Below are 57,671 nucleotides of genomic sequence, written 5' to 3' on the forward strand. Positions count from 1 at the left end.
TCATAGAAGAACCTTCCAAACATTATTTTACAGAAAAAGTTTCATACTCTCGCCTACGCAAAGCGGTACATAAAGCAATACACCAATATACTTTATATAGAATATACCGGCAATCTTCATCAGGATATTACTGACATGGATTTTATTGACGATCTGCCGGAAAGCACTGAACAGGAACGGTTTCAAAGACATAACCGTTTTCTGCGTTCCCTGAAATCTGATACTCTGTTGATCATAGATAATTTTAATGTCACTGCTACACAAGACAGCTTTCTGTCAGTAGTATTAAAATATCGCTGCCAGATTTTGTTTACAACCCGAAGCAAACTGGATGAATACTGTACTCTGCCATTAAAAGAAATAGAGGATATGAACGCTCTCTTCCAGCTGGCATCAGTATTTTATTCAGAGGCAGACACGTACCGGGCAACAGTTGAAAAGATCATCGAAACTGTTCACTCTCATACTTTTGCCGTGGAACTGGCAGCAAAACTTCTGGAAAATGGAATCTCGACTCCAGACCAGTTATTAACAAGACTTCAGGCGGAAAAAGCATCTTTCCATAACGAAGATAAAATTAAAATAATCAAAGATGGACAAAGCAGCAAAGCCACCTATTACAGTCATATCCATACGCTGTTTTCTTTATACACTTTATCTCTTGAACAGCAGGATATCATGTGTAATATGTGCTTTCTTCCTTCCACCGGTATTTCTGCCCGTATATTTGCCAAATGGCTGGAACTGCCCACACTAAATGAAATCAACGATTTAATTGAGACTGGTTTCGTTCAGACAACAACACGTCGCACACTCTCTCTGCATCCGATGATTCAGGAAATCACTCTTTCAGAGACAAAACCATCTGTAACTCGCTGCCACATATTACTGGATTCTTTACAGAAAATATGTTTAATGCATGGAATGGAAGTAGATTATTACAAAAAGCTATTTCAAACAATCGGAAATATCATAGTATTGATTGAAAAGGATGATATACCAAAGTATCTGCTTTTTCTGGAAAATACATTTCCATACATGGATAACTATAACTACCACAAAGGTATGAATGGAATCATTCAGGAACTGACGGGGCTGTTAAAGACAAAAAACATTGGAACCGACTCTGACCGGGCATTATTACTAGATTTTCAGGCAACTCTTGAAACCAAACCTGAAAAAGCAATAAAACTGGAAAAGGATGCACTTGCCCAGATAGAAAATATCACTGCCGACAATGCTCGCCTTGTTTCCAACCTTCATGCCAATCTCGGTGGACTTTACCGCATGAACGGTCATCCCGATCTTGCAAGAGAACACATGGAAAAAAGTATCTCACTGCTTGACCAATTTAACCTGCTTCATATAAATGACAGCATACCTCAGATTGCCAATTATGCAATGTTCCTGACAGAACAGCAGGAACCCGAAAGAGGCATCTCCGAATTGCAAAAATTATCCGGCATCATCAAGGAATACCATTCCGATGACTGTCTGGATTATGCCAAAGTACAGGAAACCCTTGGAACCATTTATCTGATGACTGCCAATCTTCCGCAAGCCAAAACACATTTTAAAAGAGCTTTCAAAATATATGAAAAGATCTGGGCTGATGAGCCTGAAATGATTGAAGCAAAATATCGGGAGATTCAGGAGTTATATCCACAGATTGGATTTTCCATTGGAAAAACTCTATCCGGTCTTTTAACAAAATAAGTACAATTTACGGCGAGCAACTTGCCCGCCGTTATATTCAACTATTCGTCAAATAAATATACGCATCTTCCAAAGTGATATCATTATCCGGGACACACTTCTCATTTGGCTTTCCTTTGCTTAATATTTTCATATGAATTCCATTTTCTACATACTGCTTAGATGAAATAGAATAATTGGCTTCTAACAAACGGGCTTCTTCTGCATTTTGTACCGTACAATTCCAAACACAGCCCTTTGCATTTTCCAGCAATCCACTCACGCTTCCGGAATATAAAAAATTCCCTTTTTTCATAATGGCAAGCTGTGTACAGGTTGCTGCTAAATCTTCTACTACATGAGTGGAAAACAGCACAGTTCTATCCTTTGAAAAATCAACCAGAAGATTGCGGATCCTAATCCTTTCTTCCGGATCTAACCCAGTTGTTGGTTCATCAATAATCAAAAAATCCGGATTATTAAGAAGTGCCTGTATGAGTCCGACACGTCTCTTCATACCACCAGATAATTGCCGCATTTTTTTATTCTGATGCTCTGTAAGAGAAGTCTTTTCCAGATAATAGGTAATTCTTTGTTCGAGGTCATTTCTGGATACTCCTGACAGTCCCCCCATATATACAAGACATTCTTTCACCGTAAGATTCGGATATAAGTCGATTTCCTGTGGAAGATAACCAATCTTTTTCTGTATTTTCTCATAATTTCCCTCGTTATACAGAATTCCATCAAGGGAAACCATTCCTTCCGTTTGTTTTAAAACGGTTGTAAGAACCCTCATCAAAGTGGTTTTTCCAGCACCATTCTCACCCAAAAGTCCGTAAATTCCCTTGGGTATTTCAAGAGATGCCTTATTTACTGCAACTACACCATTTTTAAATCTAACTGTTAAATCATTTATTCTAATACTCATAATCTATCCTCTTTTCTTTAAAGCCATTGGTAATACTGCAAATAAAAACAGCCCCGTTATAAAAGACACAAGCGTTCCATAAATCCAACTCTTTGACATTAATTGAGTAGGTTCACAAAAGCTGAAAGAAAACAATCCCAGATTTCCGAAAAATGAACTTCCCGCTTTCGATATAAGTCCAATGGCAATTCCAAATAAACATCCAATACCTGCCCACATATTTCGAAGCAATGTACACAAAATCACAGAGCATATACTCCAAAACCAGATAGTTCCAAACATTGCAATGAAATATAAAAGAAATATCTGAATACCCGAAATGCCTTCGTTTACACTGCCCGGTTTTTGCCAGAAAAACAAAACATATCCAACACAAGAAAGTATTAATAAATATAATATTTGAACGCCCACTCTCTGCGATATTACTTTTAACTGCTTTTTTTGATCATACAAATGAAATACATCGGCACGCTTACTTTTTACTTCCATCAAATATGTGTCACTACAAAAAATAATTGTTAAAAATGCTATTGGAGACTGAATTGCTGAACCGATTTCTTCATAGTATATAATCGGATGAATAACACACAATATCAGTATAAATGCACATGAATAAAAAATCTTATATAACGATAGGCAGTTTTTTAGTTCCGTTTTCAATGAACCCTCCTCCTTTTCCAGATTGTAACAGAAATACATACTAATATAACAGATGCGATCACAAGCATAATCTGATTTATATTTGACATTTTGGCTGCATGTGTTTCAAAAAACCTGCCAGGAAATCGCACCATAATAGAGAACGGTCTCATATAATAAATATCATTCTTCTCGGTCAGCATATTTGAATATATAATGTGTAAAAACAAAACTGGTGCTGCCGGAAGCGGATTTTTAAATATTAATGCTGTAATTGTATAGACACAACATATCATCAAAAGATTCGGCACAATATAGATCAGAGAATTCACGCAAAAATCAATTGGTGTTACCGGAAATCCCGATTCTAAAGACGTTTTCAAACACAGCATAAAGAATATAACATTCAAAATCACTAATACGCCCAACATACTAATGAATCCGCTTATTATTTTCCCACATATATATTGGATTGCCGTAACAGGCTTTGTATGTAATAATTCATAGGTATTTTTTCGTGTATCCTGAATAAATAAAAATGATAGCAAGACTGTTGCAAAAAAGGCCATATGCAATCCTGCAAAATCCGTGAACTTTTTGGCAAAGTACCAGGAAAAAGAATGTTCGGATAATTTCCGCTCGATATAATGATTGATTTCTTCTGCTGTCCCCTTATGAATTTCAAGGTCCTCATAAGCATATATTGCATTATAATAGTCATATTGGGATTCCAAAAACTCAGAAGCAGTCTTTACATCCATATTCTGAATTTCTTTCATTACATGATCTGCTTCCTGCCTGCTAAATCCAAAACCATTTTGGGAGGTGTCCATTAACGTCTCTTTGATCGTATCTTCCCACTCCCTTCTTCTTTCTTTATCATCAGATGTGGGAATGTACCCATCCATGACATCAGCATCTTCCAATGCTACGTCATTTTGTGTGATCTGTTCATTCTGTTTGATATAATGAATTTGCAAATACGATGACAGACATTGATACATACTGGCAACTATAATAATCAAGCCAATCCACAAAACAGGGTTCTTTAAATAATCAAGTATACTTCTTTTTATGATTGTTTTCATTGTATCTCTTCCTTTCTTTATTTCTTTAACAACATCATACAAATCAATTCTCAATAAATTCACAATAAAAAAGACTAAAACCACTTTATTTGTGATTTCAGCCTTATAAAGTATTTTTATTCAGCTTTGAAAAGAGCTTCTACATGAGCACCGCCTTGTCTGGCATTATATATTTTCAAATTTCCTCCATGCTTTTCACAGAAAATACGAGAAATATACATACCAAGGCCAAAATGCTTTAAATCATCTTGTGGATTCTTATGATAAAATGGTTCTGTTACTTTTTCCTCAGTATCCACAAATCCTATTCCATCATCTTCAACAGAAATTATAAGAAAACCATCCTTTTTCTTTATCTGCAAAGCAATACTTTTTTGTGCATATCGAACCGCATTTTCCAGTAAGTTGTCTGTCACTTCCATGACAAGTTCCTCATCCACTTTCACAATGTTTTGTTCCTGCACTCTTTCTACCTTACATAATTTACTTTCCTTCTTGGACAGCATGGCAGCTTCTGCCTCAATCTTTTTTGCCAGTTCCGATAATTCTATCTCTGAGCATTGCAGTTCCCTCTGTTCTAAATGGGACATTTTTCTCATGTTTTCCGTGAAATGCTCTATACGGTCAATCTGATACATGCCTGTTTGTAAGATATCAATAACATCCTCTGTTTTTATACTCTCAGCAGAAACAAACTCTAAGAGCATTTCCTGATACCCACGCAATATGGAAAGTGGAGAACGTATATCATGTGCAATTGCATTCCGCAAAGCCTTCTCGTCATCAATCATTCGCCACATCTTTCTGTTGTTATTTGCTAAATCACTTCGCATCATTTCAAATTCTTTACACAAAGTTCCCATCTCATCTTTATTTTCATAGGACATATGAAAATCCAGTTCATTATCTGCAATCATTTGTGAGGCATCTTTTAGTTCCTGTAGAGGTGTCTTTAACTTATTTTTATAAAAAAAGAATACCGCAACAACACTCCCAGCAATCGAAAAAATCAGTACCGAATATGTTTCCATAAAGTCACACATTTCCGAAAGATGATAGTCCAAACGATTCATCTGCGATTGATTAGGTCTTGATATCTCAATCTCGTATTTCTTTCCATATTGCTGAAACACGTCCGTATAATCTGCATAATCAATATATTTTTCCCATATTTTATTCTGCATATTTCTTGCAAAATGAACTGTAAATCCAGATAACAGAAATGCTGCCGTTAAGCTGATCACAAAATAAAGCAGAATTGTTTTTTTCAGTGACAAGTTTCTTATTTTTTCCATCGGTATCCAATCCCCCATACAGTTTCTATGTATTCTTTTTCTGAATAATCCGCTATTTTTTTCCTTATACGCCGTACTAATTCCGTTATCGTTCTACTGTCCCCTTCCGCATCATATCCACAGACTTGTGCATATATACGTTCTTTATCAAACACCTGCCCTGGATGCATGGATAAGAATTCAATAATCTGATATTCAATTTTTGTGAACTCCATCCTGTGTCCAGCTATAGCTACTATTTTTTCAGAATAATCAATCAGCATTTCATCCATGAAACGGTATTCCGTTTTTTGTTGATGCCTTTCTTCTCTCTTTATGTTTGTGACAATCCTTGCTTCCAACTCCCGAAGACTAAATGGTTTCGTAATATAATCATCCCCACCTGAAAGCAACCCATTAATTTTATCATCTTCGTCAACTCTTGCTGTCAGAAATAAAATTGGACATAACACTTTACTGCGTATCAGACGACATACTTCAATCCCATCCATGCGTGGCATATTGATATCCAACAAAATAATATCCGGTTTCATTTTTATTTTATTTAATGCTTCCATTCCATCTGTAGCCGTAATGGTTTCATATTGTTTCATATTAAAATAACTACAAAGCATTTTCACCAATTCTTTATCATCATCGACAACTAAAATCTTGTATTTCATCCAAACCACCTCCAGTATCCATATTATACGATAAAAAACAATGAAATCACAACAAGAGTACATGAAGAACGTAAGCACAATATATCTTTTTTCTCAATTCCTGCTCAATTTCCCCTCAATGCCTTTTTCCTCCGATCTTCGTATGCTTATCTCGCAGCAGAGCAGTACCACACCGGTACGACCTGTTGAATCAATCAATACGAAAACGGAGGTATTTTTTATGCGAGAACTCAGAAACACAAAAATCATTGCTGTAGATCATGGCTACGGCAATATGAAAACAGCAAACATCGTCACACCAACCGGCATCAAAGCCTATGAAACCGAACCAATCTTCACCGGGAATATTCTGGAATATAACGGCATTTACTACCGGATTGGCGAAGGACACAAAGAATTTATCCCGGATAAAGCTATGGACGAAGAATATTATCTTCTGACGCTAATGGCTATTGCAAGGGAACTGAATGTCTTTTCCATCCGTGAAGCAGATGTTCATCTGGCTGCCGGACTCCCTCTGACATGGATCTGAACTCAAAGAGAAGCTTTTCGTTCCTATCTGCTCCAGAATCCAGAAGTCCGTTACCTTTTTAACAGCAAAGAGTATCATCTCCACTTTGTGGGATGCAGCCTTTACCCACAGGGGTATCCGGCTATCGTAAACCAACTTGGAGATTTCAAGGGAACCAATCTCCTTGCAGATATCGGAAACGGAACCATGAACATTCTGTATATCAACAATAAGAAAGCGCAGGAGAGCCGATGCTGGACAGAAAAACTTGGTGTAAACCAATGCATGATTGCTGCAAAGAACGCTGTTCTGGACAAATTCGGAGTGAAAATTGAAGAATCCACAGTAGAACAGATTCTGCGGTTTGGAACAGCTGACATTTCAGCACCATATCTGGATTGTATCAGTTCTATTGCCAGACAGTATGTGGCAGAACTTTTTTCCACGCTCCGCAAATATGAATACAATCCTGACCTGATGCGCCTGTATGTGGTTGGCGGCGGTGGATGCCTGTTCCGTAACTTCGGAACGTATGACAAATCACGAGTCACCATCATTGATGACATCTGCGCCACCGCTAAAGGTTACGAATCTCTTGCTTATATGAGCCTGAAAAGGAGGGGATAAACCATGCAGAACAATATCCGCAACACAAACCTGCGTTTTAATCTGGACAAAGAACAGCAGCGGAGAGCCTGGGAATATTTACAGACAATGGACAGGCAGGATTTTAAATCTTACAGTCAGGTAATCTCTCTTGCACTGGTAGATTATTTTGACCGCTACTACCGCACACGGGCTGATCCTTATCTGGAAACAAGAGAACGGGAAGAACTTTTTGTGAAACAGATTGTAGATGCAGTGGAAAACAGTCTGAAACAGGCATTGCCACTTTTTCTTTCCGGACTGACTGCAGGCATGGCGCAAAGGGAGCCCCAAATCAGGTAATGTCATGATGCCAAGGTCAAAAGGTCTAAATCCACATGAGCTTGCTCATAAGTGGGTGAAAGGCCTTGGGACCCGCCCCAATATGAGCCTAAAAGTGGGATGACAATCCCACGATATGCGAGAGGCTCGTCCGATAACATAACGGAGAGGATCCCCAACCGCTCAATTCCCACCGTATTCCAGAAATCCGCCCCGCTGTCCGCCTTTTTCCGCTCAAAGGACACAACGCCCACCGGCCGGAGCATCCTGTGCTTCAGCACAGGCTTTAATTTTTCAGCCTTGCCCAAAAAAGAATCATTGTTTTTTACCTGTCCCATACTGTCATTTCTCCTGTTCTCCCACGCTTTCGGACATGCCGCACCGCGGCACAAACAACAGTTGAAATCCGTGAAGAGCAAATCAACATTTCCGATGCTCCTCCCAGAATGCGACTGCATCCCGCAGCCAGCCCTCTGCCGCAGTATCTATCCCCAGGCCAAAGCCATGACCCAGCTTATCATACATGACGATATCGACATTTTCCTGCCCCAGCGCTTTCCTGATGTCCGGGATGATCTTCTCCACGGCCGCAAAACCGGTAGGGTCATCCCGCCCGACCCTGGAAAATATAGCAAGCCCCTTGTCCTCCTCGTGAACCTTAAGCTCCCAGTGCAGGCCATAGATGGGGAAGATGGCGGCGGGCCTTGGCAGATTATGTTTATGGCAGCAGTCCTTATAATCAGAAAATGCGTAGGCTGTCGTCATCAGGCCTCCAGCGGAGAACCCGAACATACCAAAGCCGTCCATCGTATAGCCGTACTCTGCCTGATGCCCTATCAGATACCTTACCGCCGGCAGCACATCCTTGGATGCCTCCCCGCCCTTGGCCTGCGGTTCGGTTTCATGCAGCTCCACATTCACACGGTAGACCAGCACAAACGCACTGTATCCCCTCCTGTGCAGCTCCATGGCTGCCGGGATGCTCTCCAAATAAGAGGCTACGCCGTCAAACCCGCCGCCCGCAATCAGCACAGCCACGGGCTTCCCTGGCTCCCCCTGGAACAGGATCCCCTGTACCTTTCCCTTGTCGGGATCACGCCTTACCTCATCCTCCGCATAAAGCCCGCTGATGAAATGCACCTTTTTCAGCCCTTTCTGCTCCACGACATAGTTGAAACCATCCACGATGCTCTGCGCCTGTGCGGGCTGCCCGATAAGATTGCACAAACCATGGACGCTCATGCCTGACATGGCATATATTTCCTTTGGCGACCCGGTCTTCATAAAAAGCTCCGGCCTGCCCTCCCATACGGGATGCTGCAGGAAGAACGCAATCTTGTCATTGATCGTAGCCCTGCGGAACCCTCCCGCGACATTGTAAAACTCCGATTCCTTTACCTTCGGCATATGCTTGACGCCTAAGATTGCCGGCCAGAACAGCCCTTTGTACTTACCCATGTTTTTTTCCTCCTTATCTATTTCAGAACGGTCTCGGAAACTCCATAAAACCCGAATCTCCGCTCTTTTTGTACTTGTTACTTTTTTCGTTTCCTCCCATTTTCAGAGAGGGATTTTAAATTTTTTCAGCAAATTTCCAAAAAACTATTGTCATTTCTCGTGAATTGTGCGCCATTCACTACACGTTGATATTCCACTCCTTTTGCGGTTTACCAGTGCCAAAAGACATGATTCTGTCAGTTTTCTGGTAGCTTTCCATGAATTTGAAAAACACATGCCCGACCTGCACATATCAAATATGTGCCTTGATTCTGCCATGGATAACTATCCAACATATAAGCGGACTCTTTCCCCAATAGCGTTTGTTTCAGCTCTCATTCAAGAGGGCTGCTTACCATGTCTTTTTTTTACTGCAGCTCTTCTAAACATCATCTCCTCCGCTCGCAAACCACTGTATTACTGATTTGCTGGAATACTCTCTGAATTATATCAATTATTTATTGAGTTTCCGAGACTACTCTGCGAATAATTGGGAGGATTGTGGGAGTGCAAAGCACGGAACAATCCGTAGGCATCATAGTTGGGGGCTTTTGACCCCAACATCTTTAAAAAAGGTCAGATGTTTTATAATTTTATAAAACACTTGACCTCTCAAAATTCACTCTTCCTGTTCTTGAAAAAATTATTTCCGATGTGCCTCCCAGAATTCCACTGCCTCTTCAAACCAATGAGGTACTATGGTATTGGAACCAATACCAAATCCATGTCCGAGATTATCGTAAATCCGTACAGACACATTGTCCTCACCCAACACGGATTTCAATTGCGGAAGTCTCTTCTCTACATTTCCGAATCCGTATTCATCCTCGCGCCCTGCGATGGAAAATACCGCCAGTCCCTTATCCTGCTCAAGCGCTTTCACATTCCAGTCCAGACCATACATCGGGAAAATCACTTTCGGTCTCGGCAGTTTTACTTTGTGACAGCAGTCCTCGTAATTTGCGAAGGAATATGCCGTAGTCATCATGCCGCCTGCCGAGAAACCGAATATCGCATAGTCATCCATATCCACAGACAGTTCCTGCTCATGCTCCTTCAGATAACGGATTACCTGCACCAGCTCCCTGACCGCTGCCTGCCCCTGTTTTTCATGTTCCGTTTCTCCCAGCTGTTTGCCAATCGGGTAACTGATTACCAATACGGAGTACCCCAACTTGTGTAATTTCATTGCCACGGGATATCCCTCGCAGTCCGTCACATTACTGATAAATCCACCTCCGGGAACGACCACCGCCAACGGTTTTCCTTGCTTTCCTTTGTAAAACATTCCGGTCAAATGAGACTGATATGGATTCTGTTCTATCATTTCTTTCGAGTTAATATCGGAAATCAACTGCGCCTCTCCACTTTCCACAAGCCGGGTCAGGTAATTAAAAGCCTCCAGTGCATTTTCCATCTGATCACTTCTGCCCTGCGCTTTTAGAAAATCTGCATATTTTGCCGGGGCAATCGCTTTTAACACGTTATCCTCAACATTAAAAAACATATGCTTATAGCCGCCAAACACCGGATGCTGCATAAAAAATGCCATTTTATCATCTTTTTCCGCTTTCCGGAATGTTCCGTCTGCCTGATAATAATCTTTCTTTTTTATATTCGGAAAACCGCCGATGCCAAACAGTGCCGGCAGAAACATCGCATTTTTCTTATAAACATACCCCACAAAGCCGACTGCTAAAATGAGCAGCACGAGCATTATCATTGCCAGAATTTTCATATGTTCTTTTCCTCCTTATCTCTTGCCCAAAATTGTCCTGCGTGCGCCACTGCCGTAAAATCTTCCGGCTTTACCGGAGCATCACATATCACTCTCACATAGCGGAAACCATGATATGTAAAATGCGGTCTGTACTCTGCGGGTTTCCCGTTAGATATATATACATCCGTCTGTGTATGACCTGTCATGTCAGCACCAGCTATATTATTAAAATAATTCCCCTGAGAATCCTTGGTCTCAAAGTGATCTAGTATCAACTTTGTTCCTGCGGGCAAATCCACCTTTACCCGCAGTACACCTGCCAGATTCTGACCGAAATCGATAATGGTCTCTCCCTTTGGGCTTACCTCCATACCGACCGCCTCCACTTCTTTCACCGGCCGCACAGGTTCACCATACTGTACCATCGGCAACTTTCAACTTATCGTCAGAGAGAACTGTCTCAAATGTGCCGTCTTCATACTCAATTCTCGTTTCAAACAACACTGCGCACTCCACTCCCTTTTCATAAAACCTGTTTCAAAGGAGGATGTGGCGGTGGCGGTATCACCGGTGTTATCCGTCGCTGTGGTTGTTTACTTTTAATCTTGACAGTTCCATCGCATTCTCCTTCAATATGTTACTTATTGCTGCGCGCTGCGATTGCCGTGTGCATTTCCTCTACTGCTTTTTTATCCAACGTATACTGTGTACCAAAAAGAATCGCCCCTGCGGCAGTCAGGATAGTCGGAAGTATCAGTACGCAGAGGATAATTCCTGTATTGATACTCTCCGGCTGGGCAACCGAGCCGGTAACAAAACCTGTAGCTGCCAATACATACCCCGGAATCGCTCCTCCGAGTCCCTGCGCCACTTTTGTAATAAAAGATGTAAGCGATGCGATCGCCGCTTCTGCACGTTTTCCGGTTTTATACTGCACGTAAGTAGTATTATCTGCCTGTATACTGGTTGTCAGCGGTGCTATACATCCGCCTGCCACACCTCCTGCCACTGTACTAATATAGATCAAAAGCATAGATCTCACATCAATCAAACGCAGTGCGGAAAACAGGATGGATACGACGATTGCCATTACAAAAATCTGTTTCTTTCCAAACCGGTTTGCCAGAATTGGTCCAAGGAAAATTCCCACCAGAGCAGTTATCATTGAAACAAGTGACACCCCTGACATAAGCGTCATATCACCCAATATATATGTGTAAAAATAAGCGCCGGCTCCTCCTGCTATATTACTGCCCACCCCGACTACCAGTGCCACTAAAAACAGTGCCCAGACAGGTTTATACCGCAAAAACTGTAACAATTCCCTGAATGTATAACTTTCTTCTTTTTTTCCTTCAAAAGCTACTCTTTCCTTTACACAAAGAGCCCCTGCAATAGATAAAACCAACACCATGGCCATGGAACCGAAAATTAACACGTAATAGTTCTGTAACGTTCCTTCCGCCACAAGAATCGGTGCTGCCACAGCCAGTACCGCGCTACCTATCATTGTTCCCAACGCGTTGAAAAGTGACAAACTGTTTCTCTCCTTGTCATCCGCGCTCATGACCGGGAGCAAACTGTTCTTGGAGATATCCATAATATCAAACGTCCAGCCCAGCAGCAGATACGTCACATACACAATCACATATTTTCCGACCGGAATCCAGACTGCGCCAAACCACAGTAAAATATAATTTATAACACAGATGATTGTTCCCAGAATAATCATAGGGCGAAATTTTCCCATTTTTGTTACCGGAAATTTGTCCAGAAAATATCCCATAATCGGGTCGCTGATTCCATCCACCACCTTGGATATTAAAAACAGGGTCGCCAGTGCTGCCGGTTCCAGACCAACCACATTCGTATAGTAAATCATAAAGAATCCTGACAATAATCCCATCAGTGGAATATTTCCCGCACATACCATAAATAAGCCCATTTTTTCCACGATACTAACCTTTTGTTTTTTACTCTTCTCACTCATTTGTTCTCTCCTCGTTAATATTGTGATAATGCTGTATTCAACATCTCTGTCTGCCCTTCATCCATCGGTCCGGAAAACATCTCCGCCACCTGTCGAAACGACAGTCCATAGACCGCATCCGGTATCATATCCACCTCGGTCATCGTCGACAAAAATGCCCGTATCTGCGGATGGTTCAGCAAATCTTCCAGCTTTGACTCCACGCTGTATATTTTCTTTAACTTCTCAGTTGCCTCATATACGACTTCATAGTTTCCTGCAGTGATATAACAAATACCGTTCACCACTGTTGCGAATAGTGGATTTGTCTTATCTTCAAACAGAATCTCCGGAGCATGCGGCAATCGCACCTCGCCTTCTCCGCCAAACGGAATCGTAATTTTGATTCTAATCCTGTTATCCTCCATAATTTCCCAGCTGCATGCATACTGTCCGACGGCCGAATCATACACTGCCTCTGCCCTTCTCAAATCATAATGGACATTCGGACAAATTGCAATCCTTCTTCCTCCCGGAGATTCTTCCAAAAGATGGATTCCTCCCACATGGCGGAACATCCATTCCAGAATCGCCCCGTAAGAATAATGGTTGAGACTGTTCATTCCGGTACTGGATATCTTACCGTCTTCATCCAGTGAATTCCATCGTTCCCAGACTGTGGTGGCTCCCAGTTTCACTTCGTGCAGCCACCCCGGATACTCCTCGTTCAAAAGCAGGCGGTAGGCGGTATCCGTCATTCCGTTATCGGTCAACACATTGCACAAAAGAGAGGTTCCCACAAATCCGGTATTCAATTTGTTTCTGCTCTCGCGGAAAAGTTTCTTTAACATCTCTCTGGTCAGCTCTTCGTCCTCTGACAAATGATATTTCAGAGCCAGCAGAAGACCCGTCTGTGTCTTTTCCGCGCATCTTCCGGTCGGGGTAAAATATTCTTCTTTTACCACACGCCATTGTTTTTCGGCGATTTCCCGATATTGTTTTTCCTCTTCCTTTCGCCCGAGAACCGCCGCTGCCTTCGCTGTAAGCTCCGCGCTTGCCGCATAATAAATATCCGCAATATAGCCTTCATCGGTCGCTCCGTATACATTTCCCGCCGCGGCTCCCACCCGGTCAAGCGCCAGCCAGTCTCCGTAATGGAAGGAATGTCTCCATCCGTGGTGCTCTCCGTCCACCTTACGGATATAGTCCACCCAAGCCTTCATACTGTCAAACTGCTGTTCCAATATGGCAGCATCCCCGCTGAACAGATAGACATTCCACGGAACGATACAGGCCGCATCGCCCCATGCACAGGAACATTTCGACGGACCGAAGGTCGGCACCACCTCCGGAACCATCCCTCCGGCAATCAGCTGTTCCTTATACAAATCGTACAGATATTTTCTGTAAAATGCATAGGTATCCGCCAGATAACATGCCGTACCCGAAAACACCTGTGTGTCGCCTGTCCATCCCATGCGCTCATCTCTCTGCGGACAGTCTGTCGGCACATCTAAGAAATTATCCTTCATGCCCCATTCCACATTGGAAATCAACTGATTTACCAGTTCATTTCCTGTCTGTATACTACCGGTACCTTCGTAATCACTGTAGAGTGCCATTCCCGTAAAATCTTCACAGGAGACATTGGTTACCCCGCTGATTTTTACATACCGGTATCCGTAAAATGTAAAATGCGGAACAATGTCTTTTTCTTCCCCGTCAGAGATATACACATATTCCGACAAAGCGGTTCTTAAGTTTTCGTTATAAAAACATCCGTCCTGCAGGATTTCGCCTGTCTGGATTCTGATTTCTTTTCCTTTCGGCTCATGGACATGAAGTTTGAAAATCCCGGTAATCTCCTGCCCTAAGTCAAACACCCATTCATCCTTCGGGGTGTGAATCAGTTCCTTCGGTGTAAACTGTTCATGCACAGTCACCGGAAGGGACAGCCGCTCCGTCAGTCGCCCCTGCGGCGCCTCCGCAAGCTGCGCGCTGACAGGTTCGACAGGTTCCAAGGTATCATCCCGTTTCTCCCCGTCATATATATTGGAAAAAAACAGATTGCTCCTTGTCACTTCCCATGTGTCATCCGTGCCGATTATCTCTTGTGTGCCATCCTCATATTCCAGATGCACCTCTACCAGCAGTTTCCACTCGTCGCCGTAAAATCCTTTCTGTTCTGTCTGATTGAGCCCGAACCTCCCTTTGTACCACCCATTCCCCAAAAGAACGGACAACACACCTTCGCGCTGCATCTGCGCGGTCACATCATACGTCTGATACTGTAACCACTGATTGTAGTTATTGCAGTACGGGGTCAGATATTCTTCCCCAATTTTCGCGGATTTTAAAATATCTGTTTCGGTTTTCTCTCCATCCGTAAAATATGCCTCATAAAGCCCCAGTCCGCAGAGATAGAGACGGGCTTTTTTTACCTTTCCACGGGGAATGATTCGCTTTGAGAAAATGGGATGGCGTTCCATCCTGCTGTCGCAGGTAATCCATTTTCCCACCCACGGCTCGTCCCTCTTTGCCGTCTCAAAGAACTGTACGTCGGACTCCAGCACTTCGTCTGCGTCCGTAGTAACGATTACCTTCCAGTAATATCTGGTACAAGGCTCCAGATTCATCTCCGCTTTTACAGCCAGACTGTCGAGCTTTGCCTCCCCGGTGTCCCAAAGAACATCCGCGAAGGTTTCATCCTTTGCCACAAGGATTCTGGCACATCTCTGGTTCTTTCCCCTGCATTCTCTGACCTTCCACGAAAAAACCACCGGATTCAGTAAAAATCCCACCGGATTCGTGATATGATTTGTTTTTGCTGCGTAAATCTGATTCATATTGCCGTTTTCCAAGCTCCTTCCTTTTTTCATTGTGTACACTGTAATTCGAGTATAATGGATTTGCCTCATAAAATCATTTACGGAATTTCATCATTTTACCTACCAAACTTAAGATTTCAGCTCTTTGTTTACCTGTAAATCAATTCTTTCAACACAATCTCTTCTGCCATATTACGAATACCATTTACCGCTACCTCATCCTCAATTATCCTATTGTGCAAGTAAACAATTCAGCTGCCCGATCAGCTGTTCCACCTGCTCTCCCGGCATCTGCCCCAGCAGAGATTTCAGCGGCATTTCCCGGATAACTTGCTCTCCCAGCTTCTTGTATTCGTCACTCATCCCTTCTGCTGATGCAGCCGCTGCTGCCAATGGCGCCAGCAGTTCCGTAATAACGGGAGCGGTTTTCGTATGATCCAATAATTCTCCGAACGTTGTTGTGAAATCTGCGCGAAGGGGCAGTTCTTTCTGTGTTTCAAACACAATATCCGCATGTAATCGGATGTCATCAGAAGCATGGCCGATCAGGATCCGGTATGTTCCGGATGGCGCATACCAGTCCCCGAGACGTTCTTCATAATAGGAAAGATCCCTCGCCGAAATTTCCATCGACACCGTTTTCTCCTCTCCCGGCAGGAGATGAACTTTGGCAAATCCTTTCAATTCCTTGACCGGTCTTTCCGGTGTGCCGCACAGGTCAGCTACGTACAGCTGTACGACTTCTTTTCCTTCTGTCTTCCCTGTATTTTTCACCTTGAAGGAGACCGTCAGGATATCCTCATCCGTCATTTGAGCCGATGACAAAGTCAGGTCCCCATAAGTAAATTCCGTGTAAGACAGCCCATGTCCGAATGCATACCGCACCGGGACCTTCTTTGTATCATAATAACGGTATCCGACAAAGATATCCTCGCCATATAACACCCGCTTTCCATTTCCCGGAAAATGAAGGAAGCTCGGATTATCTTCCAGCCGGTACGGGAATGTCTCCGCCAGCCTGCCGGACGGATTCGCTTCTCCGTATAACAGCCGGTCACAGGCTTCGCCAACGCCCTGACCTCCGAGATACATTTCGAGGATCGCGCTTACTTTATCAGCCCATGGCAGCTCTACCGGGCTTCCATTGTGGAGTACAACTACAACATTAGGCTGTACTTTCAGCACTTCTTTAATCAGGCGGTCCTGGCATTGGGGCAGCTTCATGGATGTTCTGTCATACCCTTCTGACTCAAATATCTCAGGCAGCCCGGCAAAGATTACCGCAACATCTGCTTCTGCAGCAGTTCGAAGCGCTTTTTCCAGCTCCTGTTCCGTCATCGCGTCATTTTCCATAGAAAATCCTTTTGCATAAGTTACGCTGCGCCCTTTTTCTCCGGCAGCATCCAATGCCGAGACAACCCTGAACGGATTGATATGGCTGGAGCCACCGCCCTGATACCGCGGCTTTTCAGCAAATTCCCCTATATAGGCAACCTTTCTGTCTGTGTTCAGCGGAAGTATACCGTTATTTTCCAGTAGGACCGCACATTCCGTCTCAATATCCGCTGCTTTTTTATGATCTGTTTCCTTATCAGATATAACTTCCGGACGATGCTGCCCTTCACCGGCAAATACAACATTCAATACCCGTTCCACCGCTTCATCCAGCACAGCTTCGTCCAGTCTTCCCTCCTGTACTGCCGTTACAATCTGTCTGTCATTGTATCCTCCGGAATAAGGCATCTCCAGATCCAGTCCGGCCTGCAGTCCCTTCACTCGGTTATTTACAGCGCCCCAGTCACTGACGACGCAGCCTTTGTATCCCCATTCTTTTCTCAGGATATCTGTCAGAAGATATCTGTTTTCTGAAGCATATTCTCCATTTATTTTGTTGTAGCTGCACATGACGGTTCTTGGAACTGATTCTTTTACTGCTTCCTCAAACGCAGGCAGGTAGATTTCCCTGAGCGCACGTTCTGACACCTCGGAAGATATCGTCATACGGAGTGTTTCCTGATTATTCAGCGCGAAGTGCTTAATGCTTGTCCCCACGCCCTGACTCTGTACTCCGCGGATATATGCCGATGCCATCCTGCCTGCCAGATATGGATCCTCCGACAGATACTCAAAGTTCCGTCCGCATAACGGGCTCCTTTTAATATTTACCGCCGGACCAAGCAGCATGCTTACATTCTCGGCCTGACACTCCGCTCCCAGCGTCTCTCCCATCCGTTCCATCAGGTCAACATCGAAGCTGGAGGCTGTTGCACAGGCTGCCGGGAAACAAACGGCCTTCACACTTTCATTCAATCCCAGATGATCCGTTTCCCCTTCCTGCTTTCTCAGTCCGTGAGGGCCGTCCACCATCATAACTGACGGAATGTTCAGTCGTTTGATTTCTTTCGTATGCCAGTTATCAGCGCCCGAGCAGAGACTTGCCTTCTCTTCCAGCGTCATTTTTGAAATCAGTTCCTTTATTCTGTCCATCGCAAAAGTCCTCCATTCTTTTCTTAATACTGATTGATCATCTGTGCCTCTGCCTCTTCACGGCTGATCTCGCCATTGTTGCATTTCGCCATTAGCTGGACATCATGGTCATTAAGCTTGTAAAAGCGAAGTATAAGCAGAGTACAAATACCCCCGATAATGCTGCCAAGACAGCTGCATGTCCATAATTTATCGGCAAATCCTGCCGCCTGAACAACGCCTTCCCCTTCCCGGAAGCCGATTAAAGTTAATGCAAACACACTGACTGCTGTTGCGATCGCTCCATTTAATTTTGTAAAAAATGTCTGCGCTGCAAACGTTACACCTCGCATTTTTAATCCTGTCTTGTACTGTCCATACTCGTAGCAGTCCGGCGTAAACTGATACTGCAGTATAACTGCTATTCCCAGCGGGATTCCTCCTAAGGCATTTAAAATCACATACACCGTCATATTCTCATACCCGGCCATGAATCTTACAATTCCCAAAAGTAAAGCGAAAACATATGAAATATAGAAGACTTTAAATTTGTCATATTTCTTGCATAATTCTACTGCCATAACCGCACCAATCAAGGTCGGAATAATCACCGTCATCGAAACATATGAGGCAGCTTCTTCACCGCCAAGGCAGTACCGGGCAACGTATAAGCCCCAATTTGCCCCAACATTAAGCAGGCTGCTGATGAGCGGAGCCGCAAAGAAAATCAATAAATATTTGTTCTTCCGCAGACATTCTGCCATATCGCGCAGCGTATAACTTTCTTCTGCCCCTTCGTCCAGTACTCTTTCTTTTTCAATTACTCTCTCCTTTGCGAACAGACAGATCGGAATCATCATAACAGCTGACAAAAGAGATAACACAATTACTGTTGTCGCCCAGCCGCCTAACCGCTGCCGTACCAACGGCAGGACAATTCCTGTAACAATACCTGCAAAAATAACAAACATTCTTCCTATACTGTTTAGTGAAATACGTTCCTTCTGGTCTATTGTCATCGTGGTAACAATACCAAAAATCGGCACATCGCAAAGGGTATAGGCTGTATCCCATAACATATAAGCAAGTGTTGCCCATATGATTTTAGCCATCATCGGAATCCCGGTAGGTATTGTAAAAAGAAGAATGGTCGCCACCGGAATCGCTATGACAGATATTCGAAGCCACGGCAGGAATTTCCCTTTCTTAAAATTTACCTTATCCATGATCATACCGAAGATCGGATCGTTGATGGCATCCCACACTTTCGTGATCAGCGCCACGATCGCAACCAATGCTGCCGTTATGCCGATATCTGTAAAATATGTAGTCATATATCCTATCAGTCCATAGAATACATTCTGTCCCATAAAATACAAACCATAACTGATTTTTTCTCTTTTTGTAACTGCATTTTCCATTTCGTTATCCGTCCTTTCATTGTTTGATTTAATTATAAATAATCCCAAAGGGCAAATCATCAACGATATATAAGCAGTTTACCGACGAAACTTAATATAATAATCATCTTTCTAAAAACTGATATAAGTATTCTTCCATCTTAGGCGTCCACCATTCCAGATATCCTGCCTGCGTCGGATGAACCGGATCTGCCATATAAACTTCATATTCTTTTTCAGAAACGTCATTCATCTCCTCGTCATTCCAAAGGTCGATCACGCCTATTCCATATTTATCCTGAAGCTCAAACAATACATCTACCATCTGCTGATACTGTTTACTGTCATATTTTGTTCCGGTATAAAAGATCACGGGACAATTCCATGCCTGCTTTGCATATACAATGATATATTCCATTGCTCCTGTTATTGTCTGTGTATCAAAATCCTCCAGATTTTCTGAACTGCTGAGTTCTCCCATCGGCATTTCCTTCGACGCGTCATTCGTGGAAAGCTGGCAGACAAACGCATCGAATTTCTCATCTGTACCGATATTATTTTTCATTCTTTGGATATAAGACGTCTTTCCGTTATCCACTAAAGTAGTGCCGCTGACGGCTTCTTTTACATACTCACAGCCATTTCTGTAAGAGATATAATCTGCAAAAGAAACATCCATTGAGTACAGACCCAAGGTTACAGATGATCCAAGGTAGCAGATGCGCTTCCCTCCAAGAGGGCTGTTTTCTAACGGTTCTATATTTTCCAGACTGTATTTTTCTGCGTTTCCCGCCATTTTTTTCAGCTTGTTCTTCCAGACAAAATCAAACGGTCCTCCACCGCCTGCCGCTCCTACTAAATATGTCAGGCCGATTCCCGCAGCCAGAATCAGAATTAAAACGATACTTAAGGTGATCTTCAATATTTTCTTTTTCATAATCCTTAACTCCTTATTATTTTCAACTTTCATATTAAGAGAACTGGCCGTCTGTATTTACCGGTCAGTTCTCGCAAATACTGTCATTTTGTTTTCTTTGATTCTTTATTCAAACTGATACATTCCGCTTCCTACCTTGTATAATCTGCCATCCGGCATCTTTACAACGGCAGTCGTGTTGCAGGGAATTTTTACTTTCAGCTTAAATTTCCCTTTATCCATACTCCACCCGACTGCGATCTCCCCGTACTCGCTCATATAAGTACGCTTTGCACTGGTAAACGCATTGTCCGGCTCCGGCGCGATCACAATCTTCTTAAATCCGGGAGCAGCCATATCAATGCCGCTTATCTTCCGGAACATCCAGTCGTCCACGCATCCAAAGGCATAATGGTTCAGGCTTGTCATAACCGGAGACCCGTCCTCCTTGTAAGAAATATAATTTTCCCAGATTGTTGTCGCTCCCTGATTCACCTCATAAAGCCATGACGGGCACTTTGTCTGGAGCAGGACTTTATATGCCTTGTCCATCCTGCCGATCTTACAGAGCGCATCCAGCAGATACGGCGTCGTCAGGAACCCTGTATCCAGACAATCCCCGTTTTCTTCTATCTTGCGGATCAAATGTCCGGCGATACTTTCTTTCTTCCTTTCAGGAGCAAGATCAAATGCGATTGCCAGCACATAACTGCCCATAAAATCAAGAGGCATCTTCCCGTCATCATCGATCAGTCCTTTTTGAATGGCAGATTTCATTCTAGACGCAATGTCATCATAGTATAATTCGTCTGATGTATGCCCGAGGAGCGCTGCTGTATCTGCCATGATCCGGCAGGAATTCCATCCAAAGATTGGCGCGCAGTATGCAGAAGTATTGACAGGTTTTGCAGCGCTTTGGTCTGCTCCGTCTACTGTCTGGCTCGGTATGAGCCACTCCCCGTACTGATGTCCTGTATTCCACAGATACTGGTCAATTTCTTTTGGATGTTTCATCTTGCCTCTACGCTTCTTTGCGGTGTTGATGATATAGTCGCACCACTTTTTCATTGTGTCATACTGTTCTCTCAGTATCCTTATATTTCCTGTAAGTTGATACATGCTCCACGGTACGATACAGGCGGCATCTCCCCATCCCGCTTCTCCCACCGGTTCAAAATTGCGGTATACGATCCGATTCAGTTTCTCCAGTAATTCATAGATTCCGGTAAGGGGGATCACATTAGGGATTGCCCCGTTTTTCTGCTGACTGCAGGTCATATTGCGCAGCCATCTTGTCAGAAACGGGGTTACATTTTCGTTGAGCATGGCTGTTCTTGCATAAATCTGGATATCTCCGGTCCATCCGCCTTTTTCTCTCTGCGGACAGTCCGTGGGGATTGAGAACAGATTCGACCGCTGAGACCATCTTGTATTTTCGTAAAGCCGGTTTATATCTTCGTTGGATGTCTCAAAAGTTCCCAGATCCTCATTGTCAGAAGACAGGACGATCGCTGTGAAATCCTCCGGGCTCACCGGCTGATCGCATGTCACTCTCACATAGCGGAACCCGTGATATGTAAAATGCGGTATATACTCTGTAAATTTCCCGTTTGAAATATAAATATCGCTTTGCTTGTGCCCTGTTTTCTCTGACATGAAAATATTATTGAAATAGTTTCCATATTGATCCAGAGTCTCAAAATGATCTAATACCATTTTTGTTCCGGCAGGCAGTTTCGCTTTTACGCGCAGAACCCCCGCCAGATTCTGCCCGAAGTCAATAATCGTCTCGCCTTTCAGGCTGACTGTCATTCCGACTGCCGGTACTTCCTTTACCGGACGCACCGGTTCCCCGTACTGAGCCGCCAGGTTTGCGTAAGATTTTCCACATGGGATACCTGCTTTCCAGCTGCTGTCATCGAATCCCCAGCAGTTCCACCTCTCCTGTTCCATCCGTGCATCATAGAGTTCTCCTGCAAACAGATCGGAAGACCGGACCGGACTTTCCGAAACCTTCACCGCATCATCGGACAGAACCATTTCACTCGTTCCGTCTTCATAATCAATCTTTATCTGAAATAACACAGAATGTTCGGCTTTAAACTTCCTGCTTCTCGGTTTAAAGTTCGCGCTGTCATACCAGCCGTCCCCCACCAGCATTCCTATGACATTTCCTCCCTCTTTCAAGAACGGAGTCACATCATAAGTCTGGTAGCACAGATATTTAGAATAGACGGTAAATTCCGGCGCAAACTCTCTGTCGTCCGGACGTATTCCGTTCACGCTGAGCTGATATGCTCCGTGACATGTGGCATAGACGCGTGCCCGTTTCACACCTTCTCGTGCCTCAAATTCTTTGCGGAAATATTCTGCCGGATTCTGTCCGCCGGTTCCGGGTTTTACCTTTTTCATCGGGAACGGAGATTTCACCCACTCGGCCGTCCATTCTTTCTTCATAAATCCTGTCTCAAAGGATGAGGATGCCGCTGCCTTTTCTCCGTTATTAACCGTCACTTCCACTGTCCAGCTATAGTCACTGAGACTTTTCAATGGTTTTCCGTTGTACTCTACAAAAGTACTTTTATCACTTTCTACCACCCCGGAATCCCACACCACTTCTCCCAGACCTGTCACTGTAATATGATAGGATGTCTGCATCACATTCTTTTTGTCACTGGTAATCACCCATGAAAAATAAGGTGCTTCGTCCACGCATGGTCTGTATTGACTGTTTACCTTAAGTCTTGTAAGCTCCATAGCAGCCTTCCTGATCAGAATTTCGCAAGCGCCGTATCCAGCATCTGCGCCTCATCTTTTTTTATCTCTCCTGCGAATGTTCTCGCGACATCTCTAAGCGAAAGTCCATATGCAATATCGGGAATCATATCCACTTCCATCATTTGAGAAAGGAACGCGCGAATCTGCGGATGGTTCAGCAGTTCTTCCATTGTCGAGTCTATGCTGTATTTCCTCTTTAAAGGCTGTGACGCCTCATAAGCGACTTCATATTCTCCAGCTCTCACACGGCAGATTCCATTTTCTACCTCTTCAAATAATGGATTTTCTTTATCTTCATATACAGATTCCGACGCATATGGAAGAACCACTTCTGCACTTCCGCCGAACGGAACCGTAACAGTGACCGTAATTTTATTATCTTCTGATATCTCCCAGCCGCACTGATAGCATCCGCTTGCCGAATCATAAACAGCTTTTACATATTTGAGTCCATTATTCACTTTAGGACTGATCCGCATCACCCTGCCTCCCGGGCTCTGTTCCGTCATATCAATCCCGGCCGCATGACGGAAGATCCATTCCAATACAGCGCCGTAGGAATAATGATTCAGACTGTTCATCCCCGTGCTGGAGACATGTCCGCTCTCATCCAGTGAATTCCAACGCTCCCACACCGTCGTTGCTCCCAGCTTCACTTCATGGAGCCAGCCCGGGTATTCCTCATTCAGGAGCAGCCGGTATGCCGCGTCTGTCATTCCATGATCAGTTAGGACATTGCACAGAAGCGGGGTTCCTACAAATCCGGTATTTAATTTATTTTTATTGTCCCTGAGAAGCTTTTGCAGCATCTGCTTTGTCAGTTCTTCATTTTCAGACAGATGATATTTTAGTGCAAGGATAAGCCCTGTCTGCGTCTTCACCGCACATCTGCCGGTGGCAGTAAAATATTCTTCTTTCACGACCTGCCACTGACGGTCTGCGATTTTCTGATATTCCTGTCTCGTTTCTTCCAGTCCAAGCACTTCTGCTGCTTTTGCAACAGTCTGCGCACTTGCCGCGTAGTAGATGTCTGCAATATATGCTTCATCAGTCGCTCCATACACGCTGTTCGCGGCGGCGCCTGTACGGTCAAGAGCAAGCCAGTCCCCATAATGGAAAACCTGTCTCCATCCATGATGGTCCCCGTCAATTCTCCGTATATAATCGACCCACGCTTTCATGCTCTCAATCTGGTTTTCGAGTATTGTTTTGTCCCCGCTGAACAGATATACGTTCCAGGGAATGATACATGCGGCGTCTCCCCATGCGCAGGAACATTTTGTCGGTCCGAATGTGGGGACAATCTCCGGAACCATTCCGCCCGCCAGAAGCTGTTCCTGATACAGGTCGTATAAATATTTTCGGTAAAACGCATAGGTATCAGCCAGATAGCTTGCAGTCGCGGAAAATACCTGTGTATCTCCTGTCCAGCCCATCCTCTCATCTCTTTGGGGACAGTCTGTAGGCACATCCAGAAAGTTCCCTTTCATTCCCCATTCGATATTGGAGATTAATTTGTTCACAAGATCATTCCCTGTCTCGATTGCCCCGATGCTCTCATAATCACTGTAAAGAACAAGCGCCGTAAAATCCTCACACGAAAGGTCCCTAACCCCGGTCACTTTCACATATCGATAACCATAGTATGTAAAATGAGGCGTAATCACCTTTTCTGTACCATCAGAAACATAAATGTACTCCGAAAGTGCAGTTCTTAAATTCTCGTTGTAGAAACATCCGTCCTGAAGCACCTCGCCCGTCTGAATCCTGATAGTTGTCCCCGCCGGCTCATGCACCCGCAGCCGGAAGATCCCCGTGATCTCCTGCCCCAGATCAAATACCTCTTCTCCGGCAGGAGTATGGATCAGCTCTGCCGGCTTCATCTCCTCCTGTACCTTAACTGGAAGAGATAACCGTTCCATAAGCCGGCCTTTCGGAACCTTTGCGATCCGCGCAGGAGACTCCTCTACCGGCGGCAGCGTATCATCTCTTCTCTCACCGTCATAGATATTGGAAAACCACAAATTGCTTCTTGTAACTGACCAGGTTTCATCAGAACTGATCACATCTTTCGTTCCGTCTTTGTACTCTATGTGAATCTCCGCAATCAGCTTCCACTCGTCACCGTAATATGCTTCCCGCTCCGGATCATTGAAACCGAACCTGCCTTTATACCAACCGTTTCCGAGAAGAACAGACAGCACACCTCCTCGTTCTGCCTGTTCTGTGATGTCATACGTCTGATACTGGATCCACCGGTCATAATTATTGCAGTACGGAGTCAGATACTCTTCACCGATTTTCTTAGGATTTTCTTTATTTTCCCCAAGAAAATATGCCTCATACAATCCCAGGCCGCAAATGTACAGTCTTGCGCTTTTCACTTCTTTTGCCGGACGAATCCTCTTTGAGAAAATCGGATGCCGTTCCTGACTGCTGTCACAGGTAATCCACCTGCCCGTCCACGGTTCATCCATTTTGGCGGTCTCAAAGAACTGCGTGTCTGATTCGATCACTTCCTCTGCATCTGTTGTCACAATAACTTTCCAGTAATATCTTGTATACGGCTGCGGTTCAAATTCCACTCTTGCAGAGAGACTGTCCAGCTCTGCCTCCCCCGTGTCGTGACAGATATCTGTAAAGGTTTTGTTCTTGCTGATCACAATCCTTGCATGTTTCTGTTCCTGTCCTCTGCCGCCTTTCACTTTCCATGAAAATACCAACGGTTTCAGATAAAACCCTAAAGGGTTTGTGATATGATTTGTTTTTGCCGCATAAATCTTGCCCATAATTCTTCCTCATTTTCATGCTGATACTTTTTCATCCAATAATAAGCCAACCGTTCCTCCCACTACTGACACAGAGCATTTAACTCCACGATCATCTGCTCGATCGCTTCGCCCGGAATAACGCTTAAAAATGATTTCAGCGGCATCTGCGCAATAATTTCCGGAGTCACAAGCTGTACCTCCCCATCTTCTTTCTTAGGTTCTTCTCCCTGTGATATCCCCTCAAGATACTCCATCATTTTCCCTGCTGTCTTCGGGTGGTTCATCAATTCCCCCATTGTAGTGGTCATATCCACAGTGAACGGCAGCAGCACATCAGTAGTAAATGTAAGTTCTGCAGCCTCTCTGATCTCATCGCTGGCATGCCCGATCTGGATCTCATATGTACCTGACGGAGTGTACCAGTCGTGAATCTTTGTCTCGTAGTAAGCAAAATCTCTCGCGCAAAGTTCCATTGTAACCGTCTTCTTCTCACCCGGATTCAGAAATACTTTCGCAAACCCTTTTAGTTCTTTCACTGCTCTTGGCACCGTGCTGTCCTTGTCACTGACATAGAGTTGAACCACTTCACTTCCTGCCCTCTTCCCTGTATTCTCCACATCAATGCTCACCTTCAGAATATCTCCATCTTTCATTTCCGCAGAAGAGAGTTTCATATTGCTGTAGCTGAATTCCGTATATGACAGTCCATGGCCGAATGCCCAGCGCACCGGTACTTTCTTCGCATCATAGTAACGGTATCCGACAAAGATATCTTCTCCATAGAGAACAGTCCTGCCGTCTCCAGGGAAATTCAGGTAACTCGGGTTGTCTTCCAGACGATATGGGAACGTCTCCGCCAGACGTCCTCCTGGATTTGCCTCCCCAAATAACAGCCGGTCGCTGGCCTCCCCAATGCCTTCTCCTCCCAGATACATCTCCAGAATGGCATTTACAGACTCCGCCCATGGAGTTTCTACGGGACTTCCGTTATGAAGAACCACTACCACATTTTTCTGTATCTCAGCCACAGCCTCTATAAGGCGATTCTGACACTTTGGCAGTTCCATGGATGTTCTGTCATATCCTTCCGACTCAAAGCTGTCCGGCAGTCCGGCAAAGATTACAACTACATCTGCGCCCGCTGCCGCTTCACACGCCTGTTTCAGATCCTCTTCTGTCATCTCGTCACGCTCTGACGAGAAGCCTTTCACGTACTCCACTGCCCTGCCTTTTCTCACCGCAGTTTCCAGAGCCGACACTACGCTGTCCGTATTGATGTGACTCGATCCCCCGCCCTGGTATCGCGGTTTCTTTGCAAATTCCCCGATATAGACTACTTTCTGTTCTTTTTTCAGCGGCAGCACTCCCCTGTTTTCCAGAAGTACGGCGCACTCTGTTTCGATATCTGCCGCTGCTTTGTGATCCTTTTCCCTGTCAAATACAGTCTCCGCTTTCCTGTTATCTGTGTAGGAGAAGACTACTTTCAGTATGCGTTCCACCGTTCTGTCAAGAATTTCTTCCTCCAGTTCTCCATTCTCCACTGCCTGAATAATCTTTCTTGTATTATATCCTCCTGATCCCGGCATCTCCAAGTCAAGACCGGCTTTCAGTCCTTTCACCCGGTCATTTACAGCTCCCCAGTCACTGACCACATATCCTTCAAATCCCCACTCATCCCGCAGGATATCTGTCAGAAGCTTCTTATTCTCTGAAGAAAATACTCCGTTGATCTTATTGTAGCTGCACATCACAGTCTTTGGCTGCGCTTTCTTCACCGCCTCCTCAAAAGCCGGCAGATAAATTTCCCGGAAAGCCCGTTCCGATACTTCCGACGATATCTGCATACGGTCTGTTTCCTGATTATTCGCGGCGAAGTGTTTCATACTGGTTCCGATGCCTTTCGACTGTACGCCCCGGATATATGCTGACGCCATCTTTCCTGTCAGATATGGATCTTCGGACATATATTCAAAATTCCTTCCGCAGAGAGGACTGCGTTTGATATTAACTGCAGGGCCGAGGAGCATGCCCACGTTCTCAGCCTGACACTCGTCCCCAAGGATCTGTCCCATACATTCCATCAGTTCCACGTCAAAGCTGGATGCCGTGGCGCAGGCTGCCGGAAAGCAGACTGCATTCACACTTTTATTCAGGCCGAGATGATCTGCCGCGCCTTCCTGTTTGCGCAAGCCGTGCGGGCCGTCTGTCATCATAACGGAAGGAATCCCTAACCTTTCGATTCCCATCGTGTTCCAGAAATCCGCTCCCGAACATAGTCCTGCTTTTTCCTCCAGTGTCATCTGTCTGATCAATTCTTTCAGGTTTCTGCTCATTATGAAATCCTCCTTAAATAAATTCTTATCTGTTCCTATCTGTGGGCTTCCCAGAAGATGACTGCTTCCTGAAGCCAGTTTTTCACTTTTGTTTCATTTCCTATTCCAAATCCATGTCCCAGTCCGTCAACGATTCTGACCGACACATTTTCTTTGCCCAGTACCTTCTCTAATTCCGGCAGTTTATCTTCCACATTTGCAAAACCGAACTCATCATCCCGCCCTACGATAGAAAATACCGCCAGTCCCTTGTCCTCCTGCAAAGCTTTGATATTCCAGTCCAGACCATACATAGGGAAGATCACCTTCGGTCTTGGCAGATGATTCTTGTGGCAGCAGTCCTCATAATTGGCAAATGAATACGCCGTGGTCATAAGTCCTCCTGCTGAAAAACCAAAGATGGCATAATCATCCATGTTTACAGAAAACTGTTTTTGATGCTCCGTCAGATATCGAATCACTTGTGTCAGTTCCCTCGCGGCAGCCTGTCCCTGCTTTACCTGTTCTGTCTCACCCAGCTGTCTGCCGACCGGATAACTTACGACGAAAACAGAATATCCCATTTTATGCAGCTTCATCGCCACAGGATACCCCTCGCAATCAGTTACATTACTGATAAATCCGCCTCCCGGAACTACAATGGCAAGTGGTTTTCCCTGTTGTCCCTGATAAAACATTCCCGTCAGATGTGACCTGTACGGATGACCCTTCACTGCTTCCGCAGGATACAGATCCGACACCAGCCTTGCCTGACCTTTCTCAACAAGTCCGGTTAGATAATTGAAAGATTCCAAGGCTGCATCCAATTGTTCCTCACGGCCCGGCGCCTTTAAAAAATCCTTATACTTTACAGGCGCAATAGCTTTCAGCACGTTGTCCTCCACATTGAAAAACATATGTTTAAAACCGCCGAATACCGGATGCTGCATGAAAAATCCAACTTTGTCCTCCCCCGTTCCCGGACGGAAATGTCCGTTTTCATCGTAATAGCTGCTTTCCTTTATTTTTGGAAATCCGCAGATGCCAAGAAGTGCCGGCAAAAACATGGCACTTTTTTTATAGACATATAATGTCGCACCGATTACAAATAATAAAACAATCACCACTACTGCAAAAAATATCTTCATCCTAACCTATGCCTCCTTTTCTTACTGACATCTTACTTTATACAGACTAAAATTACATCAACGAAACATAAGTGATTTACCGACCAAACTTAATAAATATCCGAGATTACTCTGTACACCTTTGCCCCCAATATGGTATATTTTAGACAGGTTAAATAAACTGCTGATGACTATAATCACAGTTCATTCATATCTCGAAAAGGAGAGATTATATATGATGACATTATCTGCATTGAATCAATTTCTGAAGCAGCACACTACCGAAGAAACCCAGCGTCTGAATGGTGTAAAGAAAGATTATTCACAATTTCCTGTTGCCAGAGGTAAGTTTGATACACCCTGTTACCGTTTTGATACGAACCTTGAAGATCTGCGTTCTTTATTTCTTTCAAAGAAAGTTCTTCCGAGTTATTACAACTTCGCTGTTGTAAAACAAGATCGTTTTGAAAACGTACCTCTGCATATCCATGAGTGGCTGGAATTGAGTTATATTTATTCTGGCGCCTGCACAATGACGATAAATAAGACTACATTCAGGCTAAAAGCCGGGCAGATGGTTCTGATCAGCCAGAATGCACCTCATTCTGTCAAAAGATGTTCAGAAAATGATATTATCATCAATTTTCTGCTGACGCGCGAATATCTGAACGGTACTTTTTTTGAACGCCTGTCTCAGGATAATTACCTTACACACTTTTTCATTGAGGCTCTGAACACCACGATGCAGGAAAGCAGGTATATTGTCTTTTCCCCGGAACAAAAACAAAACCGGCTGGCAGATCTTACCAACCAGTTTCTCTGTGAATTTTATTCTCCGTCCGTAACATCCGGGCCTTTTTTAGACAGTCTTTTTACACTGATCACCTGTGAGATGATTAATCTTTTCCAGCACGGTATGGTTCTGGATCACTCCTCAGTGGATCAGATTTATACCATACTCCGATATATCGAAACAAACTTTGCGGACTGTACCCTTTCTTCTACAGCTGAGTTTTTTAATATGCACCCAAACTATCTCTCTGCCTATATCCGCCAGCATACCGGAATCACTTACAAAGAGCTGGTCCAGACACAGCGGCTTTCTCAGGCGGCAAAACTGTTAAGGAGCACCGCACTTTCCACAAATGATATCAGCCTTGCCGTCGGATATCAGAATACCAGCTTTTTCTTTCAGCTGTTCCGCAAGAAATACGGATGTACGCCTATGGAATATCGAAACATGCTTCATGCTTCTGATACGCCAAATATGTGATATGTACATTATTTGTCATATAGAAACTTTTCCGGTAAAGTTACTTTAAAATCTTTCGCCAAATCTCTGAAATTCTGAGGTGAGATTGTCTGTCTTTTATCCGGTCTCATGGGCAGCATCTTTACAAGGATTTCCGCGGATTTCTCTACGGTGTGCATTAATCCGAATGTAAGATCAAAGTCTTCCCCTGAGCAGAACATGCCGTGATGCGCCCAGATTGCCACATCATATTCTTTCATCAGGGCACTTGTCGCCACTGCGATCTCACGGCCGCCCGGCACCATCCATCCTACTACACCGATTCCGGAAGGAAATACAACCGGGCACTCGGTCGCCATCTCCCAGAGTTCTCTAGTAAATACTTTATCCTCCAACGGCAGTACAAATGTCAGTGCGATCACATTCGTGGTATGTGCATGATAAACATTGGTAACGCCTTTTTTCACTTCATGGTTCATCAGGTGACTCGGCAGCTCACTGGTCGGTCTGCCTCCGTTTACCAGACCCCAAAGGATGCGGTAATTCTCTCCTTTTTCATCCAATTCGATGATATTTTGCATAGACTACCACTTCGAAGATGCAAAATTGTCACTATGTAGTTACACAGATGCTATCAGATTCACTAATAGCATCGCCTTACTTTATCGCCCTCTATTCCTGCTAATCGGAATTACGTCCCCAAAATACTTACTATCCTTCACCGCTACAAGTTCCACCTCAACACACTTCTGCTGCCATTCCTTACAAGCCTCTTCATACCTTTGCCTCTCCTCACGAACCATGAATAGCTCGGTATAAAACTCCGAAGCATTTGCATAGTCTGCATCCTGAAGCACATTTGAAAGCTCTGATTTCATCCTCCCTGCTTTTCTATCCAATACAGCAATCTGCTCCTGCAACTCTTTCTTTCACTTCTAATGCCAATGTGAGTGGACATATAGGTGTCCGTTTACGAACCCACCGCCGTATCCGGCGTGATAGCCCCCTGCAAGGGCGAAATACACAGAGTACAAAACGAAGTTTTGTGCGATGGGTGTATTTCGCTCTGCGAGGCTTAGCCCTCGCATAAATGCACGAGGGCTGGTTAAAAAATCTATCCTCAGCGCAAAAAGGAAAAAGCCACATACCTTCGCAAAGATACATGGCTTCAATTACGCTGATAACTGTATTTAATTGGCTACAATTCGTGCCGTATCCGGCACCACTTTTTTCTTCTAAAATTGAGGCTACAATTCCTTCCATAAATGATGCCATAACACTTCCATTTATAAATGTTTTGTAGCCTTCTGCTGTCATTCCCCGCAAAAACTGAAATCCAGCAACTCATTGATATCAGGATCCATCTGATACTTCTTCACATCCTCCTCTGTGTAATCCATATTCCCAGAAGCACCCTTATCGTCAGGCACAGGTTGTTCCTGTCCAACCGCCTGAATAGGCATTTCTGTATGCCCTGATGATTGCATAAGCGCTGAGTTCTTTGCGGTGGTGATATCATATCCAAGAAATCTTGCTTTATCTTGACTATGTGTTATCTTGGTCTTTTTTTCGGACATCTCAAGATGCAGAGTATCCTCGAGAAATACTCTGAATTTTTCCTTGATTTCAGATGCATCCTCAAATGAACCTATGGCTAGCTTGCATTGATTATCACGCAGATTGCAGACAGCAAAATACTAATCTGCCAATACATCACCGTAACATCTTCCCTTCGGTGCGGAGATGGTTAGCTCTAGCCTCTGACTTTCCTTCAAGCAGTTTAGCTTTCATCCTCATATAGTACCTTTCACCTCGACACTCAGTCGCAACTTGGAAGCTTTGTTGACTTGTGCCTTTACAAACGTGCTGTTGTCCCCTTTATGTTTCCATTCAAGGTTAGTTGTTGGCGATAAGACTGTGTTCTTCACACTTGATAATTTTTCTTATTGTTTTCTCAAAACAAAATCATAATGACCCACGTCGCTTGGGTGTCCACCCCAAACGCCTTACGGGCGCACAGAATCTACCATCGCCACTATCGCCTGATCATCATCCAATTCTCTTATAACTGCCGGAACCTCCGCAAGACCAGCCCAGCCGGCATCTGCCTTTCGTCTGTGTCCTGCAATCACTTCATAACCTTCTCCGTCAGGATTCGGTCTTACAAGCAAAGGTACAACCACACCCTCATCTTCAATACTTTTCATAAGGGCACACAGCTCTATGTCCTGCTGCACATGAAAAGGATGGTTCTTAAAGTCCTTTAACTCGCTTATTCTGATACTCTTTATCTCTTCCATTACAACCTCCGTTCTTCCGGTAGAATAACTTCTACTCAGTTACGTCAATGTTATCTGCAAACAGAAAAAGACCGCTCATCTCCAATTACTTGAAAATGAACGGTCTTTCACGCTTCGTATTCTATTGAATAACTTCAAAATATTAATTGTACTTTTATGTGTTTCCACACCCCACATCCAATACGACTGAGACATTCACACCGTCTGAAATTGCTTTTTTGTAGGTTTTTCTATCACTCTGTGAGAACATCATATGTCGCTCAAAGTGCCGGAAGTCGAGAAGTTTTACAAACTTCCCGACTCGCGGGCAGTCGTCGAATTCCGCATAAACACTGGCTTTACAGCCAGTTATTTCTTCGGAACTCTCCTCGTTGCCTTCGCGCAAATCAAGGATTCTTACATATCGACCCGATGTAGTGCAACCACGCACTCATCTGTACTCTCGTTGTCCCAATCCACGCCTAATACATTTCTGCCATTCATATATATAGGAAATTTAAACCGGAGACCTTTTAATATTCTGCCATCCTTTTGCTCTTCCTCATAGATAAACACATCCGACAGGAAGCTCTTCAAAAATGTCTTCTTTTCCAGATCTGTAAATTTATCATACAGCTTATCAAAGAATAAAAGGAACTGGTAAACATTATCTTCTGAGATTTTGTCCTGCCTGATATTATATAGTCTTGTTTCGACTTCTTCCATGGCATCCTCAATATCAGTGATTTCATCATATAGCTTGTCCAAACGTTCCTGCATGTCATTATATTTTTTGTCATAATTCTTATCGGATACAGATAAATGATCCATCTGGTCAGCAAGCCTGTTTTTTGCCCCGGTTGTCTGGCTCAGTCTATCTTTTAATCCATCATATTCCTTGTCAAGCTCCGAAGTATCAATGCTGCTTCCTATCTGCTTACGGATTTCCTGCTCAAACTTTGGGTTCTTTACAAATTTACGGATAATTTCCTCAACTGCCGCATTGATTCTGTCCTCATTCCACTGTCTTTTATAAGTACAGCGGTGTCCGTCCACAAGCTTCCTGTGTTTGCAGGCATAATAGAAATAATCCTTGTAATAGCCTCCGTCCGGATGCTTCTTACGATTCACATTGCCATACATACCGCTTCCACATACAGGGCACTTAATAATCCCTGATAAAATATGTTCATGCTCAAGACTATGTGTTTTTACCTGTAAAACACCTGTCTCCTGCCGCTTTCTGTGTGCCTGGTTCCACATTTCTTCTGATATAATTGCCTCATGGACTCCATCACTTAGCAAGTAATCCTTTTGTTTTACGATATGATATTCATTCCTTGTTCCCGGAATCTTCTCATTTTTTCTTCTGCCAAATGCAAGCTTACCGCAATATATCGGATTGTCCAGCACACCCTTGACGAATGATGTAGAAAAACCTTCAATTGTGTTATTCTGGCGAAGCTTTTTCTTATAACCACTGTTATTTAAAAATGCAGCTATCGCAGCCATTCCCATCGTTGTATTGACGAATTTATCATATATAATACGGATAATCTCTGCTTCATCTTCTGCAATGATAAGTTCACCATTTACCAGCTGATAGCCATATGGCGCAAATCCGCCGTTCCATCTGCCTTCTCTCGCTTTCTGTCTGCGGCCTTCCATTGTCTGGACAAGGATATTCTCACGTTCTATCTCTGCAACCGCAGATAACACAGATATCATCAGCTTCCCGACATCCTTAGAGCTGTCAATCCCATCCTCTACACAGATAAGATTAACTCCATAATCCTGCATTTTCTGCAATGACGATAAAACATCTGCAGCATTTCTTCCAAATCGTGACAGCTTAAATACCAGCACATAATCAACATTGTCTTTGCCACTTTCTACATCCGCAAGCATCTGCTTAAACTGTGGTCTGCCTTCCACACTTTTGCCAGATTTACCCTCATCAGAATATTCCCCGACGATAGACATTTCCTGATACTCTGCGTATTTTCTAAGCTTGTCCTTCTGTGCATCAAGACTGTAACCATCTACCTGCATGGAAGTGGAAACTCTTGTATATATGTAACATTTCTGCTGTTTTTTCATCAGATGTTATCTCCTTTTTACTTCCTTGGAAACCTCTTTAATGCTTTCAAGATATGCTTTTTCGACTGGTGTCAAAGTAATCTCCTGATATTTTCTGTATTCTGACTTTGCTTTCTCCAACGCCTGTTTATGACTTACAGAACCGGAACCAGTTAAAAGCTTTCTGTTTCCTGATGACAAAACACTATCCAATTGCTTTACATAATCATCCATGTACATAGGTTTATGTTCAATTGCATTAATTTCTGCCAAATCAAAATAACCAGATACAAGATTATTTAATACTTTTAGTTCACTCTCATCCAGATAATTTTTTGCAATTCCTATATCTTTTAGTGCTGGTAATTCACCTGAAAATGAAGTAAGTCCCATAAATGGTTTTTGTGCATCAGCACGTTGATATATAACCTCTGCCGCAGTATGACCATGTGCTGCATAGTGAAGTTTATTCTGAACAATTTTAAAGAATCTAACAGACTCTTCGCTATGAGGATTGTAATCTACACTCGTAGCATACAAATCAAGAACCTGGCGATACAATACCTTTTCTGAAGATCTTATATCCCTGATTCTGTCAAGTAACTCTTTCCAGTAATTTCCTCCACCATTTCCTTTCAAACGCTCGTCATCTATCGTAAATCCCTTAATCATATATTCTTTTAGCCGCTTTGTTGCCCACTGCCTGAATCTTGTTGCAATCACTGATTTAATACGGTATCCAAGAGAGATAATCATATCTAAATTGTAATAAGTAACATTATATGTTTTTCCATCATCTGCAGTTGTTCGGAATTTCCGAACAACTGAATCCTTATCCAGCTCCCCTTCTTCGAATATATGCTTTATATGTTCACTTATATTTGATTTACTGCATTGATATAATTCAGTAAGCTGCTGTTGTGTCAGCCACACTGTATCATCTTCTATTTTAACTTCTATATTTGTCTGCCCATCATCAGTCTGATATATAAGTATTTCCCCATATTCATCGGTTCCAATTTTATCTGCCATAAGCACCTCTCCAATCCATTGCTTCTTAGTTATGAAATGTGAACGCATGCGTTCGCTATTGTCCCAACTAAATTTTATCATCATTCCAACCTCTGTTCAACCAAAACTTTTTCCAAGATGAAAGAATAAAACAAAAAGACTCCACTCTTATGAATGAAGTCCCGTAATATATGTATACATCCCGTAGCATATTATCTACAGGATGCCAGCTGCCTATGCAGCCTTTTTGTCCAGAAGCTGTTTTATCCCACCTAAGTAATAACAGAACCGGTCAAATTGTTTCTGCCTGCTTACTTTCTCGTCATCAATTGAATCCTTGATCATCATACACACCTCTACTTCTTCTTTTATCTCTGGTGCATATTTAATAATCATGTCTGCAAGAAAGCTACAGCAGCGTTCAAAATCCTTGTTCATTGCCAAGCCTCCTTAAAATATTATCTTGTGAATAATTCACAGAACATATTTTATCTCAAGACTTACTAAAATGGAATAGATTTTACTGAATGGTAGTTTTCAAATATTTCTATCTATCACAAATCAATTCTTTCAAGGCACATATCCTGCGATATAGCCAGAGTCTTCTATGTCTTTTCCTGCTTAAACAATATTCCTTCTTATATATCAGTCCCCAGCGACGGCTAGATACGCATTAGAGAGGTCTACATCCAAATGCCGTTCTAGCAAGGGATTTTTCCCTTGAACCCTTTGTTTATTATATGTGGGGGCGCTTTTTGCCCCCATTTTATCATTTTGGTGGCGCTTTCCGCCCCCACTTTATGATTTTGACGGCGCTTTTTGCTCCCACTTTTTATGTTCTGATTTCATTGTAATCTTGTTTAGATTCCAGATTTTAAAAAACGGGGGCGCAAAATGGAGCCATTTTTGAATTCCGGGGGCGCTTTTCGCCCCCAAATAGTGAAAGTGGGGGCACTTTCTGCCCCCACTCAGGAAATATTGCTAAAATACAGTTTAGATTTACCATACATACAAATCTGGAAGTTATCATACCGCCTTTATTATCTTCTCTACATCTTTTTTTCTTGATATCCATATGACTTTATCATCATATCTATCTAAAATACTTCTTATTTCTTTCAGATTTTTATTTTGAAAAGTTTCAGTCCATTTCAAAAGGTTATAGACCGATTTCAAAGTTTCTCTTTTTCCTTTTTGTATTCCCAATTTTCTTTTTATAGAGCGCATAATAATTCTACTTTTATATAAATAACCAGGCATATCTAAAACATATATTTTATCAGCTTCATCAAAACTTTGCTGTACCCAGGCATAATATACCCCCTCAATTATCCACTCATCATTATTATATAATATTTCTTGTAATAACGCTTTTCGTTCATCAAGCGTTCTCTTTTTGCCATATTCTTTGGCGTTATTATCCCATTGAATATCATCTAAGTCGAAATAGGAAATATTATACTTTTTTGAAAGTACATTTGCTAAATAGGTTTTTCCAGAACCACTGCAACCAATAATATGTATTTTCATAAGTCAGTATTTTCCTTTATCAAACTCCTTTTATTTCTGCTGAATCATCTTAAAATGCTCCAATGCCTCCACAATTGCTCTCTCTTTATCTTCCGGACACTGTGGTTGCCTACTGTCTTCATTTTTAGGTAAATTATAATTCTTTCCAACCTCAATTCCACATTTTCTCTTTACCTGTGAAATATACAGATTGGAAACTTTCATGCCGGCATTATGTTCAGACACATACTTCTTTATCTCATCATATGTTGCCTTAGTCTCTGCAGATGTTATATCCACATCATCAAGTTCAATTGTGACATTAATGTAATCATCCGGCTTTTGTTTCAGTTGGGACAAAAGAACAACTGTCTCAACGGTATTCCCTTTGTCCCACAAAAGCTCCGTAACTTCCCCGCCATCCTTGAACACCGGAAAATTCAAACCAATCCGCTTTAGCGGATATTCAGACTCGTCATTCCTGTAAATTTCAATTTCCTTAATCAAGGCTGTGACCACATTTCTCTTTTCTTCGTCATTTATTATATTATAAACGCAGTCGAAATTCACCATGATTTTGTAAATATTCTCAAGAGTAATTGCCTGCTGCTTAATTGCATCTCGCCGAAGTCTGGCATCTTCGATTTTTTCCTCCAGCTCAACAATGACATCATATAGGGAATCTAACCGCAAGGTCATATCATGGAGCTTTCGTTCCCGGTATTTTGCATCAGCAGGGAGACTGTCAATTTCCCGTTCCAATCTTGTTTTATTCAGATCAACTTCCTTCAGCTTTGCCTGATAGCCCTCCAGTTCTTTATCCACTGCTTTCGTGTCAATCTGAACGCCAATCCGTTTTTTAATGGCTTGGGCATATTCCTCATTCCTTACGATCTCACGAATTGCCTCAATGACCATCGGTTCAATATCGGTCTTTTTCAGCATCGCCTTATATTCACAATGCTTACCCCGGACCATCCTATTCCGACTACATACATAATAGTAAATTTCTTTGTAAGTGCCATCTTTATTTGTCCATGCGTGTTTATTCGTATACATGGGACTTCCACAAACCGGGCATTTCAGCAGACCTGATAACAAATGAACTCGATCCCGCCCAATTTTTGACGGTTGCTTTACTCCGGTTCTAAGACGCTTGGCATGAGCCTTTTCCCATACCTCCTCACTAACGATTCCTTTATGCTGTCCCTCTGTCAGAATGTAATCGTCATTTCTTTTCATCTGGTAATCGTTTTTTGTGCCTTTGACTTTTTCCTTCGTTCTCCGTCCATAGGCAATTTTACCGCAATAAACCGGGTTATCCAATATCAGTTTAATAAAATGTCCTGTCCAATCCTCTAATGTGCCATTCTGCCTCGGAATTTTCCGTATACCTTGTAAGTTCAACTGATTCGCAATACCACCCAAACCGATTTCCGATGAAGTATATAATTCAAAAATCTTCCGTATTGCCACAGCCTCTGTTTCTTCAATCATCAGCTTGTTATCTTCCAGTGTATATCCGTAGGGAGCAAAGCCACCATTCCATCCACCCTGCCGTGCCTTTTCGCGCCGCCCGTTCATCGTCTGCTCGATAATATTCTCACGCTCAATCTCAGCCACAGCAGATAGTACAGAAATCAAAAGTTTTCCGCTTGTCTGAGAGGAATCAATCCCTTCTTCTATGCAAATCAGATTTACACCATAAGATTGAACCAACTCCAAAGAGTTAAGTATATCTGCTGCATTACGGCCAAACCGTGACAGCTTATACACTAAAATATAGTCAATGTCCAAGCCATCCTCAATATCTCTGAGCATTTTTTGAAAGGCAGGTCGTCCCTCAATGGATTTACCGGATTTACCGGCATCTTCATAAGTATCAACAACGATCATTTCCTCACGATCCGCAAATCGTGTCAGCATATTTTTTTGACCTTCCAGGCTGTATCCGTCCACTTGCATCTCTGTGCTGACCCTCGGATACAAAACACAGCGTTTTCCATATCGGTTCATAATTCATACCTCCAAAATTTACTTTTGGAAAATATCCTATGTAAAGCTGCGATTCTCACGCAGCTCCGTCAACCTCGCCCAGCACTCTCATACCATATTTCTCGATAATACGTGCCAGCGAAGTGATAAACGCTTCAAATTTTTGTTCCGCCAGAAGTTCTTCTGACCGGATTTCATCTGAAGGAATCAATGCGCTTTTATTCTGGATATTCTCCATTCAGAATCACCTCCGCAATTCCTAACGAAATTATAACTCTACTTGCACAGCCTGAAAATGATACGGCCTTTCGGCACTTTTATGTAATCCCCAGACTACACAAGAGCGTCTTGTTTATGTTTTCCATGTCATCCTTGTTTAGATGACCAATATAGTTTTTTAACCTCGACTTGTCGATTGTTCTGATCTGTTCCAGCATAACAACAGATGGTTTCATCAAACCGCATCTGTCGTTTAAGTGGTAATGCGTGGGGAATTTTCTGCATTTTTTACTTACACTGGTAATTGCTGCAATAATAATCGTAGGACTGAAACAATTTCCCACATTGTTTTGAAGAATGAGTACAGGACGAGAGCCACTTTGTTCGGAGCCAATACCAGGACTTAAATCAGCCGAATATATGTCACCTCGATGGAATTTTTCAAACATCACTCTCGCCTCCTTAATATCTTAATACTTAAACAGCCGCACCAGTCTGAAAAAAATCTTCGGATAAAAACCTGGTGCGGCTACTGTTATTCTGTTCGGATTACTCGTCATATTTGCCACGCCCCCTAACGCTGGGAACATAGCAGGTCTCCGCTGGCGCGGTTGTCATAACTCCGCAGCGTCGTTTTACTCGTGCGCCGCAGGGTTCCCCCCAAGTCTTTAGGAGGCCGTGAGGAAGTATCTTTAAGCCCCCGTGCAGTCCTCGCGCCGAATCTGCCACCATCCGTTTTGTGGAATCGTAGATCGCTCCAAAGCAGCTTTGTTCATCACCTCCCTGACTGCTCTATCTTCGCGGCGTTCCACACTCGCTCGTACACGGGTTATGTACCTGTTATGCTGTCTATGAAATTGTCAAAGTGCTGTTGAAGGGGGAAAACTTGTCCTTCTTATTAACTCTGACAAAAAGAGCAAAAAACGAGCGCACCAAACGAAACTTTTTCAAAAATACTTTGCCAGCTGCTTCAGACCACGCCGGATGCTGTCACGGACACGGCTTGGGTCTACATCCTCCGCTACTGCTATCTCGCTCACACGCATACCCAGGTAATACCGAGCATAGATCCGCTTGGCCTGCTTCTCCGGCAGAGCCATCACTGCGGCGTAGAGCTGCTCCCGCAGCTGCTTTTCCTCCAGGAGCATTTCCGGCGTCTGGGGCTTCATCAGGATCGCATTTTCAATGCCGTTATCACAGTCCAGAGAGTAATGCGCTTTATAGCGATACATCCTCCGGTCATAAGCAGCTTCTGCACGCTCAGCGGCACGGATCGTCTCCAGCACATCTTCTGTTACTTCTACAAAATGATCGTTTTTATAAACATCGGGATATAAGTCCCTAAGATTGACTTTCTTCATTATGTACCTCCATTTCGATTCACGGGCGGTTGACGAGTGAATCGAAAGGAGGCGGGGATCGGCAGCGACATACTTCGGACGCCTTCCCGAAAAATCGAAAGCAAAAAACGCCAACTCCCCGTAATGGGAAATTGGCGCGACAAAAATACCTACTATTCTGCTGATTTAGATGGAACGATAATACTGATAGATAGTCATACTCCCCCGGAGGAGGGGCAAGACTTTTTTTAGCTGGTGTAACTCATGGCTATTGTGAATGACGAAAATTGACATGGCGGCATCCTCCTATGTGCCGCCGTACCAGATTGCAGGGTGTAGGGTCGTCGTTCATTTTAGATAGACGAAAGGAAACGGCGGCTCTGATTTTTTCAAAGCCACCGTTGCAAAGTGCATAACAATATAGTCGCTGTACGATGGCTTTTTTTCTTTTGCCATCGTGCGGCAACTTTTTCACTTTTCTTTTATTTTAACAGGCAATCCTCACAGAAATGTCACGGGCATACGCCATTTCGACAAAATAACAAGCTGAAATCTCACCAATCTGTGAGATTTCAATTTTTTTGAGGAAAGCCGAGAGGAAATGCCTCCTCCCGGCTTTCAATAGGTTTATGATTATTTATTGTAGCAATCTCTGCCGTTACTCCGAAGTCCTCAGCCGTTCCACCACAGTTCCCTTGTTAAAGAAGTGGAGAACAATCAGCGGAATGACCGCAGCCAGCAGCAGATAAAGCACACCAATGACCAGAACAGGAACCAATGTAATGTTCAGGGTAAAGAACCACATGGAGGGGCCATTTAATGCGCTCTTTAGCACCGTGACTGCCAGGACCGCTGCGGCTGCTCCGCCAATAATGTCTGCGCCGGCGGCATAATAGATGCCCTCATAGACCATCAGGCGGCGAAGCTGCTTGCCGGTCATACCGATGCTTTGCATGGTAGCGAACTCATGGCGGCGGGTGATGATGTTGGTAATAATCATGTTGGTAAAGTTGATCAGTCCCGCAAAGGCCATGATGCAGCCAATCAAACCGCCGATAACCAGAATCATGCTGCGGACCGAATCAAGTTGCTCTTTCAACAGCTTGGTGGAAGTATAGGCAACCGAAGTATTTTCGCTCACATAGTTGCTCAAGAATTCTTCCATCTGCGGCTGCAAGGCTTCCTCCACATTGAATCCATAAGTCAGAAGCGTGGGAGCGTCATAGATTTCCTTGAATACAGTGTCCGGCAGATATACAAAAGGAGCATCACCGGCGATGTGTGCCTGAGCGGTAGTGCCTGTGGGCGTTTCTGTTTCTGTTCCCACGAGAATCGCTTTTGCAAGGATGGTGCTGGTTTTGACCAGTTCCCCATCCTTGTAGAAGGAAATGCTCTCCCCGACCTGTAACTGATCGGTCAGCGGAGTGTTATTTGGTTCCTCTGTCAATTTGTCGATGGGGCAACCAATAATGACATATTCTCCGGTAGCCATTTTCTGCGTTAAGGTTTCGGCATCTTTTTCGCCTTCAAAAATACGCATATCCGCCCAGAAATTCTCGGAGGCTCCCATCACATTACCAAAATAGCGCCTTTCGGTATCAGAACTTGTGTACAGGCTATATCCCTGATAGCTTTGATTTACAACGCCTTCTTCCTCATGGAATAGCTCTATACCGCTTAAATCTTCAAACCCATAGTCAACCAGCACATTTCTATCGTCTTTTGTATTTCGGTAAAGATAGCGTTCATCCTCAACTCCGGGCTGTCCGGCAATCAGATCCACTGCCTGTTGTGAGAGCGTATCTTCATGGTGCTGAACGCCCTCCATTACATTAAATGCGGCGGAGTTATAGACATTAAAATCTGTTCTGGTAACACGGTTTACCCACTTTTCTTCATCAAGGCTTTGCGTCACAATGATGATAGAGTTAAACAGGACGATGCACAGAAGCAGGGAAATAATGATAAACGCTGAACGCCGACGATTGCGCCCCAGGTTGGAAAAGGCCATGCGGGACAGCTTTACTCTATTGGTACGCTTGGCACTGCTCTTTTTATAGGCGTTCTGCTCGGTGTAGCGGATCGCCTCCAGAGGAGAAATCTTTGCCGCCTTTTTTGCAGGCTTCCGGGTGCTGATAAGCACGGTCAAAATTGTAAAGAGAGCGGCAATAACAAAGATCAGGGGCGAGGTCGATACGGATGTACCCACCATAGAGTATTCAAGGTTAATGATCTCTGTCACGATAGGAAGCAGCACCCAACCGGCAAAGAAACCGGCAATCAGACCAATAGGCAGTCCGATCAGCGTGAGCCAGACCGCCTGACGGTTCACAATGCTCTTGATCTGCCGTGTGGAAGTTCCAATCGTCCGCAGCAGACCGTATTGACGAACATCCTGCATCACGGAAATATCAAAGATATTGTAGATCAGCAGGTATCCGCACACGACAAACATCAGGATAAATACAACAGCAGGCACGATGGACTCTGATGAAGTCAATCCCTGGGACATTTGATTTTCGGAGGCGAGAATGAAATTGTCTGCGCCCATATCCTCTGGATTGCCGCCAATGGAGTAAACGAACTCATTCAACTGCTGCTGAACATTTGCTTTATTCTTCAGCACGACATCGGAAAAAGTAACGCCGGACATTACATGGTCTACCGCATAAGTGTTCTGAACCACATCGGGATTTTCTTTTATAAACTGCTCTGAAACAGTCGCAACGCTCACAGAGTCATTGCTTGCTTCCCACCAGCCGGAAAGCACCATATCGTAATGATAAGTTTTCCCCCGCAGTTCAAATTCTAACGGAACCTCTGCGCCGATCTCAGGTTCTACACCCAGCGCCTTCAGCGCCAAATCCGTAGTGGCGATCTCATTCGCTTTCTCCGGTGCAGCTCCGTGGGTAGGCACACAGAAGGTCAGTTCCTGCTGCACACTATCTTCATAATTGATTTCAATGGAATGGCTGGAAGTGTTGCTTGCATAGCCAATGATACGCCGGTGTCCTGCCTGGTCCACAAAATCGCTGTTTACAAGCTGCTCGTACTGTTTCTCCGTCATATACCCCAAAGTGCCATCCGCCTTGCTGCCTTTCTGCATTTGCAGAGAGAGTTGGATGGAGGACGCCATATTGAACGCCAGGGAAGTGATAGAGGTAAACAGGAAAGCAGTCAGGATAATTGCCAGCAGTGCAGCCAGATTGCGTACCTTATTCTTCTTGAAATAGCGTTTGGATAGCTTGGTAATTACTTTGGAATTATTGTTGCCAAATAGAATGTCATTCATAGTCCCGCCCCCCCTTTACTGCACGATCTTACCATCCTCGATCCGAATAATGCGGTCGGCAAGCTGGGCGATCTCACTGTTATGGGTAATCATTACGAGGGTCTGGTGGAATTTCTGGCTGGTAGTTTTCAGAAGCCCCAGCACATCGGCGCTGGTCTTGCTGTCCAGGTTGCCGGTGGGTTCATCAGCCAAGACAATAGCGGGCTTTGACACCAAGGCGCGGGCAATGGCTACGCGCTGCTGCTGGCCGCCGGAGAGGTTATTGGGCATATTGTTCAGCTTATCCTCAAGCCCCAGCATCTGCACTACTTCGTTCATAAACTTCTTGTCTACCTTGTTTCCGTCCAGCTCCACAGGCAACACAATATTTTCAAAGACATTCAGCACCGGTACCAGATTGTAGTTCTGGAAGATAAAGCCGATCTTTCTTCTGCGGAAAACGGTCAGTTCCTCGTCTTTGAGTTTGGACAGCTCCTTGCCATCCACGACCACCTGGCCGGAGGTGGGCACATCCAATCCGCCGATCATGTTCAGCAGCGTGGATTTACCACTGCCGGAGGTTCCTACGATAGCTACAAATTCTCCTTTTTCAATAGAGAGGGTCACACCATCCAAGGCTCTGGTAATGTTCGGCTCTGCACCATAATATTTTTTCAGTTCAGTCGTTTGCAAAATGCTCATAGAGAACACCATCCTTTCTTTTTGATAAACCCATTGTAACGACCAAACCTCACAGAAATGTCACGAGCCACAAAAAATTTCCGCTAAATTCAGCCCCAAATGTCACGAATCTGTGACATTTCAATTTTCGGGGTGTGCTTACTCTACTTTCGGAGCAGGAAAACAGAAAAGGTTGAGCCTTTCCCAACCTCAGACGCTACCCGGATATAACCGCCCTGCAAGGTCACAATCTCACGGGCCAGATACAGACCGATTCCAATACCGTCCACATCATGCACCACATCTTCCCGATAAAACCGCTTGAAAATCGTCCCCTGGTGCTGCTCTGAAATGCCGATGCCGGTATCGGCAATGTCGATCTTCACATACATTTCCCAGCCTTCCACCGACACACGGATCTGCCCGCCTGCCGGGGTGTATTTCACAGCATTATCCAGAATGTTGAACAGGGCTTCGCTTGTCCATTTTCTATCATGGCGTGCATCCAAATGCTCCGGGCATTCCACCTGCACATCTATCTTTTTCTTTTCGGCATTGAGCAAAATCCCGCCTAGGGCAGCGGCAAGGGTATCGTAAACCGGTTGCTGTCTCTGCTCCAGCGAAATGACTCCCGTTTCCAGTCGGGAGGTTTTAATCATGGCTTGCATGAGGAAGCCCAGCTTATCAAGCTGGCTGGCCTGGGCTGTCAGAAATTCCTTTTGCTTCTGCGGAGGAACCTCATTTTCAAGCAGCGTGTTGTTGATCATTTTCAAGTTGGCAATCGGGGTCTTGACCTGATGAGAGATGTCAGAGATCAGCTCTTGTAGGTCAGTCCGTTCCTTTGCGATGCTGTTTTTATTTTCCTGCATGACCTCGTACAGCCGCCCCAGCCGATAGTTGATTTTGTAGAACAGGCTTTCTTCGCAGGTTGTCTGCTTCGGCTGCATATTTTCGGAGAGCATATCATCCATCTGACCACAAAAGGCATCGGAGAACCGAACCAGCTTCCGGCGGATCAGAGCCACAAAGAAGATAACGCAGAGCAGTACAAAGAGACTGAACAGGAACACACACCGGACAGCGGTTATATTCTGGGTCAGCAGATAAACAGCGGCGCAGACTGCACCAACCGCCAGCAGCAAAAGCGTTCCCAAAAGGATACAGGCTTTGTTGATGGAGAGTTTTCGCATATTCATTTCGATGCCCCTCCGATCCACATATAGCCCATGCCGTACACCGTCTTGATGTACTGGCATCCCTCTGTTTCAATTTTGTTCCGCACCCGGCTGATGGCCGCAGTCAGGGCGTGTTCATCCACAAAGTTTCCATCGGCATCCCACAGCTTTTCAAGCAGCACCTGCCTGGTCAAAACATTCTGCGGATTTTTGGTCAGTATTTTCAACAGCCGGTATTCCAACGGAGTGAACACCAACGGCTTACCGGACAGGGAAGCAGTCATCTCCGAGAAATTGATGGACAGCGCACCATCCTCATAGCAATCGCCTCCAGACTGTTTCGCCAACCGCCCCAGCACCACGGACAGCTTTTTTTGAAAGACGCTCATAGGAAATGGCTTGGTCACATAGTCCTCCGCGCCCAGCTCATATCCTTTGAGCATATCACTTTCCATATCGTTTGCGGTCAGGAAGATCACCGCCGTATCCGGCCGACGCTCCTTTACCTCACGGCAGAAATCAAAGCCATTCCCATCCGGCAGGTTTACATCCAGCACGATCAGGTCATAGTCCTGCTTGGTCAGAAAGTTGCTGGCTGCTGATTTTGTCAATGCAGAGTCCACGGCATAGCCCGCAGTATCCAGATTATAGCACAAGGTATTATTCAAAAGTCGGTCATCCTCGACTACTAAAATTCGCATTGTATCACACTCCTTCATTCTTAGTGTAGCATCCAAATGTCACAGAAACCTCACGAGAGGATTATTTTTTTGTATTTTTGAAACGGCGGTCTGCCGGTTTCTCTGCATCCTTGGGAATCATCCAAATGGTAGCCATCTTTACAGCGCCGGGGATACGCCCACCGGTACACAGATAATTGATCTGCCTTGGGGTAACACCCCATTTTTCACTTGCTTCTTTCAGCGTCATATAATCCATATAGTTTCCCTCCAATATGGTTTATTATATTTCCTTTGCTCGAAGAATACAAGCGTGCAAATAGGGCGCAAGGCCCTGTGCCAGAAGCATTTTGAGACCTTGCGCCCCATTTGTAGTTCTATCCTAAAAATACTTTGCTAGTTGCTTCAGACCACGCCGGATACTATCACGGACACGGCTTTGGTCTACGCCCTCCGCTGTGGCGATCTCACTCACACGCATACCCAGATAATACCGGGCATAGATCCGCTTGGCCTGCTTCTCTGGCAGAGCCATCACAGCAGCATAGAGCTGCTCCCGCAGCTGCTTTTCCTCCAAAAGCATTTCCGGTGTCTGGGGCTTCATCAGAATCGCATTTTCAATGCCGTTGTCGCAGTCCAGGGAGTAGTACGCCTTATAGCGATACATCTTTCGCTCATACGCAGCTTCCGCACGTTCAGCTGCTCGAATAGTCTCCATTACTTCCTCTGTCACATCTACAAAAAAGTCTGTTGTATAAACATTAGGATAAAGTTCCCGAAGGTTAATTTTCTTCATTATGTACCTCCATTTCGATTCACAGGTGATTGACGGGTGAATCGAATGGAGGCGGAGACCGACACCGGCAGACAACCGGGTCATCTCCGAAAAAATGGCAACAAAAAACGCCAGATTTCCGTGAGGGAAAACTGGCGCGCCAAGAACAGTCATTATTATACTGAATTACATGGAACGATAATGCCGATGCAATGTTATACTTGCCCGGAGGAGGAGCAATGCTTTTTTTAACTGATGTAGATCATGTGAGCTTTGAAAAAGCAAACGAGACACGGCAAAATAACCTCCAATCGGCTACCGTGTCCCTGCAAGTCGTCATAGGATTGTGTAAACGCAAAGAAACGGCGGCTCTGAAAATCAAAGCCGCCGTTTCAAATGGGCGTGTCAAATTGTCTGCTCTACGACGGCTTTTTTTCTTTTGCCGTCGTCCGGCAGGAAATCTTTATTTGTTTCGATTTTAAGGAATCAATCTTACTTCCAAATGACTTCCATCTTACTTATCTGTAAGATAAATAAAAAGGTTGCCCACACCGATCTTCTCGGAGGGACAACCTCTCAAATCCACATGAGTATTTAGCCTATTGGCCGTATGCCATATAATTTTATTGCGAGCTGATATTTTCCACAATCGACATAGCGTGTAATCTTCTTGCTGGGCCTCGTACAGCCAGCGCCGTGGTTGCGAGAATCACGCCTATGATCAAGCACAATTCCAGCCACGGAACACTCCAGGGATTTCCGAATGTGCGAGTGATAAGGCTGGAGTACAGGAACCAATGAAACAGCAATCCGAAAATACATCCCAATATGACACCACTTATGGCATACGAGACAGCTTCCGCAGAAATCATGCGTGTAAGCTGTTGATTACTCATGCCAATGGCACGCATTACTCCATATTGACGAGTTCGGGCGGAAACTCCCATGCTGATGGTATTCATAATATGGAAAATCGTAATGGCTACAATGATTGACAGGAAACCATATACCAATGTTGCAAAAGCATAATAAAGGCCACGTTGTTGCTGTGCTTGGATTAAGACATCAGTGAAAGTGACTCCTTCACCGAACAATGCTTCAACCTCGGCAACATCTTCTTCATCAGAACCAAAGCGGAACTGGACATCCAGGATAGTATACCCAGTCTCACCCGTCAGCTGCGAAAAAGTTTCCTCGGAGCAGATCAGTGTTTCCGTTCTCTCTGCACGAGCCAATAGGCTGTCAGACAAAACACCCCCTACAGTAACTGTTTGATCCTTCCCGTTTATTGTCAGTGTAATGGTATCTCCCACCTGCACTTCTGTTCCTGCGTTTGCCACAAACAAGACCTGTCCCGGCGTGTTCGTTACAGTATCTATAGAACCTGCAATTAGTTGATCTTGCGCCCAGCGGAACTGATTTTCTTCATAGGAGATTAGATTGCTGTTATGGATTGCGCCGCTAATTTGGGCAGGAACATCATAAGCAAACATTCTGCCAAACACTCGACTAACAGCGGAATTTTGTACTACGGCATCCCTTCGATCCGCCGGAATGGAACAAGTATTTGTGTCACTGACAATGGAAAGCTCGGGCGACCATTCTTTCGGCATAAATGCGTTTTCCATAAAGGGAACCAGCGTACAGAACCCTAAAAACAAGGTGATGCAGATTGCAAATGCACCTGTCATCAGAATATAGCTGCGCCGTTTGGCCTTGGCATGATGGATACCAAGTGCTACCTCTACATGCCACCGCCGAGTGTTTGCCGCATGGCGGAACGAGGATTCCTGCTGTGTATTGCCTGTGACAGCCTCCAATGGGGAAACCTTTGCTGCCATTTTTGCGGGGGTCCGAGCCGCCAATAGAACGGTAATAAGTCCCAATACAATGCTCACACCAATGCTTAGCCAGCTAATGCCAAAGATAGGCATATAACCAAACCATACAGTGCTGAGCTGCCGCATGACTGCACACAGTCCCCAAACCACCACGATACTTAACCCGATACCAATGGGTATGGCGGTAATGCACCACTGTAAAGCCTCACGGCGCACAAAGCGCAATACTTGGCGACGAGTGGCTCCCAAACAGCGCAGTAAACCGAAAAACTCCATGCGCTGGCTGACATTACTATTCAAACTACTGGAAATCATCATAACACAAGTTCCCATTACCACCAAAGAAAGCAGAAATGCCATTGTGTATATCTGCGACATATTGGAACCCGGTAGCTGCCCGAGCATACTGAGCAGTTCTTCATTTTGGGTGATTTGTGCATCAGATATGCCGTTTTGCTGCTGAATATCAGCAATGCTGGAACCAACATTAGTGAGCAGCGAGAACCGAACGACATACTGCCAGTTGCCGCTTAGATCCGCAGTTTGAATGCTTGACAGCCCTTCAGGTGTCAAAAGGATTGCACTGGCACTTCCCGAGATCATATTGGCGGCATCATCATCCATAATTCCCGTAATCGCCAGTTGCATTGTACTCCCATCAGGAGAGTTCAAAGCAAGAGTATCTCCCAACGAAATTCCTGCTGTTTGTGCTAATGTAGATGAAACAGCTACCTGTCCAGCTATCTCAGGGAACTCACCTGAAAGGACAGAACCTAAATAAATTTCAGAAAATATTGTCTCGTCCATCCCTGCAACAGAAACGGGCTGATCTGCCACTGTGCAGCCGATTTCTGCGGGAATGTTGCCTTGCCAGCCAGACAAGTCTATTTCAGGGCGGGCAGCAATATATTCGGATGTTTTTTCGTCAATAGCTGTGATTTTACAATGCCAATCTCCAGTTTGATGCCGGGTTTCATCCGTCATGCTTTTCAAATACATATCGGCCAGTCCAAACATGACTGCAACCAGGAAAACCGCCAGCACAATGCAAATGCGTGTCATGCGGCTTTGCCTGCGGTGAACCTTGTTGGAGATAGAAACCAAGTCGAGGTAGTGTTTCATTTCCGGCTCGCCCCCAACTCCTTCAGCACACCATCAGACATATTGAAAATGCGGTCTGCCGCACTTGCATGATTTTTGTTGTGGGTAATCATCAAAATGGTTTGCTGGTACTTGGCCGACATGGTTTGCAGGAGAGCCAAGACTTCCTGACTATTTTTACTGTCCAGATTGCCGGTCGGCTCGTCCGCCAAAATCAGTGCAGGTCGTGTAACCAAAGCCCTGCCGATAGCGACACGCTGTTGCTGGCCACCGGAGAGCTGACTGGGAAGATGATGACGGCGTTCGGTCAGTCCCAAAACATTCAGCAGCTCGTTGACAAACCTCTGGTCTGGCCGCTTGTAGTCAAGCAGCAACGGAAAAGTGATGTTCTGTTCTACATTCAGTTCCGGGATCAGATTAAATGACTGAAAGATAAAACCGATGTGTTGCCGCCGGAACACGGTCAGTTTTTTCTCCGGCATTGAGAAAATATCCTGACCGTCGATCCAGACCTTGCCGGAAGTGGCTTTGTCCAGAGCACCCACAACATTCAGCAACGTACTTTTGCCGGAGCCAGATTCACCAATAATGGCAATAAATTCACCTTTGCGAACCGAAAATGTTGCATGACGCAACGCTTGAACCGCTGCTTCACCTTTTCCATAGGTTTTGCACAAGTCCTGTACTTCAAGAATATTCATACGCAGTACCTCCTTATGGTCACATCATACCCCCTTCGGCTTACTTCCAAGTGACCTGCATCTTACTCATTTGTAAGGCTGAAAAAGTTCAATGTGAAGGTAGTTCCAACATTGAGTGTGCTGGTTACAGAAATAGTTCCCCCATGTGCCTCCACAATAGATTTAGCCAGCGGTAAGCCCAATCCTATCCCATGCACATCTGACGAAAAGCGGCTGCGGTAAAAGCGTTTGAAAATGTTGTATAAGTCCTCTTGGTGGATACCTTTGCCATCGTCTGTAATGACGATCTGAGTCAACAGGGGTGATTGTGTCCATTGCACCGAAATGTGACCGCCCGGTTGTGTGTGTTCCAAAGCATTTTTGACGATATTTCCAATCGCCTCCGACATCCATAGTGCATCGCAATTAAGAGAAATATCATCCTTACCCGAAAGGGTGATCTCTTTGTGATCCTGTTCTGCCCATGTTTCAAATCGTTCCAAAACATCTTGCATGAGAGCGGAAACATTTTCTTCTGCTTTTTCCATCTGTATAATTCCCGCATCCAGGCGCGCCAGTTTGAGCAGTGTATAAATAACGTTCTCCATTCGCTTAATCTCTCGTTGAGATTTTTCCGAAAAGTTCGCCACCGTTTCGGCTTCTCCTTTATGACTGCTTATGATTTCATGGTACATTTTCAAAGCAGATAGCGGCGTTTTAATCTGATGTGATACATCCGAAATGATGTCCTGTAAGAACTCCTTTGTCTGCTTCTGGCTCTCTGCATGGGCGGAGAGAATAGTCGCCATTTCATTGACATCATGGAAAAGGCTATACCAATCACCGGTTTGGGAACATTCAATTCTGGACATAGAATTGCCATCCAAAAATTCTCGAATCTTACTTCCCGCATCATCAATAGCTCTATGCTGGCGTCGCAGATAAAACAGCAGAACCAGATATACCATACCGAACAGAAACAACAGCAGCAAGAATAGATACAGCATCGTCTGATTTCGATATTCCCGAACAGTTGGCAATAGCTGCATAGATGTTGCTTCACTGTATCCAATAGAGGCCAGCGCTTCTTTGCCTCGTTCTATATCGCTTTCGTTGGGGTGAGCAGTAAAAGCTGAAATCTGCAATTTATCCTCATGGTTCAGCTGGTAGCCGGAAACACCATAGTCATGGAGCAACATCTCATGTTGGAAGTCCTTTGCAAGTAAAAACGAAAGTCCTGCGGCAAGTAGAAATGAAATAAGGCAGATGACGGTGATTGCCAACAGTAGATTCTTTGTTTCTTTCCCTAATTTGCCCATACCTTGTCCTCACTCAACGACCCATTTATAGCCGATACCTCGTTCCGTCAGCAAGTATTTAGGCTGATTGGGTGTGTCCTCAATTTTGTTTCTCAGCCGCCGGATATACACAGACAAGGTATTGTCATCCACAAAGTTTCCGTTGCCATCCCACATCCTATCCAGGATCATTTCTCGCGGCATAAGGTGATTAGGATTTTGCATGAACAAACATAGTAATTTGTATTCCACCAGCGGGAGGTCAAGCGGTTCATCATTTTTCCAAACGAGCCGTTCCGCCGTATCTACACGAATACCATTGGCTTCCAAAAAGGTATCTGCTTTGGAAAACTGCAAGGAACGGCGCAGGATTGCCTTAATTCTGGATAGAAGTTCATTCAGCTTGAACGGTTTGGTGATATAATCGTCGGCACCCATATCAAGTCCTCGGACAATGCTGATTTCCTGATCCGAAGCTGTCAAAAATATAATGGGAACGGTTGAGCTGTTCCGTACCGCTTTGCAAACATCGAAGCCTGTGCCATCTGGGAGCGTAACATCCAGCAAAAGTAAATCATAGGTGTTCTTTCGGAATAGGGCCAAAGCCTCCTTTACAGTTTTGGCATTGTCCACCATATATCCACTTGCTTCCAAAGTATATTGCAATCCATCAATCAGGCTCAAATCATCTTCAACATAAAGTATCTTTTGCATTTTTTTGCTCCTTTCCTTGCTTCGTTCTCATATCCACAGGCTTTTCCGCGTCTTTCGGAATCAGCCAAATTGTAGCCACCTTCACAGCACCGGGAATACGGCCACCGGCGCAATAATAGTTTATCTGCCGAATTGAAACTCCCCATTTTTCACTTGCTTCTTTTAGGGTCATATAGTCCATCTCTGCACCTCCTGCAATACATTCCATTATATTTCTATTGCTCGAAGAATACAAGCCTGCAACCATGTTGCAAAAAAGAAAAATCGGTATAATCGTACCGAAAAAACCGGAATGATAAGGTTATTCCTCAAATCAAACCGGAACGATACAATATTATTGAGGTGAACGATTATGCCGATTGATGATTTAACTGCTTTAGGGCAAAAAATGCGGGAAGCCAGAAAGAAAAAAGACCTGACACAACAGGAGCTTGCGGATCTGAGCCATGTTTCTGTAAAGCAAATCGCCAATATCGAAAAGGGGAAAATGAATCCTTCTTATTTGATTTTGAGAGCATTGGCAAAGGTCCTGCACATCTCTTTAGATACGCTTATAAATCCAGATATTTCTCTGGAAGATGAAGGTGTCAATCAGATGAAAATGCTTTATTCCAGCTGTCCGCCAGAAATGCGTGACACCCTGTTGCATCACACCCAAGAAACGGTGAAAGAACTGACAGAGTTGTCCGAGATATTTGAAATGAATTGAGCCAGTGAGTGAAATTTAACGATTCTCTCACTGGTTCTTTTCAATTTCGGAGAAAAGAGGCAAGCAATGCCTGTGTTAATACACACAGGCCCGCAGAGGAGAAAATCCCTTTGTGATTTTCCTCTCTGCTTGCTTGTTGAGGGCAGCGCCCCCAAGCCCCTTTGAACACAGAATTTCATTCTGTGGCTGCGCGTTCTGCGAACGCTTTTGACCAGGACCAGCTTACCGCTGGCCGTGGTCTTTTTCTTTTTCAACATCCTGTTCTACCTCCATTTTCAGCACCCGATCTACATTGGCCTTTGCCGTTAAAAGCTCCCGCATTTCCTCACGGGAATGCCGATACTCGGCATAGGTCTTTTTCTTTTCTTCCAGCAATTTCGCGTACTCTGTCTGCAACTCTTTGACCTTGGGCAGCTTCTTGACGCCCATCTCATCAAAGGCATTCTTAGCAGCCTGATGGAGCAGAATTTCTTCCTCATGTTCCTCCCGGAATTTCTTAGAGTATCCCGCCTTACGATATGCCACATAGACCTCACGGGTCTTGGCATAATTTACGATGTGAGTACGCAGAACAGCAATCTCCGCCATGCGCTTTTCAGCCGCTTTGATCTGCGCCGAAAGATCATTGTGATGTGCCGTGGCAGCCGTAGCCTTTTCTTCCAAAACCGTATACTCCAGCAGATTGTTCTCTGACAGGTAATTCATGGTTTGCGCCATTTGTTTCAGATTAAAAACTTTAGCCCATCGAGCATAGCCAGCACCTTTTCCAGCCTGCAATTTTGCCTGAATGTCCACCAGCAGATTGACCTTCGGCGGCTCTGCCTGTGTGACTGTTTTCTTTCGCGGGGTATGTGCTTTCTTTCCTAAGAGAACTGCCCGCAAATCTTCCAATCCATATCCTTCGCCCAGGCTGTCCATACGGGCGGCTTTCTCCCAACCGGGGAGCTTCAAGCGATATGATTTCCCTCGTTTTGATACCTCACAGCCGGATTCTTGCAGTAGCTTCAGAAGTTCCTCAAAATCAGCAGGGCTTTGTGATAATGCGTTGTCAATCGCCACACGAAGCAGCTCTCGGTGAGAGGGCTTTGCCTGATCTCCCAGCCACTTGTTATAGCTTTTTCCGTGAGGTTTCGGATTCTCTACAATGGACAGTCCGTTTTCAATGCAGATTGTATCACTTAACCGGCGAACCGCCTTGGTGCTGCCCCAAAAGTTTCGGAATTTCCGGTCATATTCTAAGCTGACCGATGACCAGATAATGTGATTATGAATGTGCGACTTGTCTATGTGAGTGCAGACCACAAAGGCATGATTGCCTTTAGTAAAACGCTTTGCAAATTCTACGCCCAGCCGGTTTGCTTCTTCCGGGGTAATCTCACCAGGGCGGAAGGACTGGCGCACATGATAGGCGATCACATCATCTGCGCCGCGCACCCGTCCGGTAGCGGCAATGTACTGCCGCTTTGCCAGAAGGAACTCCGCATCCGCAGTCCGGCTGTCACACGCATAGCCGGTAATGAGCTTGCCGTTATCTGTTTTCTGTGGATTTGCTACATAGTCGATGATGTCACTGATCGCCCGACTTTCTGTGCGGCCCTTGCCAACATGAAGCGGCATGATTCTTGTAGTTGCCATAAAAAACCCTCCTCTCAAAAATATTTTCTCTGAACTCTTTGTGCCTATCGTTGAAATAAACTCTCCTTATGGGTATAATATAAAGAAACTACCAATACCTCAAAGGAGGGATTTTATGATAGAACAGCTAATTGCTGAAGCAACCGAATGTGATTTCAAAGTTGCACTTGAAATAAAGAAACCAAAAAGCTGGTTAAAAAGTGTCAGTTCCTTTTCTAATGGAATCGGCGGAACTCTGTTTTTCGGAATCTCTGATGACCGGAAACCTATTGGCTTGTCCGATGTTCAAAAGGATGCTGAAGCGATCAGCCGCTTAATTAAAGAACGAATCACACCATTACCTCAGTTTATCTTAAAACCATTACAGGAAGATGGTAAAAATCTATTAGCTCTGGAGGTTTCTCCCGGCCGCAGCACCCCATATTATTACAAGGCAGACGGAGTGATGGAAGCATATATCCGTGTTGGAAATGAAAGCGTAATTGCCCCGGATTACATTGTAAATGAACTGATCTTAAAGGGAACCAATCAGTCCTTTGACACCTTAACAACAGAAGCTGTGAAAAAGGATTACAGCTTCACACTCCTGGAGGCAACCTATCTGGAACGAACCGGCCTCCGCTTTGAGCCATCCGATTATGTTTCCTTCGGTTTGGCTGACAAAAATGGGGTCTTGACCAATGCCGGAAAGCTCATGACCGATCAGCACACAGTTTATAACTCCCGTATGTTCTGTACCCGGTGGAATGGCTTGGAAAAAGGCTCTATCTTTGATGATGCACTGGACGATAAAGAATACGAAGGGAATCTGATTTATCTACTGAAAAGCGGCAGTGAATTTATTCGCAATAATTCCAAAGTCCGTTTTGTCAAAGAGGCACAGTATCGTGTAGACAAGCCAGATTATGCTGAACGAGCTGTGACAGAGGCTCTTGTTAATGCGCTTATCCATCGTGATTATATTGTACTTGGCAGCGAAATCCATATTGATATGTTTGATGATCGGGTGGAAATCACATCTCCGGGCGGTATGTTTGGCGGCGGCTCAATTCAGGAATACGATATTTACAGTATCCGTTCGATGCGACGAAACCCTGTGATTGCTGACCTGTTCCACCGCATGAAGTACATGGAACGCCGTGGAAGTGGCCTACGCAAAATCGTCAGTGAAACCGAAAAGCTGCCTGGATACACAGAGGCATATAAGCCCGAATTTTCCTCAACAGCGACAGATTTCAGAGTCATCTTGAAAAATGTAAACTACAACTTAGAGGGTGACGCCCACCAAGTTATCCACCAAGTTACCCACCAAGTTATTGAACTATCAACGGTATCCAAACAGATTTTGACTTTTTGCACAACACCAAAATCCAAGAAAGAGCTTGCAGTATTTTGCGGCTTCAAAGATTTAAGAAACTTCACTTTGAAACATATCAATCCGCTTTTAGAATCCGGGCAATTAGAAATGACTATTCCCGATAAACCTAAAAGTCGCAATCAAAAATATATTACAGTTCGTTCCGAATAAACAGAGAAGCAGGGCATTGGGTCTCATCTCCCATTGTCCTGCTTCTTTTTCATTCCAAATTATATTCACATCATTTACCCATACACCCAATCCTGTATCGCAAATTTCAAACTCTGCACCTTTCCCAGTAGCCAGATCGCAGCCAGCGGCAGCCCCATCGGGCTAATCAAAAATGCCATAACCAGCAAAATCACACCATTCTGCGGGGAATAGGTAATCAGCACAGCCACGCCAAGCAGAGCAATTACCGTGCTTAGTAGACCAAGCACCAGACCGGATATGTAGATCAGCCCCGTGCAGAGCCAGACAAAAAGCGTCAACACCAAAACGACCGGTGCAGTTACGATCATCAGCAGACATTTCAAAA

Annotated in this window: 48 protein-coding genes and 2 pseudogenes (1 of these 50 running past the window's edge); 7 read left to right on the forward strand and 43 right to left on the reverse strand. The window is 44.3% G+C overall.

Going from position 1 to position 57,671, the window contains the following annotated elements; all coding sequences use genetic code 11:
• The first annotated feature begins 135 nt into the window (after positions 1-135).
• A complete protein-coding gene (locus DXD02_RS15825; RefSeq protein ID WP_243108246.1) occupies positions 136-1,716 on the forward strand; it encodes a tetratricopeptide repeat protein in 1,581 nt (526 codons plus the stop codon).
• Between the two features lie 37 nt (positions 1,717-1,753).
• Here DXD02_RS15825 and DXD02_RS11610 read toward each other — a convergent pair whose 3' ends face one another.
• From DXD02_RS11610 to DXD02_RS11630, 5 genes are all read right to left on the reverse strand, one after another.
• Positions 1,754-2,626 (reverse strand): ATP-binding cassette domain-containing protein, encoded by an 873-nt coding sequence (locus tag DXD02_RS11610; protein WP_117813829.1) that lies wholly within the window; start codon positions 2,624-2,626, stop codon positions 1,754-1,756.
• Between the two features lie 3 nt (positions 2,627-2,629).
• A complete protein-coding gene (locus DXD02_RS11615) occupies positions 2,630-3,286 on the reverse strand; it encodes a transporter (RefSeq protein ID WP_243106601.1) in 657 nt (218 codons plus the stop codon).
• The gene (locus tag DXD02_RS11620) at positions 3,283-4,353 is read right to left on the reverse strand and encodes an ABC transporter permease subunit (protein WP_118666876.1); all 1,071 of its coding nucleotides are present in this window, start codon (positions 4,351-4,353) and stop codon (positions 3,283-3,285) included. Before DXD02_RS11620 ends, DXD02_RS11615 begins: the two co-directional genes overlap by 4 nt.
• 116 nt (positions 4,354-4,469) lie before the next feature.
• Positions 4,470-5,648 (reverse strand): sensor histidine kinase, encoded by a 1,179-nt coding sequence (locus DXD02_RS11625; RefSeq protein WP_118666877.1) that lies wholly within the window; start codon positions 5,646-5,648, stop codon positions 4,470-4,472.
• Entirely contained in the window at positions 5,636-6,310 is a 675-nt protein-coding gene (locus DXD02_RS11630) for a response regulator transcription factor (RefSeq protein WP_014080778.1), read from the reverse strand. The genes DXD02_RS11625 and DXD02_RS11630 overlap by 13 nt, the downstream gene beginning before the upstream one ends.
• A gap of 220 nt (positions 6,311-6,530) precedes the next feature.
• On the opposite strand from DXD02_RS11630, the pseudogene DXD02_RS16275 reads away from it, so the two are divergent.
• Both DXD02_RS16275 and DXD02_RS11640 read left to right on the forward strand, forming a co-directional pair.
• Positions 6,531-7,448 (forward strand): annotated as a pseudogene (locus DXD02_RS16275) (ParM/StbA family protein).
• 3 nt (positions 7,449-7,451) lie between these two features.
• The gene (locus DXD02_RS11640; RefSeq protein WP_010782300.1) at positions 7,452-7,769 is read left to right on the forward strand and encodes a hypothetical protein; all 318 of its coding nucleotides are present in this window, start codon (positions 7,452-7,454) and stop codon (positions 7,767-7,769) included.
• 2 nt (positions 7,770-7,771) lie between these two features.
• Here the strand turns inward: DXD02_RS11640 and DXD02_RS15480 are convergent, their stop codons facing one another.
• The 13 genes from DXD02_RS15480 to DXD02_RS11705 form a co-directional block, all read right to left on the reverse strand.
• The gene (locus DXD02_RS15480; protein ID WP_158580162.1) at positions 7,772-8,086 is read right to left on the reverse strand and encodes a hypothetical protein; all 315 of its coding nucleotides are present in this window, start codon (positions 8,084-8,086) and stop codon (positions 7,772-7,774) included.
• 82 nt (positions 8,087-8,168) lie between these two features.
• On the reverse strand, positions 8,169-8,999 hold the full coding sequence (locus DXD02_RS11645) for an alpha/beta hydrolase (RefSeq protein WP_147326096.1): 831 nt from the start codon (positions 8,997-8,999) through the stop codon (positions 8,169-8,171).
• Between the two features lie 889 nt (positions 9,000-9,888).
• Positions 9,889-10,983, reverse strand: coding sequence for an alpha/beta hydrolase (locus DXD02_RS11655; RefSeq protein WP_055267539.1), 1,095 nt, complete (start codon positions 10,981-10,983; stop codon positions 9,889-9,891).
• Positions 10,980-11,336, reverse strand: coding sequence for a family 78 glycoside hydrolase catalytic domain (locus DXD02_RS11660; protein ID WP_010782296.1), 357 nt, complete (start codon positions 11,334-11,336; stop codon positions 10,980-10,982). The genes DXD02_RS11655 and DXD02_RS11660 overlap by 4 nt, the downstream gene beginning before the upstream one ends.
• Positions 11,337-11,602: 266 nt before the next feature.
• Positions 11,603-12,955 carry an MFS transporter gene (locus tag DXD02_RS11665; protein ID WP_055267537.1) on the reverse strand — a complete coding sequence of 451 codons (1,353 nt, stop codon included), beginning with the start codon at positions 12,953-12,955 and terminating at the stop codon, positions 11,603-11,605.
• A gap of 14 nt (positions 12,956-12,969) precedes the next feature.
• The gene (locus tag DXD02_RS11670; RefSeq protein WP_055267552.1) at positions 12,970-15,780 is read right to left on the reverse strand and encodes an alpha-L-rhamnosidase; all 2,811 of its coding nucleotides are present in this window, start codon (positions 15,778-15,780) and stop codon (positions 12,970-12,972) included.
• Positions 15,781-15,993: 213 nt separating this feature from the next.
• Entirely contained in the window at positions 15,994-18,249 is a 2,256-nt protein-coding gene (locus tag DXD02_RS11675) for a beta-glucosidase (RefSeq protein WP_118666878.1), read from the reverse strand.
• A gap of 23 nt (positions 18,250-18,272) precedes the next feature.
• Positions 18,273-19,697, reverse strand: a complete 1,425-nt coding sequence (locus DXD02_RS11680) for an MFS transporter (protein WP_158581239.1) — start codon at positions 19,695-19,697, stop codon at positions 18,273-18,275.
• 55 nt (positions 19,698-19,752) lie between these two features.
• Positions 19,753-20,565 (reverse strand): SGNH/GDSL hydrolase family protein, encoded by an 813-nt coding sequence (locus DXD02_RS11685; protein WP_242953300.1) that lies wholly within the window; start codon positions 20,563-20,565, stop codon positions 19,753-19,755.
• 105 nt (positions 20,566-20,670) lie between these two features.
• Positions 20,671-23,301 (reverse strand): family 78 glycoside hydrolase catalytic domain, encoded by a 2,631-nt coding sequence (locus DXD02_RS11690; protein WP_118666880.1) that lies wholly within the window; start codon positions 23,299-23,301, stop codon positions 20,671-20,673.
• A gap of 14 nt (positions 23,302-23,315) precedes the next feature.
• Positions 23,316-26,111 carry an alpha-L-rhamnosidase gene (locus DXD02_RS11695; protein ID WP_117804683.1) on the reverse strand — a complete coding sequence of 932 codons (2,796 nt, stop codon included), beginning with the start codon at positions 26,109-26,111 and terminating at the stop codon, positions 23,316-23,318.
• Between the two features lie 62 nt (positions 26,112-26,173).
• A complete protein-coding gene (locus DXD02_RS11700) occupies positions 26,174-28,426 on the reverse strand; it encodes a glycoside hydrolase family 3 C-terminal domain-containing protein (RefSeq protein WP_117802661.1) in 2,253 nt (750 codons plus the stop codon).
• A 35-nt stretch (positions 28,427-28,461) separates the two neighbouring features.
• Positions 28,462-29,553 (reverse strand): alpha/beta hydrolase, encoded by a 1,092-nt coding sequence (locus DXD02_RS11705; protein WP_055267525.1) that lies wholly within the window; start codon positions 29,551-29,553, stop codon positions 28,462-28,464.
• 214 nt (positions 29,554-29,767) lie between these two features.
• On the opposite strand from DXD02_RS11705, the gene DXD02_RS11710 reads away from it, so the two are divergent.
• Positions 29,768-30,805 (forward strand): AraC family transcriptional regulator, encoded by a 1,038-nt coding sequence (locus DXD02_RS11710; RefSeq protein WP_158565855.1) that lies wholly within the window; start codon positions 29,768-29,770, stop codon positions 30,803-30,805.
• Between the two features lie 8 nt (positions 30,806-30,813).
• Here the strand turns inward: DXD02_RS11710 and rhaD are convergent.
• From rhaD to DXD02_RS11820, 18 genes and pseudogenes are all read right to left on the reverse strand, one after another.
• Positions 30,814-31,356: pseudogene (gene rhaD / locus DXD02_RS11715) on the reverse strand (rhamnulose-1-phosphate aldolase); the annotation flags it as partial.
• Positions 31,357-31,446: 90 nt separating this feature from the next.
• Positions 31,447-31,683 carry a hypothetical protein gene (locus tag DXD02_RS11720; RefSeq protein WP_118700810.1) on the reverse strand — a complete coding sequence of 79 codons (237 nt, stop codon included), beginning with the start codon at positions 31,681-31,683 and terminating at the stop codon, positions 31,447-31,449.
• Positions 31,684-32,097: 414 nt separating this feature from the next.
• On the reverse strand, positions 32,098-32,361 hold the full coding sequence (locus tag DXD02_RS15830) for a hypothetical protein (RefSeq protein WP_055267519.1): 264 nt from the start codon (positions 32,359-32,361) through the stop codon (positions 32,098-32,100).
• A gap of 429 nt (positions 32,362-32,790) precedes the next feature.
• Complete coding sequence (locus DXD02_RS11730) at positions 32,791-33,084, reverse strand: ParB N-terminal domain-containing protein (RefSeq protein ID WP_118666881.1); 294 nt, start codon at positions 33,082-33,084, stop codon at positions 32,791-32,793.
• A 396-nt stretch (positions 33,085-33,480) separates the two neighbouring features.
• Positions 33,481-35,166: a recombinase family protein gene (locus tag DXD02_RS11740; protein ID WP_117804685.1), complete on the reverse strand. Its 1,686-nt coding sequence runs from the start codon at positions 35,164-35,166 to the stop codon at positions 33,481-33,483.
• A gap of 3 nt (positions 35,167-35,169) precedes the next feature.
• Positions 35,170-36,174 (reverse strand): virulence RhuM family protein, encoded by a 1,005-nt coding sequence (locus DXD02_RS11745; protein ID WP_055176168.1) that lies wholly within the window; start codon positions 36,172-36,174, stop codon positions 35,170-35,172.
• Between the two features lie 213 nt (positions 36,175-36,387).
• Positions 36,388-36,591, reverse strand: coding sequence for a hypothetical protein (locus tag DXD02_RS11750; RefSeq protein WP_109257794.1), 204 nt, complete (start codon positions 36,589-36,591; stop codon positions 36,388-36,390).
• A 588-nt stretch (positions 36,592-37,179) separates the two neighbouring features.
• Positions 37,180-37,683, reverse strand: coding sequence for an AAA family ATPase (locus tag DXD02_RS11760; RefSeq protein WP_118666882.1), 504 nt, complete (start codon positions 37,681-37,683; stop codon positions 37,180-37,182).
• A gap of 30 nt (positions 37,684-37,713) precedes the next feature.
• The gene (locus tag DXD02_RS11765) at positions 37,714-39,678 is read right to left on the reverse strand and encodes a recombinase family protein (protein ID WP_118666883.1); all 1,965 of its coding nucleotides are present in this window, start codon (positions 39,676-39,678) and stop codon (positions 37,714-37,716) included.
• Positions 39,679-39,733: 55 nt separating this feature from the next.
• On the reverse strand, positions 39,734-39,895 hold the full coding sequence (locus DXD02_RS15610; RefSeq protein ID WP_199691643.1) for a hypothetical protein: 162 nt from the start codon (positions 39,893-39,895) through the stop codon (positions 39,734-39,736).
• 79 nt (positions 39,896-39,974) lie between these two features.
• Complete coding sequence (locus DXD02_RS11770; protein ID WP_117804244.1) at positions 39,975-40,325, reverse strand: type II toxin-antitoxin system PemK/MazF family toxin; 351 nt, start codon at positions 40,323-40,325, stop codon at positions 39,975-39,977.
• Between the two features lie 498 nt (positions 40,326-40,823).
• A complete protein-coding gene (locus DXD02_RS11780; RefSeq protein WP_117500098.1) occupies positions 40,824-41,237 on the reverse strand; it encodes a sigma factor-like helix-turn-helix DNA-binding protein in 414 nt (137 codons plus the stop codon).
• A gap of 637 nt (positions 41,238-41,874) precedes the next feature.
• Complete coding sequence (locus DXD02_RS11795; protein WP_118666884.1) at positions 41,875-44,508, reverse strand: ABC transporter permease; 2,634 nt, start codon at positions 44,506-44,508, stop codon at positions 41,875-41,877.
• A 15-nt stretch (positions 44,509-44,523) separates the two neighbouring features.
• Positions 44,524-45,189 carry an ABC transporter ATP-binding protein gene (locus DXD02_RS11800; protein WP_040342337.1) on the reverse strand — a complete coding sequence of 222 codons (666 nt, stop codon included), beginning with the start codon at positions 45,187-45,189 and terminating at the stop codon, positions 44,524-44,526.
• Positions 45,190-45,332: 143 nt separating this feature from the next.
• Positions 45,333-46,364 carry a sensor histidine kinase gene (locus DXD02_RS11805; RefSeq protein WP_117500094.1) on the reverse strand — a complete coding sequence of 344 codons (1,032 nt, stop codon included), beginning with the start codon at positions 46,362-46,364 and terminating at the stop codon, positions 45,333-45,335.
• A complete protein-coding gene (locus tag DXD02_RS11810) occupies positions 46,361-47,044 on the reverse strand; it encodes a response regulator transcription factor (protein WP_117500093.1) in 684 nt (227 codons plus the stop codon). Before DXD02_RS11810 ends, DXD02_RS11805 begins: the two co-directional genes overlap by 4 nt.
• Positions 47,045-47,105: 61 nt before the next feature.
• On the reverse strand, positions 47,106-47,282 hold the full coding sequence (locus DXD02_RS11815) for a DNA-binding protein (protein WP_117500092.1): 177 nt from the start codon (positions 47,280-47,282) through the stop codon (positions 47,106-47,108).
• Between the two features lie 123 nt (positions 47,283-47,405).
• Positions 47,406-47,819 (reverse strand): sigma-70 family RNA polymerase sigma factor, encoded by a 414-nt coding sequence (locus tag DXD02_RS11820; protein ID WP_117500091.1) that lies wholly within the window; start codon positions 47,817-47,819, stop codon positions 47,406-47,408.
• A 218-nt stretch (positions 47,820-48,037) separates the two neighbouring features.
• Here DXD02_RS11820 and DXD02_RS11830 point away from each other — a divergent pair, with 218 nt between their 5' ends.
• Entirely contained in the window at positions 48,038-48,280 is a 243-nt protein-coding gene (locus DXD02_RS11830) for a hypothetical protein (protein ID WP_034972320.1), read from the forward strand.
• Between the two features lie 141 nt (positions 48,281-48,421).
• Here the strand turns inward: DXD02_RS11830 and DXD02_RS11835 are convergent, their stop codons facing one another.
• From DXD02_RS11835 to DXD02_RS11855, 5 genes are all read right to left on the reverse strand, one after another.
• Positions 48,422-50,761, reverse strand: coding sequence for an FtsX-like permease family protein (locus DXD02_RS11835; RefSeq protein ID WP_117500090.1), 2,340 nt, complete (start codon positions 50,759-50,761; stop codon positions 48,422-48,424).
• Positions 50,758-51,441 (reverse strand): ABC transporter ATP-binding protein, encoded by a 684-nt coding sequence (locus tag DXD02_RS11840; RefSeq protein ID WP_117500089.1) that lies wholly within the window; start codon positions 51,439-51,441, stop codon positions 50,758-50,760. Before DXD02_RS11840 ends, DXD02_RS11835 begins: the two co-directional genes overlap by 4 nt.
• A 62-nt stretch (positions 51,442-51,503) precedes the next feature.
• Positions 51,504-52,739 (reverse strand): sensor histidine kinase, encoded by a 1,236-nt coding sequence (locus tag DXD02_RS11845; RefSeq protein ID WP_117500088.1) that lies wholly within the window; start codon positions 52,737-52,739, stop codon positions 51,504-51,506.
• Between the two features lie 9 nt (positions 52,740-52,748).
• Positions 52,749-53,432 carry a response regulator transcription factor gene (locus tag DXD02_RS11850; RefSeq protein ID WP_117500087.1) on the reverse strand — a complete coding sequence of 228 codons (684 nt, stop codon included), beginning with the start codon at positions 53,430-53,432 and terminating at the stop codon, positions 52,749-52,751.
• Complete coding sequence (locus DXD02_RS11855; protein ID WP_055066046.1) at positions 53,410-53,613, reverse strand: helix-turn-helix domain-containing protein; 204 nt, start codon at positions 53,611-53,613, stop codon at positions 53,410-53,412. Before DXD02_RS11855 ends, DXD02_RS11850 begins: the two co-directional genes overlap by 23 nt.
• 171 nt (positions 53,614-53,784) lie before the next feature.
• Between DXD02_RS11855 and DXD02_RS11860 the strand changes: the two genes are divergently transcribed.
• Positions 53,785-54,141, forward strand: coding sequence for a helix-turn-helix domain-containing protein (locus DXD02_RS11860; RefSeq protein ID WP_117500085.1), 357 nt, complete (start codon positions 53,785-53,787; stop codon positions 54,139-54,141).
• Positions 54,142-54,363: 222 nt separating this feature from the next.
• On the opposite strand, the gene DXD02_RS11870 is transcribed toward DXD02_RS11860, so the two are convergent.
• Complete coding sequence (locus DXD02_RS11870) at positions 54,364-55,776, reverse strand: relaxase/mobilization nuclease domain-containing protein (protein ID WP_117500083.1); 1,413 nt, start codon at positions 55,774-55,776, stop codon at positions 54,364-54,366.
• Between the two features lie 115 nt (positions 55,777-55,891).
• Between DXD02_RS11870 and DXD02_RS11875 the strand changes: the two genes are divergently transcribed.
• The gene (locus DXD02_RS11875) at positions 55,892-57,304 is read left to right on the forward strand and encodes an ATP-binding protein (RefSeq protein ID WP_117804247.1); all 1,413 of its coding nucleotides are present in this window, start codon (positions 55,892-55,894) and stop codon (positions 57,302-57,304) included.
• Between the two features lie 74 nt (positions 57,305-57,378).
• On the opposite strand, the gene DXD02_RS11880 is transcribed toward DXD02_RS11875, so the two are convergent.
• On the reverse strand, positions 57,379-57,671 hold the 3' portion of the coding sequence (locus tag DXD02_RS11880; RefSeq protein WP_008817075.1) for a CD1845 family protein. Its footprint extends 7 nt past the window's final position; 293 of the gene's 300 nt are visible here — the last part of the coding sequence; the start codon falls outside the window, past its right edge — the gene reads right to left on this strand; the stop codon is at positions 57,379-57,381.

The organism is Blautia sp. TF10-30, assembly GCF_003481245.1.
Lineage (GTDB): Bacteria > Bacillota > Clostridia > Lachnospirales > Lachnospiraceae > Fusicatenibacter > Fusicatenibacter saccharivorans.

Excerpts from the sequence above, each read along its gene's own strand:
- DXD02_RS15830 (WP_055267519.1), bottom strand. The coding sequence starts at position 32,361 with ATGTCCGAAAAAAAGACCAAGATAACACATAGTCAAGATAAAGCAAGA.
- DXD02_RS11675 (WP_118666878.1), bottom strand. The coding sequence starts at position 18,249 with ATGGACAGAATAAAGGAACTGATTTCAAAAATGACGCTGGAAGAGAAG.
- DXD02_RS11730 (WP_118666881.1), bottom strand. The coding sequence starts at position 33,084 with ATGGAAGAGATAAAGAGTATCAGAATAAGCGAGTTAAAGGACTTTAAG.
- DXD02_RS11745 (WP_055176168.1), bottom strand. The coding sequence starts at position 36,174 with ATGGCAGATAAAATTGGAACCGATGAATATGGGGAAATACTTATATAT.
- DXD02_RS11830 (WP_034972320.1), top strand. The coding sequence starts at position 48,038 with ATGCTTTTTTTAACTGATGTAGATCATGTGAGCTTTGAAAAAGCAAAC.
- DXD02_RS11750 (WP_109257794.1), bottom strand. The coding sequence starts at position 36,591 with ATGAACAAGGATTTTGAACGCTGCTGTAGCTTTCTTGCAGACATGATT.
- DXD02_RS11855 (WP_055066046.1), bottom strand. The coding sequence starts at position 53,613 with ATGGACTATATGACCCTAAAAGAAGCAAGTGAAAAATGGGGAGTTTCA.
- DXD02_RS11820 (WP_117500091.1), bottom strand. The coding sequence starts at position 47,819 with ATGAAGAAAATTAACCTTCGGGAACTTTATCCTAATGTTTATACAACA.
- DXD02_RS11780 (WP_117500098.1), bottom strand. The coding sequence starts at position 41,237 with ATGAAGAAAGTCAATCTTAGGGACTTATATCCCGATGTTTATAAAAAC.
- DXD02_RS11875 (WP_117804247.1), top strand. The coding sequence starts at position 55,892 with ATGATAGAACAGCTAATTGCTGAAGCAACCGAATGTGATTTCAAAGTT.
- DXD02_RS11800 (WP_040342337.1), bottom strand. The coding sequence starts at position 45,189 with ATGAGCATTTTGCAAACGACTGAACTGAAAAAATATTATGGTGCAGAG.
- DXD02_RS15480 (WP_158580162.1), bottom strand. The coding sequence starts at position 8,086 with ATGGGACAGGTAAAAAACAATGATTCTTTTTTGGGCAAGGCTGAAAAA.
- DXD02_RS11810 (WP_117500093.1), bottom strand. The coding sequence starts at position 47,044 with ATGCGAATTTTAGTAGTCGAGGATGACCGACTTTTGAATAATACCTTG.
- DXD02_RS11840 (WP_117500089.1), bottom strand. The coding sequence starts at position 51,441 with ATGAATATTCTTGAAGTACAGGACTTGTGCAAAACCTATGGAAAAGGT.
- DXD02_RS11700 (WP_117802661.1), bottom strand. The coding sequence starts at position 28,426 with ATGAGCAGAAACCTGAAAGAATTGATCAGACAGATGACACTGGAGGAA.
- DXD02_RS11705 (WP_055267525.1), bottom strand. The coding sequence starts at position 29,553 with ATGAAGATATTTTTTGCAGTAGTGGTGATTGTTTTATTATTTGTAATC.
- DXD02_RS11640 (WP_010782300.1), top strand. The coding sequence starts at position 7,452 with ATGCAGAACAATATCCGCAACACAAACCTGCGTTTTAATCTGGACAAA.
- DXD02_RS11765 (WP_118666883.1), bottom strand. The coding sequence starts at position 39,678 with ATGAACCGATATGGAAAACGCTGTGTTTTGTATCCGAGGGTCAGCACA.
- DXD02_RS11710 (WP_158565855.1), top strand. The coding sequence starts at position 29,768 with ATGATGACATTATCTGCATTGAATCAATTTCTGAAGCAGCACACTACC.
- DXD02_RS11690 (WP_118666880.1), bottom strand. The coding sequence starts at position 23,301 with ATGGAGCTTACAAGACTTAAGGTAAACAGTCAATACAGACCATGCGTG.
- DXD02_RS11815 (WP_117500092.1), bottom strand. The coding sequence starts at position 47,282 with ATGGATTATATGACGCTGAAAGAAGCAAGTGAAAAATGGGGTGTTACC.
- DXD02_RS11685 (WP_242953300.1), bottom strand. The coding sequence starts at position 20,565 with ATGAAAAAGAAAATATTGAAGATCACCTTAAGTATCGTTTTAATTCTG.
- DXD02_RS11795 (WP_118666884.1), bottom strand. The coding sequence starts at position 44,508 with ATGAATGACATTCTATTTGGCAACAATAATTCCAAAGTAATTACCAAG.
- DXD02_RS11805 (WP_117500094.1), bottom strand. The coding sequence starts at position 46,364 with ATGAATATGCGAAAACTCTCCATCAACAAAGCCTGTATCCTTTTGGGA.
- DXD02_RS11645 (WP_147326096.1), bottom strand. The coding sequence starts at position 8,999 with ATGTCAGGCATGAGCGTCCATGGTTTGTGCAATCTTATCGGGCAGCCC.
- DXD02_RS11770 (WP_117804244.1), bottom strand. The coding sequence starts at position 40,325 with ATGTTTGAAAAATTCCATCGAGGTGACATATATTCGGCTGATTTAAGT.
- DXD02_RS11870 (WP_117500083.1), bottom strand. The coding sequence starts at position 55,776 with ATGGCAACTACAAGAATCATGCCGCTTCATGTTGGCAAGGGCCGCACA.
- DXD02_RS11660 (WP_010782296.1), bottom strand. The coding sequence starts at position 11,336 with ATGGAGGTAAGCCCAAAGGGAGAGACCATTATCGATTTCGGTCAGAAT.
- DXD02_RS11620 (WP_118666876.1), bottom strand. The coding sequence starts at position 4,353 with ATGAAAACAATCATAAAAAGAAGTATACTTGATTATTTAAAGAACCCT.
- DXD02_RS11610 (WP_117813829.1), bottom strand. The coding sequence starts at position 2,626 with ATGAGTATTAGAATAAATGATTTAACAGTTAGATTTAAAAATGGTGTA.
- DXD02_RS11670 (WP_055267552.1), bottom strand. The coding sequence starts at position 15,780 with ATGAATCAGATTTACGCAGCAAAAACAAATCATATCACGAATCCGGTG.
- DXD02_RS11835 (WP_117500090.1), bottom strand. The coding sequence starts at position 50,761 with ATGAAACACTACCTCGACTTGGTTTCTATCTCCAACAAGGTTCACCGC.
- DXD02_RS11760 (WP_118666882.1), bottom strand. The coding sequence starts at position 37,683 with ATGAAAATACATATTATTGGTTGCAGTGGTTCTGGAAAAACCTATTTA.
- DXD02_RS11655 (WP_055267539.1), bottom strand. The coding sequence starts at position 10,983 with ATGAAAATTCTGGCAATGATAATGCTCGTGCTGCTCATTTTAGCAGTC.
- DXD02_RS11695 (WP_117804683.1), bottom strand. The coding sequence starts at position 26,111 with ATGGGCAAGATTTATGCGGCAAAAACAAATCATATCACAAACCCTTTA.
- DXD02_RS11860 (WP_117500085.1), top strand. The coding sequence starts at position 53,785 with ATGCCGATTGATGATTTAACTGCTTTAGGGCAAAAAATGCGGGAAGCC.
- DXD02_RS15610 (WP_199691643.1), bottom strand. The coding sequence starts at position 39,895 with ATGGAGAATATCCAGAATAAAAGCGCATTGATTCCTTCAGATGAAATC.
- DXD02_RS15825 (WP_243108246.1), top strand. The coding sequence starts at position 136 with ATGGATTTTATTGACGATCTGCCGGAAAGCACTGAACAGGAACGGTTT.
- DXD02_RS11665 (WP_055267537.1), bottom strand. The coding sequence starts at position 12,955 with ATGAGTGAGAAGAGTAAAAAACAAAAGGTTAGTATCGTGGAAAAAATG.
- DXD02_RS11845 (WP_117500088.1), bottom strand. The coding sequence starts at position 52,739 with ATGGGCAAATTAGGGAAAGAAACAAAGAATCTACTGTTGGCAATCACC.
- DXD02_RS11625 (WP_118666877.1), bottom strand. The coding sequence starts at position 5,648 with ATGGAAAAAATAAGAAACTTGTCACTGAAAAAAACAATTCTGCTTTAT.
- DXD02_RS11630 (WP_014080778.1), bottom strand. The coding sequence starts at position 6,310 with ATGAAATACAAGATTTTAGTTGTCGATGATGATAAAGAATTGGTGAAA.
- DXD02_RS11850 (WP_117500087.1), bottom strand. The coding sequence starts at position 53,432 with ATGCAAAAGATACTTTATGTTGAAGATGATTTGAGCCTGATTGATGGA.